The 57671-nt window shown below is 47.0% G+C and carries 55 protein-coding genes (2 of these 55 only partly in view); 41 read left to right on the top strand and 14 right to left on the bottom strand.

Going from position 1 to position 57671, the window contains the following annotated elements; all coding sequences use genetic code 11:
• From ACZ45G_RS30430 to ACZ45G_RS30330, 21 genes are all read left to right on the top strand, one after another.
• A protein-coding gene (locus ACZ45G_RS30430; protein WP_464174392.1) for an amidohydrolase family protein crosses the window boundary here: on the top strand, positions 1–1007 show its 3' portion. The gene continues 505 nt to the left of window position 1, outside the view; 1007 of the gene's 1512 nt are visible here — the last part of the coding sequence; its start codon lies beyond the left edge, outside the window; its stop codon occupies positions 1005–1007.
• A 322-nt stretch (positions 1008–1329) separates the two neighbouring features.
• Complete coding sequence (locus ACZ45G_RS30425; RefSeq protein ID WP_464174391.1) at positions 1330–2424, top strand: CobW family GTP-binding protein; 1095 nt, start codon at positions 1330–1332, stop codon at positions 2422–2424.
• Between the two features lie 83 nt (positions 2425–2507).
• A complete protein-coding gene (locus ACZ45G_RS30420) occupies positions 2508–3032 on the top strand; it encodes an SPASM domain-containing protein (protein WP_464174390.1) in 525 nt (174 codons plus the stop codon).
• A complete protein-coding gene (locus ACZ45G_RS30415; protein ID WP_464174389.1) occupies positions 3029–3487 on the top strand; it encodes a hypothetical protein in 459 nt (152 codons plus the stop codon). Before ACZ45G_RS30420 ends, ACZ45G_RS30415 begins: the two co-directional genes overlap by 4 nt.
• 389 nt (positions 3488–3876) lie before the next feature.
• The gene (locus tag ACZ45G_RS30410; protein WP_464174388.1) at positions 3877–4353 is read left to right on the top strand and encodes a mobile mystery protein A; all 477 of its coding nucleotides are present in this window, start codon (positions 3877–3879) and stop codon (positions 4351–4353) included.
• Entirely contained in the window at positions 4353–4934 is a 582-nt protein-coding gene (locus tag ACZ45G_RS30405) for a mobile mystery protein B (protein WP_464174387.1), read from the top strand. The genes ACZ45G_RS30410 and ACZ45G_RS30405 overlap by 1 nt, the downstream gene beginning before the upstream one ends.
• A gap of 45 nt (positions 4935–4979) precedes the next feature.
• Complete coding sequence (locus tag ACZ45G_RS30400; RefSeq protein WP_464174386.1) at positions 4980–5381, top strand: DUF4143 domain-containing protein; 402 nt, start codon at positions 4980–4982, stop codon at positions 5379–5381.
• 304 nt (positions 5382–5685) lie between these two features.
• Entirely contained in the window at positions 5686–6156 is a 471-nt protein-coding gene (locus tag ACZ45G_RS30395; RefSeq protein WP_464174385.1) for a hypothetical protein, read from the top strand.
• 54 nt (positions 6157–6210) lie between these two features.
• Positions 6211–8877, top strand: coding sequence for a LuxR C-terminal-related transcriptional regulator (locus ACZ45G_RS30390; RefSeq protein WP_464174384.1), 2667 nt, complete (start codon positions 6211–6213; stop codon positions 8875–8877).
• Positions 8878–9007: 130 nt separating this feature from the next.
• The gene (locus tag ACZ45G_RS30385) at positions 9008–9262 is read left to right on the top strand and encodes a hypothetical protein (protein ID WP_464174383.1); all 255 of its coding nucleotides are present in this window, start codon (positions 9008–9010) and stop codon (positions 9260–9262) included.
• A 33-nt stretch (positions 9263–9295) separates the two neighbouring features.
• Entirely contained in the window at positions 9296–10855 is a 1560-nt protein-coding gene (locus ACZ45G_RS30380; protein WP_464174382.1) for a DUF1254 domain-containing protein, read from the top strand.
• Positions 10856–10898: 43 nt separating this feature from the next.
• Positions 10899–12350, top strand: coding sequence for a DUF1254 domain-containing protein (locus tag ACZ45G_RS30375; RefSeq protein ID WP_464174381.1), 1452 nt, complete (start codon positions 10899–10901; stop codon positions 12348–12350).
• 285 nt (positions 12351–12635) lie between these two features.
• The gene (locus ACZ45G_RS30370) at positions 12636–12842 is read left to right on the top strand and encodes a hypothetical protein (RefSeq protein ID WP_464174379.1); all 207 of its coding nucleotides are present in this window, start codon (positions 12636–12638) and stop codon (positions 12840–12842) included.
• 159 nt (positions 12843–13001) lie between these two features.
• A complete protein-coding gene (locus ACZ45G_RS30365) occupies positions 13002–13280 on the top strand; it encodes a hypothetical protein (RefSeq protein ID WP_464174378.1) in 279 nt (92 codons plus the stop codon).
• A gap of 88 nt (positions 13281–13368) precedes the next feature.
• Positions 13369–13596, top strand: coding sequence for a DUF2092 domain-containing protein (locus tag ACZ45G_RS30360; protein ID WP_464174377.1), 228 nt, complete (start codon positions 13369–13371; stop codon positions 13594–13596).
• A gap of 16 nt (positions 13597–13612) precedes the next feature.
• Positions 13613–13903 carry a hypothetical protein gene (locus ACZ45G_RS30355; protein ID WP_464174376.1) on the top strand — a complete coding sequence of 97 codons (291 nt, stop codon included), beginning with the start codon at positions 13613–13615 and terminating at the stop codon, positions 13901–13903.
• A gap of 81 nt (positions 13904–13984) precedes the next feature.
• Positions 13985–15067 carry an OmpA family protein gene (locus ACZ45G_RS30350; RefSeq protein ID WP_464174375.1) on the top strand — a complete coding sequence of 361 codons (1083 nt, stop codon included), beginning with the start codon at positions 13985–13987 and terminating at the stop codon, positions 15065–15067.
• A gap of 66 nt (positions 15068–15133) precedes the next feature.
• Positions 15134–15514, top strand: a complete 381-nt coding sequence (locus tag ACZ45G_RS30345) for a hypothetical protein (protein ID WP_464174374.1) — start codon at positions 15134–15136, stop codon at positions 15512–15514.
• Between the two features lie 296 nt (positions 15515–15810).
• Positions 15811–15984 carry a hypothetical protein gene (locus ACZ45G_RS30340; protein ID WP_464174373.1) on the top strand — a complete coding sequence of 58 codons (174 nt, stop codon included), beginning with the start codon at positions 15811–15813 and terminating at the stop codon, positions 15982–15984.
• Between the two features lie 99 nt (positions 15985–16083).
• Positions 16084–17643, top strand: coding sequence for a phospholipase D family protein (locus ACZ45G_RS30335; RefSeq protein WP_464174372.1), 1560 nt, complete (start codon positions 16084–16086; stop codon positions 17641–17643).
• Positions 17644–17706: 63 nt separating this feature from the next.
• The gene (locus tag ACZ45G_RS30330; protein WP_464174371.1) at positions 17707–18648 is read left to right on the top strand and encodes a DMT family transporter; all 942 of its coding nucleotides are present in this window, start codon (positions 17707–17709) and stop codon (positions 18646–18648) included.
• On the opposite strand, the gene ACZ45G_RS30325 is transcribed toward ACZ45G_RS30330, so the two are convergent.
• A complete protein-coding gene (locus tag ACZ45G_RS30325) occupies positions 18607–20205 on the bottom strand; it encodes a sigma-54 interaction domain-containing protein (protein ID WP_464174370.1) in 1599 nt (532 codons plus the stop codon). The genes ACZ45G_RS30330 and ACZ45G_RS30325 overlap by 42 nt on opposite strands.
• A 218-nt stretch (positions 20206–20423) precedes the next feature.
• Here ACZ45G_RS30325 and ACZ45G_RS30320 point away from each other — a divergent pair, with 218 nt between their 5' ends.
• The 7 genes from ACZ45G_RS30320 (at position 20424) to ACZ45G_RS30290 (ending at position 26107) form a co-directional block, all read left to right on the top strand.
• Complete coding sequence (locus ACZ45G_RS30320; RefSeq protein WP_464174369.1) at positions 20424–21281, top strand: 3-hydroxybutyryl-CoA dehydrogenase; 858 nt, start codon at positions 20424–20426, stop codon at positions 21279–21281.
• A gap of 38 nt (positions 21282–21319) precedes the next feature.
• Positions 21320–23131 carry an acyl-CoA dehydrogenase gene (locus tag ACZ45G_RS30315; RefSeq protein ID WP_464174368.1) on the top strand — a complete coding sequence of 604 codons (1812 nt, stop codon included), beginning with the start codon at positions 21320–21322 and terminating at the stop codon, positions 23129–23131.
• A 63-nt stretch (positions 23132–23194) separates the two neighbouring features.
• Positions 23195–24445: a thiolase family protein gene (locus ACZ45G_RS30310; protein WP_464174367.1), complete on the top strand. Its 1251-nt coding sequence runs from the start codon at positions 23195–23197 to the stop codon at positions 24443–24445.
• 265 nt (positions 24446–24710) lie between these two features.
• On the top strand, positions 24711–25388 hold the full coding sequence (locus ACZ45G_RS30305) for an ATP-binding protein (protein ID WP_464174366.1): 678 nt from the start codon (positions 24711–24713) through the stop codon (positions 25386–25388).
• A gap of 26 nt (positions 25389–25414) precedes the next feature.
• Positions 25415–25555: a hypothetical protein gene (locus ACZ45G_RS30300; protein ID WP_464174365.1), complete on the top strand. Its 141-nt coding sequence runs from the start codon at positions 25415–25417 to the stop codon at positions 25553–25555.
• A gap of 91 nt (positions 25556–25646) precedes the next feature.
• Positions 25647–25802 (top strand): DUF4277 domain-containing protein, encoded by a 156-nt coding sequence (locus ACZ45G_RS30295; RefSeq protein WP_464174364.1) that lies wholly within the window; start codon positions 25647–25649, stop codon positions 25800–25802.
• A 5-nt stretch (positions 25803–25807) separates the two neighbouring features.
• Positions 25808–26107: a response regulator gene (locus tag ACZ45G_RS30290; RefSeq protein ID WP_464174363.1), complete on the top strand. Its 300-nt coding sequence runs from the start codon at positions 25808–25810 to the stop codon at positions 26105–26107.
• A 51-nt stretch (positions 26108–26158) separates the two neighbouring features.
• Here ACZ45G_RS30290 and ACZ45G_RS30285 read toward each other — a convergent pair whose 3' ends face one another.
• Entirely contained in the window at positions 26159–26401 is a 243-nt protein-coding gene (locus ACZ45G_RS30285; protein ID WP_464174362.1) for a hypothetical protein, read from the bottom strand.
• Positions 26402–26441: 40 nt separating this feature from the next.
• Entirely contained in the window at positions 26442–26588 is a 147-nt protein-coding gene (locus tag ACZ45G_RS30280) for a hypothetical protein (RefSeq protein ID WP_464174361.1), read from the bottom strand.
• A 97-nt stretch (positions 26589–26685) separates the two neighbouring features.
• Here ACZ45G_RS30280 and yjgA point away from each other — a divergent pair, with 97 nt between their 5' ends.
• From yjgA to ACZ45G_RS30255, 5 genes are all read left to right on the top strand, one after another.
• Positions 26686–27177, top strand: a complete 492-nt coding sequence (gene yjgA / locus ACZ45G_RS30275) for a ribosome biogenesis factor YjgA (protein ID WP_464174360.1) — start codon at positions 26686–26688, stop codon at positions 27175–27177.
• Between the two features lie 117 nt (positions 27178–27294).
• Positions 27295–29547 (top strand): cache domain-containing protein, encoded by a 2253-nt coding sequence (locus tag ACZ45G_RS30270; RefSeq protein ID WP_464174359.1) that lies wholly within the window; start codon positions 27295–27297, stop codon positions 29545–29547.
• Between the two features lie 57 nt (positions 29548–29604).
• Positions 29605–30276 carry a response regulator transcription factor gene (locus ACZ45G_RS30265; protein ID WP_464174358.1) on the top strand — a complete coding sequence of 224 codons (672 nt, stop codon included), beginning with the start codon at positions 29605–29607 and terminating at the stop codon, positions 30274–30276.
• A gap of 168 nt (positions 30277–30444) precedes the next feature.
• Positions 30445–31803 carry a hypothetical protein gene (locus ACZ45G_RS30260; RefSeq protein ID WP_464174357.1) on the top strand — a complete coding sequence of 453 codons (1359 nt, stop codon included), beginning with the start codon at positions 30445–30447 and terminating at the stop codon, positions 31801–31803.
• Between the two features lie 74 nt (positions 31804–31877).
• Positions 31878–33524 (top strand): fatty acid--CoA ligase, encoded by a 1647-nt coding sequence (locus tag ACZ45G_RS30255; protein WP_464174356.1) that lies wholly within the window; start codon positions 31878–31880, stop codon positions 33522–33524.
• Here ACZ45G_RS30255 and mtnA read toward each other — a convergent pair.
• Both mtnA and ACZ45G_RS30245 read right to left on the bottom strand, forming a co-directional pair.
• On the bottom strand, positions 33521–34630 hold the full coding sequence (gene mtnA, locus ACZ45G_RS30250) for an S-methyl-5-thioribose-1-phosphate isomerase (RefSeq protein ID WP_464174355.1): 1110 nt from the start codon (positions 34628–34630) through the stop codon (positions 33521–33523). The two genes, ACZ45G_RS30255 and mtnA, sit on opposite strands and share 4 nt — an antisense overlap.
• Before the next feature lie 70 nt (positions 34631–34700).
• A complete protein-coding gene (locus tag ACZ45G_RS30245; RefSeq protein ID WP_464174354.1) occupies positions 34701–35351 on the bottom strand; it encodes a DUF2959 domain-containing protein in 651 nt (216 codons plus the stop codon).
• Positions 35352–35677: 326 nt separating this feature from the next.
• Between ACZ45G_RS30245 and ACZ45G_RS30240 the strand changes: the two genes are divergently transcribed.
• Complete coding sequence (locus tag ACZ45G_RS30240) at positions 35678–36832, top strand: efflux RND transporter periplasmic adaptor subunit (RefSeq protein ID WP_464174353.1); 1155 nt, start codon at positions 35678–35680, stop codon at positions 36830–36832.
• Entirely contained in the window at positions 36829–40107 is a 3279-nt protein-coding gene (locus ACZ45G_RS30235) for an efflux RND transporter permease subunit (RefSeq protein WP_464174352.1), read from the top strand. Before ACZ45G_RS30240 ends, ACZ45G_RS30235 begins: the two co-directional genes overlap by 4 nt.
• A gap of 33 nt (positions 40108–40140) precedes the next feature.
• On the opposite strand, the gene ACZ45G_RS30230 is transcribed toward ACZ45G_RS30235, so the two are convergent.
• From ACZ45G_RS30230 to ACZ45G_RS30205, 6 genes are all read right to left on the bottom strand, one after another.
• Positions 40141–40677, bottom strand: coding sequence for a hypothetical protein (locus tag ACZ45G_RS30230; protein WP_464174351.1), 537 nt, complete (start codon positions 40675–40677; stop codon positions 40141–40143).
• Between the two features lie 248 nt (positions 40678–40925).
• Positions 40926–41753, bottom strand: coding sequence for a M48 family metallopeptidase (locus tag ACZ45G_RS30225; RefSeq protein ID WP_464174350.1), 828 nt, complete (start codon positions 41751–41753; stop codon positions 40926–40928).
• Positions 41754–41757: 4 nt separating this feature from the next.
• On the bottom strand, positions 41758–42204 hold the full coding sequence (locus ACZ45G_RS30220) for a YbjQ family protein (protein WP_464174349.1): 447 nt from the start codon (positions 42202–42204) through the stop codon (positions 41758–41760).
• A gap of 4 nt (positions 42205–42208) precedes the next feature.
• The gene (locus ACZ45G_RS30215; RefSeq protein ID WP_464174348.1) at positions 42209–42523 is read right to left on the bottom strand and encodes a YbjQ family protein; all 315 of its coding nucleotides are present in this window, start codon (positions 42521–42523) and stop codon (positions 42209–42211) included.
• A gap of 104 nt (positions 42524–42627) precedes the next feature.
• Complete coding sequence (locus ACZ45G_RS30210; RefSeq protein ID WP_464174347.1) at positions 42628–42864, bottom strand: aspartate/glutamate racemase family protein; 237 nt, start codon at positions 42862–42864, stop codon at positions 42628–42630.
• 202 nt (positions 42865–43066) lie between these two features.
• Positions 43067–43861 (bottom strand): MBL fold metallo-hydrolase, encoded by a 795-nt coding sequence (locus ACZ45G_RS30205; RefSeq protein ID WP_464174346.1) that lies wholly within the window; start codon positions 43859–43861, stop codon positions 43067–43069.
• A gap of 169 nt (positions 43862–44030) precedes the next feature.
• Here ACZ45G_RS30205 and ACZ45G_RS30200 point away from each other — a divergent pair, with 169 nt between their 5' ends.
• Positions 44031–44216 carry a hypothetical protein gene (locus ACZ45G_RS30200; protein WP_464174345.1) on the top strand — a complete coding sequence of 62 codons (186 nt, stop codon included), beginning with the start codon at positions 44031–44033 and terminating at the stop codon, positions 44214–44216.
• A 138-nt stretch (positions 44217–44354) separates the two neighbouring features.
• On the opposite strand, the gene ACZ45G_RS30195 is transcribed toward ACZ45G_RS30200, so the two are convergent.
• Genes ACZ45G_RS30195 through ACZ45G_RS30185 form a run of 3 tightly spaced genes read right to left on the bottom strand, consistent with a single transcriptional unit; the run spans position 44355 to position 50621 of the window.
• On the bottom strand, positions 44355–45128 hold the full coding sequence (locus tag ACZ45G_RS30195; RefSeq protein WP_464174344.1) for a DUF3108 domain-containing protein: 774 nt from the start codon (positions 45126–45128) through the stop codon (positions 44355–44357).
• Between the two features lie 5 nt (positions 45129–45133).
• On the bottom strand, positions 45134–46384 hold the full coding sequence (locus ACZ45G_RS30190; RefSeq protein WP_464174343.1) for a glyceraldehyde 3-phosphate dehydrogenase NAD-binding domain-containing protein: 1251 nt from the start codon (positions 46382–46384) through the stop codon (positions 45134–45136).
• A gap of 16 nt (positions 46385–46400) precedes the next feature.
• Positions 46401–50621 (bottom strand): PEP/pyruvate-binding domain-containing protein, encoded by a 4221-nt coding sequence (locus tag ACZ45G_RS30185; RefSeq protein WP_464174342.1) that lies wholly within the window; start codon positions 50619–50621, stop codon positions 46401–46403.
• A 244-nt stretch (positions 50622–50865) separates the two neighbouring features.
• Between ACZ45G_RS30185 and ACZ45G_RS30180 the strand changes: the two genes are divergently transcribed.
• The 5 genes from ACZ45G_RS30180 to ACZ45G_RS30160 form a co-directional block, all read left to right on the top strand.
• A complete protein-coding gene (locus ACZ45G_RS30180; RefSeq protein WP_464174341.1) occupies positions 50866–54987 on the top strand; it encodes a response regulator in 4122 nt (1373 codons plus the stop codon).
• On the top strand, positions 54984–55874 hold the full coding sequence (locus tag ACZ45G_RS30175; protein WP_464174340.1) for a CheR family methyltransferase: 891 nt from the start codon (positions 54984–54986) through the stop codon (positions 55872–55874). The genes ACZ45G_RS30180 and ACZ45G_RS30175 overlap by 4 nt, the downstream gene beginning before the upstream one ends.
• Entirely contained in the window at positions 55871–56452 is a 582-nt protein-coding gene (locus tag ACZ45G_RS30170; RefSeq protein ID WP_464174339.1) for a chemotaxis protein CheB, read from the top strand. Before ACZ45G_RS30175 ends, ACZ45G_RS30170 begins: the two co-directional genes overlap by 4 nt.
• Complete coding sequence (locus ACZ45G_RS30165; RefSeq protein WP_464174338.1) at positions 56453–57439, top strand: GGDEF domain-containing response regulator; 987 nt, start codon at positions 56453–56455, stop codon at positions 57437–57439.
• Between the two features lie 115 nt (positions 57440–57554).
• On the top strand, positions 57555–57671 hold the 5' portion of the coding sequence (locus tag ACZ45G_RS30160) for a hypothetical protein (protein ID WP_464174337.1). The gene runs 432 nt beyond the window's last position; 117 of the gene's 549 nt are visible here — the first part of the coding sequence; the start codon lies at positions 57555–57557; its stop codon lies off the right edge, out of view.

The raw sequence follows: 57671 nt of genomic DNA, 5'->3' as shown, positions 1-57671 counted from the left end.
AAACATTGCTTTGCAATGGAATAGAAGAAGGTGCTTTAGGTGTTGGGCATGCCGTGGGATATATGACCGCAGGTTGCTCCCAACAGAATTCCATTACTGCCCAGAAAGTTGCCGCAAAGTACGGCATGTCAACCTTCGTTCACGGTCGTTTTTCAGGTCAGATGCCACCTACAAGTGGATTGCTTGGATTCCTGGAAATGATGGCACCCCAAGAAATATATGGCGGAGCAATTGTGTTTCAACACATGCATGCCCAGGCACTTGCCGATATAAAAACCGCATTGGATATGTTTTCTGCAGCCCGGAAAAAAGGCATAAAAGTTATCCCTGAGATTTATCCATACAACTATGGAGCAACCATTTTAGGTGCCGACTATTTAAAACCCGACAATTATGGGCCTAATATGGGTCGCGATTATGATGGCATCATCCGAACAGCTGATTTGAAGCCTTATGATAAAGATACGTATGCTGAAGGCATGAAAGAAAACCCAATGGAATCGGTTATGTTTTATAATTCTACGGATGAGGATATGTACTACGGTTTAGCACACCCTGAGTCTGTTATAGGAAGTGATGCCTTTCTTTACACTGTGCGTGCAACAGGCGAAACCGCTTTTTCCTGGGATACAGCCCCGGATGCTGTAAACGGTCATCCAAGAGGTTCGGGAACACATGCACTTTTCCTGAGACTGGTAAGAGAAAAGAAAGTTGATATTCCGCTGATGACAGCCATTTCAAAAATGACATACATGATCACCGATTATCTTGCAGAAAATGGCGTTTCTCAAATGAATCAAAAAGGTCGTATTCAGGAAGGAAAAGATGCCGATATTACCATTTTCGATCCAGCTACAGTGACAGATAACTCAACCATGAAAGACGGAGGTTTGCAATCAACAGGAATTCCTTATGTAATTTGTAATGGAACTCTTGTGGTAAAAGATACGGAATGTGTGGATAACGTATTCCCAGGCAAGCCAGTTTACGGAGATGCGAAGAAATAATTGAAGAAGGTCATTCATAGACAGAAGTGACTAGTCAAGTGTGCTACTTCAGAACGTGATGCTGTCCGCCAGCTGGCGGATCAGCATCTCAAGCAGCAGATTTCCAAATTCCTGCCTGACGGCAGTCAGGAATTTGGAATGACGAACTAACTAGTTTCGTTACTTAAAACGTCATCCTGAACTTGTTTCAGAATCTTGTGAATCGGAGCTGTCATTTCGAATGAGGCACGAATAAGAATTGACAATCAGCGGAGCTAAATCTGTTCCTGATGTCAGAGATTTCTCCTCATAACCTCGTCGAAATGACAATTACGCAAAGGTTTTGATTAAAAAAAGAATCAAGCGCGAGCTTAAAGAGTATAAACAAATGATAATTCAAAAACCAATAGCACCAATTCCTGTAACCATCATTGGCGGGTTTTTAGGAGCAGGAAAAACTACGTTGCTGAATGATATTTTGACCGGAAATCATGGTATTCGTGCCGGGGTGCTGGTGAATGATTTTGGTGCCATAAATATTGATTCGCAACTTGTGGTTGGAGTGGATGATAGCGAAACCATAAGCCTTAAAAATGGGTGTGTTTGTTGTGATATTCGTGACGATTTGGTGGCTGCATGCTTGCTAATGTTGCAACGGCCTGAACCGCCCGAAATGTTAATCATTGAAACGAGTGGGGTTTCAGATCCTTTTCAGGTGGCTAATAGCTTCGTAAATCCAGATTTTAAAGGTGCTTTTTTATTGAATGCCATACTTACGGTAATTGATGCTGAACAGTTGCCAAATCTGAAAGGAGAAATGGCTTTATTAGCAAAGAAACAAATAGAGGTGGCAGATTTTTTGGTGCTTAATAAAGTGGATTTAGTTACGAATGAAAATTTGACAGCCGTTAAAGAAGTAGTACGTAAAATTGCACCGAAATCACGTATTCTTGAAACCACTTACGGAAAAATTCCATTGGAATTGGTTTTCTCTGATAATACTATAATTCTCAGTGGTTTTAGGTTGCTAAGTAATACTCAAGCGTCATCGCATGCACATCAAACCTTTTCAACCTGGCACTGGACCAGCGATCAAAAGTTGTCCTTGCCCAAATTAAGATCGGTATTGGATAATTTACCCGGTTCAATTTTTAGGGCAAAAGGAATTATCTATCTCGAAGAAATGCCGACTTACAAAGTGGTTATGCAAATGGTTGGAGGAAGGTATGAGATTGGTGAAACGGATAAATGGGATACCATTAAACCAAAGACTGAAATCGTATTAATTGGTACCCGAAGTGGTTTTGATACAGAATTATTACAGGAAAAATTTGATGCGTGCATTGGAACTGGCGATGATTCTCATTCGCCGGTATTAAGATTAGTAAAAAAAATTGCACCTCATTTACTTCATGAAACTGCGGAGCGCGGAGCATAATTGAAGCGGATAGCACCTCACTGAGCACAAGCCTGCTTGCAATCAGCTATTTCGGAGGCGTTGCGTTTTCCTTCAGCGGAGCGTTGAGCGCCGTCGAAAAAGCTAAGGCGGGACAAGCTGGTAAAACCTTTGTTATGAATTTTGAATGGGCTCTGAACGGCTGGATCGGAACCCCTTCTTCTGTGTGCACCTTTGCCCGGCAATGCGGAAAATCGGTCATCGTGGAACACAACGGTGACGTATATGCCTGTGATCATTCGGTGTATCCTCAATATAAGTTAGGTAATATTCTTGACGACAATCCAGTGGCAATGGTTGAAAAATCGATCGTACAAGGATTTGGTGTTAGTAAAGAAAAATCTTTACCAAGGTGGTGTCAAGAATGCGACGTGCTTAAAGCCTGCTGGGGCGGCTGTCCCAAGCACCGGTTTGCGAAAACTTATTACGGAGAACCTGGATTACATTATCTGTGCGCCGGATATAAAAAGTATTTTTTCTATATCCGTAAATATTTGCATGCTTTGACTCGGGTTCTTGAAAATGGGCAACCCGCTTCTGATGTCATGAAGCTGTTCGACGGTCCGCTGGTGATCGTAAAGGAAAAATGATGAAAAATATTAAAAGAAAATCAATTGTTATAGCAGCCCTCCTCAGTGTCATGGTTTTTTTTATTTCCTTATCCGGATTGGTTGAAAGTGTTTTTTCCGGAACAGCGCAGGATGTCAAACAGAACAGTGGTTTTTCCCAAGCCCTGCGTCTTGAAGGAAATTGGGTTCGGCCGGATGGCGGATATAAACTTGTCATAGAAGATGTCAAGCCCGACGGGAGTTTAAAAGCATCCTATTATAATCCGCGTAAGATTAATGTACATGAAGCGAATTGGAAAGTTGAAAATGGCAGTGTGCATATTTTTGTCGAATTACAAGATGTTAATTATCAGGGATCAAAATATAACCTGGTCTACATAAATGAAAAGGATGTTTTTGAAGGAACCTATTTTCTGGCCGCACAAAAGCAAACCTTTAGCATTAATTTTTTAAGAATACCACAGGCTCAAAAGTAACACCAAGAAAGGAAATGTTTTGAAAATAAAGCAATTTATCATAGTAGCCATCGCCTGTTTCTGTATGACACAATATCTACCGATTTGTTTAACCGATCTTCTAAATCTATTATAAAATTAGATTTTGAGCGCAATCGGAGCATCCACAAAATATTTGATCAAGACTTATCGGTTCAAAAAATAATTCAGGATATTGAAATATTTTCAGAAACAAAGATCATCCCTGGCGAAACACTGCTATTAATTCCGTGGTATCAGAAAACCGGAGAAATTATCTATCATGCATATATATATAATAATAAAAATGTCCCGTACATATTTATATGTCTTGATAATTTCATTTTGATTATATATACGTGTACTAAGGCTTGCTAAACGCATATATAATTATGAACGAAATGAGAAAAAAACAAAAAAAAATAATTCGAGAACAATTGGATGACACCTTAAGTCGTTTTTCAACTATCGCCTCGGTAAACAGGCCGATGAAGGGATGGATTCGTGCCATCCGTGATGCTTTGGGAATGAATATGCGACAATTTGCTGACCGGCTTGGAGTCAGCAAATCTCGAATCCCTCGAATAGAACAGGATGAGATTACAGGAAGTCTTACCCTTAAAACTATGAATCGAGTTGCAGATAAGCTTGATTGTGTTTTTGTTTATGGGTTTGTGCCTCGAACAAGCTTAGACGATACTGTCAGAAAACAAGCCTCAATTATTTCTCAAAAACGAATGAACAGGCTTATGCACACTATGAATTTAGAAGCTCAAGGACTTTCATCTAAAAATGCTAAAAAAGCGTTTAATAATATGGTGGAAGAAATAATTGATTCCCCTTCTCTGTTGTGGGAGAAGGATAAATAATGATTGATTATGCTGACGGTGCTACCCCTGTTGATTATGCCGAACTCAAAGGGCTTTTGCCTACACATATTACAACCCGTGGCGAACTCGATTTTTTAGAGATGGAAAATATCAACCAAGCGATCATTTGGAGTGACAATTTAAAAACGAATGACATTTTAAATATCCAATTTATTTGTAAACTTCACAAACAAATGTTTTCTAATGTCTGGAAATGGGCAGGAAAATTTAGAAAATCTCAAAAAAATATTGGAATCCCATATATTCAAATTGAAGTGGAATTACAAACATTGTGTGATGATTCTCATGCGTGGATAGAGTATGATACTTATCCTCCAGATGAATTCGCAGCCAGATTTCATCACAGGTTAGTCTTCATACATCCATTTTCAAACGGAAATGGTAGACATGCACGACTTATGGCAGATTTAATTCTTGAAAAATTATTCTTCACAAAAGTTTTCTCTTGGGGAGGAGAGAGTCTTGCTAATCACAATAAAACCAGAGAAGAATATATTACAGCTTTAAAAATGGCAGATGAGCATGATTATTCTCTGTTGCTTGAATTTGTTAGATCCTAATCGGTTAATTTCCATTTCATTTTTTTTGAAATCAAACCATTATTTTTGGATATTGGCTTGATGCAGTATAATAGTGGTGTGCTGGCAACAGATGTGATGGTGGCCAAAGATTTATCTCATGTGTATCAGGGTGCTTTGGCAGAACAATTTGTTGGCCATGAGATATATGCTGCGGGAGGTTCTGAAAATAAAAGAATGTACTATTGGGCAAGAGATAAAAAAAGCAGTTCTGCCGAAATTGATTATTTATATGTAACCAATGGTGATGTCTTTCCAATAGAAGTTAAAAGTGGGCCAAAGGGAAAATTAAAAAGCCTGCATCTTTTTCTTGAAGAACACCCAAAAATCAATACCGGATACGTGATGTCACCAATTGCTTTTGAAAAACAACGCGTAGATAATATAGTCTTTATTCCGATTTATACTCAGTTTGATATGGTCAAGTAAAAATATTTCGAATTTTGAAGGAGTTTTTATACTTTGATTAAGAATCGTTACAAAATAACTTGATCTAAATTGTTTCCAAAAACCCTATCGTATTCGACAATATCCCCCACAACGGGGGATAAATTTCCCTCTCCATGGGGGATTTTTTTTTACGCAAAACCCTATACTATAAACAAAAAATAAAGCCAAAAAGCTAAATCTTTTTTAGAATGATTAAGAAAAGATTCAAGCGTTTATCTGCAAGAGGCTCTTACTACAACATCAACAAGGGAAAGGTTTTATCATAGGACGATATGTATTAATTTTGTTGCTGATTCTGGATCTATTGTCGGTATGTGATAAAGTAAGGGCCGATGATAATTTTCTGGACAAGCATGAGGTGAGTATTGGCTGGTCATTCTACACTGTACACTGGAGTGATGATTCACAGCAGGATAATGGTGAAGAGTACAACAATAACAATAACATCCTTGTGTTATCCATTGACCAGTGGTTTGTTTCTACGTTTGTTAACAGCTACTACAATCGATCGTATGCTTTGGGTTACACATTTCGTACTCCAAAGTGGCAGCCCTTCAGCAATGAACTATACGGTCGGGCAAATTTCCAAGCCGGTGTTGTGTATGGGTACGAGGGTGATCTGACAACCTTTGGTGGATGGCTGCCTGGTATTCTACCATCCATTGAAGTGGGGTATAAATGGTTCTCTATTGATACATTAGTCATACCCAGTGAAAGTGGTGTGATATCATGTATCCTTAAATTCACTTTTTGAGAAAGAATAAAATCAAAAGGCTAAATCTTTTTTATAATAATTAAGGGTCAATGCATGGATTCTGAATCAGGCAGCATAATTTTACTTCGAACCAAACTGCATCGGCCCCCAGTAACCCATCATCATGTGCATCGGTCAAAGTTGATGGAGCGAATGGACAAGAACAGCCATAAATCAGTGAACCTGATTTCTGCTCCAGCAGGTTACGGAAAAAGCATACTGGTCAGCTGCTGGCTTGAACAGTGTAAACACCCCGGTGCCTGGTTGTCCTTAGACCAAGATGACAACGACCTTCGACGGTTTTTGTCTTATTTTATTGCAGCCATTCAGACAATCCACCCCCATGCAGCCTGTAAAACACAAACCCTGATTGATTCGACACTCCTTCCACCACAAGATGTTTTGGCGACAACACTGGTCAATGAACTTGATTTGATCGACACTGATTTTAATATTGTCCTGGATGATATCCACCACATCCATGACAAACCGATCCATGATTTTTTGAACCGGGTGTTGAAATATCCGCCCCGATACATGCACTTGGTTCTGGTGGGGCGACGGGATCCACTCATCGCTGTTGCAACGCTGCGGTCCCGGGGGAAATTGGCGGAACTGCGCATGTGGGATTTACGCTTTTCCATGGATGAGTCCATAACATTTTTACAGGCAGCCACCGCTCACAAAATGGAACCATCAACCATTGCAGCCCTTGCAAAAAAAACAGAGGGCTGGGTGACCGGATTACATCTGGTGGCCCTGGCGATGCAGGGGCAGAAGAACCCTGGCCAAAAATTGTTAAAACTGAAAGGGGCCACCCACTACGTGGTGGAATACCTGATCAACGAAGTGCTGGATCATCAACCCGTTGACATCCGCAAGTGTCTGCTGCATATCTCCATATTGGATCGGTTCTGCGCCCCCTTGTGCAACGCCTTGTGTGGCATCGACGGGATGAGGTTCATCAAGGGCCTGCAATCAAACAACCTGTTCATCATCTCTTTGGATGCGGATAATCAATGGTTTCGTTATCATCATTTGTTCCAAAAATTATTGCGCCGGTTGTTAAATGATCATTTACCCCCAGAAGATATCAAGGCGCTGCATGATACGGCAAGTCAATGGTTTGCCTCCCAAAAGCTAATTGATGAGGCAATAGCCCACGCCATGGCAGCTGACAAGCCAGATCAGGCCGCTGACATAGTAGAAGCACATCGATTGGAAATATTAAATGCGGATAGATGGCCTGTCCTTGCCAGGTGGTTGTCTCAGCTGCCTGAGGCGGTTGTCTGGCAACGCCCTGAATTGTTACTGGGTGAAGCGTGGCTTGCCTACTACCGTTTTGGCATTGAAGAACTTATTCAAATTGTCGCACAGCTCGAAGCACTACTCGAAAAGAATGGTCATCGGCCGGCCTGGGAAGCGGAATTGAGCCTTTTTAAATCCTATCTGTGTTATTGGCAGGGGCAAACACAGGAAATGCTGACCCATGTTGCCAAGGCCCAAACCGGTCTCCCCTCTACCCATGACCTGATGCGTGCCGATTCCGAGATATATTTCGGACTGGCACATCACATGGCAGGTCAAAAGCAGATCGCCATTACGGCGCTGACCAACAGAATCAGTCGGCAACCAAATCACAAAGGACTTCTGATTACCCGGCAGATCATCACACTGGCATTTATCCATCTGTTATCCGGCAGCTTACAGGAAGCCGCCACCTACAGCAGGCAGCTGGGTGAACTGGCACACGATACCAGTCCTGTTTACATCAAATCTTGGAGCACATACCTACTGGGATGTTGCCATTTCCAGACAGGAAATTGGGAAGGGGCCCGGCGCTGTTTCCAATGGATGGCCGATAACCGGTACGTTGCCCATACAGCGGCAGTAATGAGCAGCCTGGTTGGATTGGGAGTAACACTTCATTTCATGGGTCAATCTAGGGAATCTTCCCAGCTCGCCCAACACCTTCTGGATTTTGCTGTGGAAACAAAGGACCCTGGCAACCTTGCCATTGCAGAATCAGGGCAAGCCAGAATCGCTCTGTTGCAGGGCGATCAGGAAGGCCGATGTCCATCGTACAACGCCACCACCATGGCCACCGCTTTTCTTTTTTTAGAGGCCCCACAGATTACACATTGCCGCCTGCTTGTGGCACAAGGATCCGAGGAAGCGATCCAAAAGATCGAAAGTTTTGTGAAATTGACGAAGGATATCCATAACACATTCCACCTGATCGATTTGTTTGTGTTACAGGCGGTTATTTTTTACAAACACAATCGGCTCAATGAAGCAGATCAGTCCTTGAAACAGGCATTGGACCTTGCCGCTCCCGGCGGCTGGGTCCGTCCATTTATTGAACTGGGTCCTGTTATGGGCGATTTGTTAATCCGCTTAAAGCAGCAAAACGTCCAAGTCAACTATGTCAACACCCTTCTTGAAGTCTTCCAGGACCTTAACATTGACCCCAAAAACCAGATCCATCCTCCAGTATCCATACTCGACACGCATTCCTTTGAATCGCTTACCAACCGTGAACTTGATGTGTTGGAACTTTTGGCTGAACGCCTGCAAAACAAGGAGATTGCCGAAAATCTCTGTGTTTCAATGGCCACGGTCAAAACGCATCTGCGGCACATATATGAAAAACTGGTTGTCCGCAATCGCCGTCAAGCAGTCTTAAAGGCTCAACAGTCAGGCGTGCTGGCCAAACGATAAAGCAACCGCTTATCCGCCATCGTCCATTTATCATCCTTTTGGGATGATGCCTTTTCTGTCACAAAGCGATATCCTTGATCAATAATTAGAATTATCAACATTTATGATTATGGATAGTTTTAAAACACCCATGCAAAAAACAACAAAAAGAAAATTCCTTCGTCCCTGGTCACCTGCCCATTATCGGATCCACGTCCAGGGATTGGTGCCAGAGGGGTGTGCTGAAATTTTTTATGGCATGCAGATCACATCCAGTGGGAACACAGATCTGTCAACTGTCACATGCCTGTCCGGTCGTATCGCAGACCAATCAGAACTGATGGGGGTGTTGAACAGTTTAGCAGAAATGCAGCTGTCGATTTTATCAATTGAGTGTATCGACTGAAAATTAATTTTTATTATAGAAAGGAGTCATATCATGAAGCGAAAAACATTGAAATCCCTGTCCGTGGCCGGTCTCTTGACCGCATGCCTCGCAGTCGCGATGCTGGCCGGTGCCGGAGTATTGACCGCACATGCAAAGGTAAAACTTCCGACCTATAAAATGACGACCGAGACGCCGGGCCAGATCACAACGCCGGATAAAGTTTCCACGCCGATCGGAACACTGGAATTTTTTGATGGTGTGCCGACCGGAAATACCACGGAGGCAATCTATGAATATATGGATCGCGCACGCGCCGTGCAGGTTTATGTAAACATGATTCCGACGGTTTCCATGTATTCACTGCGTAAAGCCCAGCATGAAATGGGTGCCATCGATTCTCATCAGATTCTTATCTGGGAAGAGTTGATGGATTCCAAAACGCGCTGGCTGACGCCGAATAACACCGCGCTTTATACGCTGGGATTTTTTGACCTGAAAAAAGACGGACCCACCGTAATGGAATTGCCGCCGGATGTACTCGGTATGCTGGATGATGGCACCATGCGGTGGCTCGGTGATATCGGTATGGCCGGCCCCGACAAAGGGAAAGGCGGAAAGTATCTTCTCCTGCCACCGGGCTATGAAGGCGAGGTGCCGGACGGTTATCATGTGTACCATTCAAAAACATACACTGTCTGGAACTTTATGCGTGGTTATGTGCGGACCAGCGTAAAAGATGCGGCGGAAAACATTAAAACCAATCTCAAGGTATATCCGTTATCTAAAATCAATAATCCGCCGGAAATGGCGTTCAAAAATATGTCCGGTGTGGAGGGTTACAATACCATTCCACCGAATGACTTCAGTTTCTATGAAATGGTCGATACCGCTGTTCAGTATGAGCCAGTTGGATTTATTGATGCGGAAACTACTGGACTGATGGCCTCCATCGGAATCGTGAAAGGGCAGCCCTTTAATCCTACGCAGCGGATGCGCCGGATTCTTTCTGAAGCCGTTGCGCTCGGCAATGCCTATGCCCGCGCAAACACAGTATTCCCCCGGGATCCGGGTGCCCGGATTTACAAGGATGTGGAAACGGAATGGGTTATGGGTTACGCCGACAAGGATACTTATTTCCTGAAAGACGGAGCGCGCCGTTACGATTCGCGCCTGTGGCTGCACTATAATGCTATCTGTGTGACCCCTTCCATGGCCGTTACCAAACCGGGCATCGGTTCCGACTACGGCATCGCCGGCCTAGATGCCAAGCATGACATACTTTATGGATCAAAAACCTACAAACTGCACCTGCCGAAGAACATTCCGGTGAAAGACAACTGGTCGGTCATTATTTATGACACCCAGACCCGGGCTATGCTGCAGACCGATCAACAGTTTGCCGGCATTAACAGCTATGGCGAAGGTCCTAAGAAAAATAAAGACGGCTCCATCGACATTTACTTCGCTCCAAAAGCGCCAAAAGGATGGGAAAAGAACTGGATTCAGACGATCCCCGGAAAAAGCTGGTTCATCATTTTGCGCCTCTACGGCCCGCTTGAGCCCTGGCTGGACCAGACCTGGCGGCCGAGTGAACTGGAGTTGGTGAAGTAACAATAAATGTTACCAAACCAAATGAAACATAAGGAGATGACACATGAAAACAACAACGTTTAGAAACCTGCTGTGCGCCATACTGTGCTGCGTGCCGTTGATGGCAAGCGCCGAGGATGTGGTGCAAACCCGCATTGGTGAGCTAACGTTCACGCAGGATTTTGCCGCCGGTTACCCGACAGATGCCACCATCGACAAGCTGTTCGACGAGATCGACTTCCAGCGAGCGAGCCAGGCCTACATCTGGGCAATCCCGCTGGTCTCGATGGCGCAGTGGCAGTATGCCTACAATGTGACGCTGGGTGCCGAGAACGGCCAGATAGTATTCCTCAATGGCTACGACGACATCCTGGGTGGGCTGACCTTCAATGCCACGACACCGTACGCACTGGTGTTCATCGATCTCGCGAAGGAGCCGTGGATCGTGCACATGCCGGAGGGTGAGGTTCGCGGTGCTGCCCATGATATGTGGGAGCGTGAAATAACGTCGATGACCAAGCCCGGGAAATACGTGTTTGTAGGGCCGGGCCAGAAAGCGCCGGCGGGCGCCGAGCAGGCGGGCTACACGGTGCACAAAACACCGACGAATAGCATCTTTCTCGGTATTCGCCTGATTCCTACCGACCCTGACGAGCGCACGGCATTGCTCAGCAAGGTGGACATCTATCCATACGCCGAGCGTAACAAGCCAAATCCTCGGCGATACATCACACCGCAGGGCAAGCGTTGGTCAGGAGCGCATCCGCGCGGGATGGACTACTGGCAGCGTCTGTCGGACATCATCAGCAAAGAACCCGTTGAAGAGCGTGATCGCTTCTTCATGGCGATGTTGAAGCCTCTCGGTATCGAAAAAGGCAAACCTTTCAATCCTACCGATCGCCAGAAACGCATCCTGATGGAAGGCCTGTTGGTCGGCGAAGCCATGGCCAAGGCGATCGACTTCAAAAAGAGCCCACGACTCGAAGATGCGCACTACGGAGATGGGTCGCGCTGGGATATTGATACCACCTCGCCGCCGGATCAGCGTCGCGAGCATTATGATGCCCTGGACGGAAGAGCGGCCTGGCTCTATGAGGCGGTTACCAACAACCTCGCCATGCATGGCATGGAAACCGGCAAGGGCCAGGTCTACCTGACGTCGTATAAAGATACGGATGATGAGTTCTTTGACGGCGGTAGGAATTACACGCTGCATATCCCACCGAAGGCGCCTGCAAAACTATTCTGGTCGCTGACCCTTTATGAAGTGGATGGCCGCGACATCATACACAACAAGTACAAAATCGCTGACCGCTCGTCACGCATGGACTTGTTGACCAATAAGGATGGCTCCATTGATCTGTACTTTGGTCCGGACGAGCCGAAGGGCAAGAAGCAGAATTGGATACCGACGGAACCCGGTCGAGCGTTCTTCCCGATGATGCGTTTCTACTCGCCGGGTAAGACGTTGCTGGACCGCAGTTGGGTGTTGCCTGACATCGAGAGGGTGAAGTAGTTAATGAAAAATACCTTCGGGCAGGGCACCAATACGGTTCTCTGCTCAGTGAGTTCAAAAAAACATTGACACCAAAGAGTACAAGGTTTTCAAAACACCAACCAACAGTATTTTTCTTGGAAAGCATTTAATCCAACACCCGAACAGACCAGAATCCTGACTGAAGGTGTATTGGTAGGCGAAGCCATGGCCAAGGCCATGGATAGATCATGGATTCTTCCGGACATCGAAAAGGCCGAATAAATAACTCTGGTATGCAGCCCAGCAGGGGTTGTCAGAAATTCATTGGCCGGATCGATATTTTTTCTCCAACATGGCTGGATCATTACCCTCCAGGCCATTGTGTCAATTTTCCTGATGGCTGTGGTCATAAGGAACCGGGCGACCATTAAAGTGTCTTCGCGCTGGCGCTTTCTGGCAGCCCCCATTGAAATTGCCTTTCCCCAGCGGGATCTTCGTGTACGGTCCATGGATGAATCGGTTGGTCTGTAATCTTGAATTTACGGAAAGAAAACAGGCTCTCCCCCATAGCGGGGGACCCCGTTTCCCTCTTTGCGGGGGATTCTTTTTTTAATTAATTTCTTCTATACTCTATTTAAAAAAATTTAAATTTTTAGCCTTTGGCAACAGTATCGAAAACAGGGAGGGGGTATGTCAGGAAATAAGGGAACAAAAAGAATATTCCTTGACTCTCAGGTTACCTATCGTATCAAAATCCAGGGATGCCTTGAAGAAATCTGGTCTGACCGCCTGGCCGGCATGAAGATCACAATGAATATTCAGGTCTACCAGGATTCGGTGACCACCCTTGTGGGACGGGTAAAAGATCAGTCGGAATTGATCGGTGTGCTCAACAGTCTTTATGAGCTGCGCATGCCGTTATTGTCATTGGAAATAATACCCGAAAAAGAGGACCGGGGTGGAGAATGAATTTAAAAATAAATTTTAAACGAACGGAACCTAGGATGAAACAAAAAAACAGTCTATCCAAGGCAATTGGTGGCGGCTGGTACTATTCTTGACCCTTATCGGCAGCCTTTTTACCGGCCCGGCCATGGGGGCCCAAGGCATCAACCCTGGTGCAGACAGTATCCTGAAGTCGATGTCCGTCTATATGGGAGGAGCTAAGGCCTTCAGTATGATTGCCGATATCGATTTTGAAATTGTTGCAACAAATGGACAGAAGCTTCAGCTCAGCAGTTTTGCAACAGCTCTGGTCCAACGGCCGGGAAACTCAAGAAAATAAGGTGCCATGGGAAACCTTGAGTTTAAATATAGGCGTGTTTTTTAGTTCAATTGACAGCAGTTTTGGCATTGGGGGGAATAATATAGATTTTTTCTTTTTAGAATATGATAATTATGAAGGCAGCATTATCGATATAAAATTAGCAGTAGAATATAATCTATTCAAGAATGTGGGATTTGGTTTGGGATATGAACATCTTGAAGTAGATGTTGAAGCCCATGACTCAAGCTATCCCGGTATGAATTTTAACGGTAATCTTCTGTTTGATTATTCGGGGATTCAACTTTATACAAAAATCTATTTTTAATTGATTTTTGTATTTCTTGGTTTAAGCAAAGTCGTTGTGTATGGACGGGAAACAAATACTAATTCTAAAAGGAGTATTGTTATGAAAATTAAGAAAACATGGGTATGGATGGTTTTATTACTGGTGGGCGGATTTGTTTCAAATCTTTGGGCCTTTGAAATCATCACCGCAGATGATATCCGGCAAAAGATTATTGTGAACACAGACCTTATCAAAACGGCGGACAATGCCATCTTCCTTTTTGATTCGTCCAGTTCAATGAACAAACCCTATAAAGATACCGGTATGACCCGATACGAAGTCGCCAAAAAAACCTTGATGGAAAGAAATACCTACTTTCCTGATCTGGGTCACACCTTTGGTTTTTACCTGTATACCCCATGGAAAGAGATTTATCCGGTCCAAAAATATGACAGGGCTAAATTTGCCAAAGCGTTGGAATCTCTGCCCCAAAAAGCAACCTCTGCCACCTTCCTGACCGATGGGCTCAAACGGCTTGATGGGGTGCTCAAAAAATTAGAGGGAAAAACAGCTGTCTTCCTTTATACCGACGGCAGTGACACCAATCAGGGGGGGGGCAGGAAAAAACCCGTGGCCTATGCCCAGGAACTGGCCAAAAAATATGATGTCTGTTTTTATATTATCACCACGGCCGACGATTATTATAGCTCGGATCTTCTTACCCGGGCCAACGAGTTGAACTTTTGCTCCCGGGTGATTGCCTTTGATGATTTTATTAATCGCCCCGGGTATAATTCCGAGGCTCTTTTCACGGTGAAAGCCACAAAAAAGATTGTCACCATTACCGATAAAAAGATCGTGGGTATTAAAACAAATAATTTTTTATTTGATTTTGATAAAACGGATTTATCGGCGGATGCAAGGGAAAGGCTTTCAATTCTGGCTGCCTTTTTGAAAGCAAATCCCAAGGCATTTACGGCCCTGGTAGGCCATACCGACAATACCGGAACAGAGGACTACAACCTGGGGCTCTCCTACAAAAGGGCTGAAAGCATCGGCCGTTATCTGGTGGACAATTTTCAAGTGGATCCATCCCAGCTTGTCCTGTTCTGGTTTGGCCAGCTCAATCCGGTTGCTGACAACGAAACCATTGAAGGGAGACGGCAAAACCGGAGAGTCGAGATTCTGGTCGGCGGAATTTAGGCACCAAACCGCTTGTGAACAATAAAAATAAAAATTGGGGGTGGAAGAGATTCAAGGGGATGCCCGTTGTTTGCTGCATGGCAATCATCTGGCTTTCAGGTATCCGTGTCACGAACCATGTATGAAGACTACCTGGCATCCCAACAACCCAAACTTGCGAAAAGAAATTTCCAACTCCCTGTCATTGATTTTATAAGACTTAACAACAAATCAAAACTCAGTGACGAGGTTTTTTATGCGCGTTTGGAAATTCAGGAACATGCCCCAAGCATTTACACGGAGATATATCAACCCCTGGATTACAAGTCTCGCTACTTTATTCACCCGCGGCTTTTATATAACAAAAATCCCATGAACTTTTATACAGATACCGATGAAAAATTAGCTGAATACCAGTTAACTAAATATGGGATTGATCTGGCCTTTGATAGAGAATTCGGTACCTAGGGCGAATCCCGCATCGGTCTCAGGAGACTTCAAGGAGATGCAGAACGCCAAGTCGGTACGCCTCTTTTGCCGGATTATGATTTTGATCAGGGTGAAATTTACGCAAGCCTTCTCACCGACACCCTGGATAATTTACTAATGCACCGCTTCAAAACAAATTTAGATTGGGGGGGCTTTTTAACCTTTCCGGATTTAATGAGGATCAGTTAAACGGTAATCAGCTGGGATTGTTGAATTTAATGTACTTGTATAAAATAGGTGATTTCAACCTCCTGCCAACCTATATAGGAGGAACCTTGGAATTGGGCAATGTCTGGGAGGAGAAAGACCAAATGGATTTTGATAATGCCATCCTCGCCGGCAGCATATTCCTAGGTATGGATACATTTTTAGGGCCTGTATACCTCGGCTATGGCAAGGCTGAGGGGAACCATCAGGCTTTATATTTTTATCTGGGTAAAACATACTAGGTATAAATTTCACAATTAAAATAATAAATTATCGCGTCAGATGAGGTTTCGGCATCACCTGCAGTAATTCAAACTTAATTTGATATGGGACGAATAAAAATGTTTAAAAATATTATTATTTTAATGACAGCGCTGGCGATATTTTTGATTAACGGTTGTTCCACCCTGCCTAAAGATTTTGATAGGCCGCTTTCCTATGCCTACACGGATACTGACGGCACCCGGCTTGGCGCTGATCGCCGTGAAGAAATAAAGGCCCATCCCGGGCAGTCTGGATTCCTGCTCCTGGGAAACGGTCTGGATGCCTTTTTGGCACGGGCAGTACTGGCCCATTCTGCAGAACGAAGCATTGATGTTCAGTACTACCTTTACCACAACGATCTTGTTGGTGCTCTTTTTACGGATCAACTGCTCAAGGCGGCTGACCGGGGGGTGCGGGTTCGGTTGCTGGTGGATGATATGGGGCTTACAGGCAAGGACCTTGCAAGTACAATACTCGACAGTCATCCTAACATGGAGGTTCGCATATTTAATCCATTCAGCCGGAAGACTGGCAGAATGTTACAATTGGTAACCCGGATGGGTTCGGTGACGCGACGTATGCACAATAAATCATTTACGGTGGACAATCAGGTTTCAATTTTAGGGGGGCGCAATATTGGTAACGAATACTTTGAAGCCGATCCGGGCCTGGCTTTTGCGGATTTGGATGTACTTGCCATTGGCTCAGTGACAAAACAAGTCTCCACCTCTTTTGATAAATACTGGAACAGCGAACTTGCATATCCTGTGTCAGTGCTCAAAGACAAACCAGTAACACCGGATGAAATTGAGCAAAAACGACAAGAGTTAAACGAATTCGTTGCCCAACAGGCTGATTCAGAATACCTCCAGGCCCTTAAAAATTCATCCCTGGCCAAAGACATAAGAAACAATCAGGTAATTTTTAAGTGGGGAGAGGCAGATGTCATCTATGATGAGCCGGAAAAGATCCTAAAGGATTTTGACCAAACCCAATATCATCTTTCCACCCAACTCAAACCTTATTGGGAGAATGTCCAAAAAGAATTAATCATATTTTCTCCCTATTTTGTTCCAGGAAAGTCCGGAACAGCCTTTTTGACCCGGTTGGCCCAACGGGGCGTTCGAGTACGCATCCTGACCAATTCCCTGTCATCCAACGATGTCGGCATTGTACATGCAGGATATTCCAAGTACCGAAAGAAATTATTGCGCGCCGGTGTCCAATTATATGAGATGAATAAGCAGCTCACCCGGAAACAGCGCAAAGAAAAAAAAGGCAAGGGCGGGTCATCCAAAGCCAGCCTGCACGCCAAGTCCTTTGTCTTTGATCGAAATAAAATTTTTATCGGCTCTTTGAACCTTGATCCGCGCGCGTTGGTCCACAACACTGAAATTGGTGTTGTGATATCATCAACGGAAATTGCGGTTGAAATGAGCGACTGGTTTGATGAAAATATTGGGAAAATAGCGTTCCGGTTGGAACTGATAAAAGGTAAAAACGGTAGTGAACAGATTCAGTGGCACGGTGTGGTGGATGGAAAAGAACACACGTTTGACGTCGATCCCTATACGGGTTTTTGGAGACGTTTCGGTATCGGCTTTATGAGTATTTTACCCATTGAATCGCAACTTTGATGATAAAGGCAGTGGATTTGGGATAAAAGATTAGGGTTTCGGTTCGGGTGGAAAAGTGATATTTTGAGCGGTTTTAATAAAACCGTTGAAAAAGGAAAAATATTGAATCAATCCCCCAGCAGAATGGTCCCTTATATTTGCCTGGTCCTGGCCATGGTATTATGGGCCAGCACCTTTGTTGCTCTAAAGCTGGCCTTTCGGGTCTATGATCCCATGGTGGTGATTTTTGGGAGAATGCTGGTGGCAAGCCTGTGCGCCCTTTGTTTCCCCTTTGTTTTCCGGAACATTACCTTTCGGTCGAAAGATCTAAAATACATTGTGATCATGGTTATCTGCGAGCCCTGCCTTTACTTTGTATTTGAAGCAAAGGCCCTGGTGCAGACCTCGGCATCCCAGGCAGGCATGATCACAACCATGATGCCACTGCTGGTGGCCATTGCCGCCTGGGGAATCCTAAAGGAAGAGCTGACGATAAAAACCCTTTTTGGGTTTTTAATTGCCGTCATCGGGGCTCTCTGGCTGAGCATCGCATCGGAATCCTCCCAACATGCCCCCAATCCCATCTGGGGTAATTTTCTGGAGTTCATGGCCATGGTCTTTGGCTCGGGATACGCCATCTGTCTGAAAAAACTTTCAAATTATTATTCCGCGCTGTTTCTCACCTTTTTACAGGCCTTTGCCGGAGCTATTTTCTTTTTTCCCATCCTTTTTCTTCCCAGCACAATAATGCCGGTTGAAATTGTGCCCCTCCCTTTTTTAGCAATTCTCTACCTGGGCGGTGGTGTCACCCTTGGGGCCTATGGGTGTTATAATTACGGAGTCAGCCAGATTCCTGCCAGCCAGGCCACGGCATTTATAAATCTCATACCGGTATTTACACTGATCATGAGCGTTCTGATTTTAAAGGAGACGTTTACAGGTGTCCAATGCCTGGCTTCGGGGCTTGTATTTGTCGGGGTGATTCTAACCCAGACCCCCTTTGGACATGCTACTGCGGCCAAATGAAATATTAAGCTTTTTCATCCGTTTGCGCAGGGTGGACGGATGAATGTTCAACAATTTTGCCGCCCCCCTTTCCCCCTCCACCCTTCCCTTGCACAGGTCAAGGACATGGCAGATATGAGCGACCAGAACCTTATCCAATTCAAGGGGGGCAACCTGCTGTTCTGTTTTATAAAACCTGTCTGATGTTTTTGAAAAGTCCTTGTTTAAAGGCAAGGATACGGAGGGGGAAATCAATTCTTGACTGCCAATCTCCTTGAAGAACAACAAACTGGATCGGTCCAGGATCAGGGAACGCTCCACTGCATTTTCAAGTTCCCGGATATTGCCGGGCCAGTGATATGCCATGAGACGTGCCATGGCATCGGGGCAGGGGGCAGGGATATGGGGGAGCTTCATCTCCCTTGCTTTTTTCAGGATAAAATGCCGGACCAGGGCCGGGATATCTGTGACCCGCTCCCTTAATGGTGGAATGTGAATGGGAAAGACCCGGAGCCGGAAAAACAGATCTGCCCGAAATTTTTGTTCTTCCATCATGATTTCTAAATTTCTGTGGGTGGCAGCAATGATCCGGATATTGACCCGCACGGTTTCACTCCCCCCCACCCGGTCAATCTCCTTTTCCTGGAGCACCCGGAGCAATCTGACCTGGGCCTGGGCAGACAGTTCTCCTATTTCGTCCAGGAAAAGAGTGCCGCCCTGGGCCCGCTCGATGCGCCCCCTCTTCCTTGAAACGGCACCGGTAAAGGCCCCTTTCTCATAGCCGAACAACTCACTGTCCAGCAAGGAAGCCGGAATGGCCCCGCAATTGACCCGGATAAAGGGACCGTCTTTTCTCAAGGAAAGATTATGGATGGCATTGGCCATCACCTCCTTGCCCGTCCCCGTCTCCCCCAGCAGCAGGACCGGGCTTTCAAGGGGGGCAACCTGGCGGACCATTTCCATGACGCCCTTTAGTCCCTGGCCCGCACCGATCACCTGTTCTCCTACCATTTTGTTTAACTCTTCCTGGAGGTAGCGATTGTCGTCGGCCAGCAGCTCCTTGAGGTTTTTCAATTCCCGGAATCGCAGGCTATTGGTCAGGGCAATGGCACAGGGTTTGTCCAGCAGGCTTAAGAGTCGGACATGTTCGGCACAAAATTGTTCTCTACCATTGTTGAACACGCTGAAAATTCCCAGCATGGTTTTTTCCAGGACCAGGTCGATGACCACGGCGGACAGGTCCCAGGCTTCCAATCGATCCGCCACAGGCCCTGTGATGGGATCATCCCCCAGGCGGTCTATGAGCCGGACCCGGCCCAGCCGCTGTTTTTCGATTTGGCGCTTGCCCCTGGCAGACAAGGGTATCCGCATGGAGACGGCATGTCCTCCTGCAGGCGTTGCATGGGCAATGGTTTCAACAATGCCCGCATCCCGGTGGTAGACATGGAACCCCGCCTGTCCTGCCGGAATAAACCTGCGGATATACAGCAGACATTGGTGAAGGGCCCGTTCAATCTCCAGGCTGGAGCAAAGCTTTAGGGTTGCTTCCCTGAAAAAATCCTTTTCGTCAATTCCCATTATGCCCCCTGAAATTTTTCTGTTCTATTTGACAGAATATAGTAAAACCGGAAAATAGAACAGAAAAATCTTTCCCATGGCACAGAAATAGTTTCGTTTTTTCCTGGGTTCCCTGGCAATTGCCCGGTATACGGGGGTTCCTAAGCCCTGGCACGATTTATGCCATATCTTAAGCGTAAAAACCCTTTATCAACTGGAAAAAAGACAGGAGAAACATCATGGAAATTAAAAAGATTTGCGTACTGGGTGCCGGGATCATGGGAGCCGGGATTGCCCAATCAGCAGCCCAGGCAGGATTTGAAGTCACCATCCGGGATATGGAAGATCGGTTTGTGGAAAACGGACTCACCACCATCTCCGGCAACCTTGACCGGGCTGTGTCCAAGGGAAAAATGGACCAGGCTGCAGCCGACCAGATCATGGGCAGGATCACAGGCACCACCGACCTTGTCATGGCTGCCCAGGATGCCGACCTGGTCATTGAGGCCATCATCGAAATCATGGAGGTTAAAAAACAGGTCTACCAAGAACTGGACAATATCTGTAAAAAAGAAACCCTCTTTGCCTCCAACACCTCGGGCCTTTCCATCACCGAGATGGCCAGTGTGACCCAACGCCCGGACAAGGTCATCGGCATGCATTTTTTCAACCCCGTCCCCGTGATGAGACTTGTGGAACTGATCAAGGGCTTTACCACCTCCGATGACACCCTGAATATTGCAAAGGATTTTGTGGAGAAAATCAAAAAAACCTCCATTGAAGTGAAAGAGGCCCCTGGATTTGCCGTAAACCGCATCCTCTGCCCCATGATCAATGAGGCCATCTTTGTCCTGGCCGAAGGAATAGCAAGTGCCGAAGACATTGACAATGCAATGACCCTGGGCGCCAACCACCCCATAGGTCCATTGGCCCTGGCCGACATGGTGGGCCTGGACACCATGCTCCTGGTTCTGGAAGGATTTCACCGAGAACTGGGCGAAGACAAATACCGGCCCGCCCCCTTACTGAGAAAAATGGTACGGGCAGGCTATCTGGGCCGAAAAAGCGGCAAGGGCTTTTACGATCACACAAAATAAACAACACGATCAATACACTTTAACCTTTGGAGGTAAATATGGCCCAGGTAGTTGCAGACAGACGGGATGTGGACTTTGTTCTCCATGAACAATTAAATGTGGAGCAGCTCAGCCAATTTGAGCGCTTTGAGGAGTTTAATAAAAAAACCATTGATATGGTGGTTTCCGAAGCCCGGAACCTTGCCATCAAGGAATTGCTTCCCTATCTCAAGGAAGCAGACGAAGAAGGCTGTACCTTTGACAACGGCAAGGTCACGGTTCCCAAGGTGTTTCATCGGGCCTACAAGCTGTTTTGTGAAGGGGAATGGATCGCCATGTGTGATGATCCGAAATGGGGAGGCCAGGGCATGCCCGCCACCGTGGCCCTGGCGGCCAATAATTTTTTTAACGGAGCCAATTATCCGTTCATGCTGCACAATATCCTGAGCCACGGGGCCGGCAAACTTGTGGAAAGTTTTGGCACGGACAAACAAAAGCAGCTGTTTCTTGAAAAGATGTATACCGGCGTCTGGGGCGGGTCCATGCTCCTGACAGAGCCGGAAGCAGGCTCTGACGTGGGAGCCCTTACCACCAAGGCGGTTCCCAACGAGGATGGCACCTATTCCATCACCGGCAACAAGATCTTTATCTCTTCCGGTGAAAACGATCTGGTGGAAAACATCATCCACCCGGTATTGGCACGAATTGAAGGCGCCCCCGCAGGAACCGCCGGAATTTCGCTTTTTCTTGTCCCAAAATTCTGGGTCCACGAGGACGGCAGCCAGGGAGAATTTAATGATGTGATCTGCACCGGCATTGAAGAAAAAATGGGCATCCACGGCAGCCCCACCTGTTCCATGGCCCTGGGCGGCAAAGGCCAGTGCAAGGGAACCCTTCTGGGCCAGGCAAACAAAGGCATGAGGGCCATGTTTGTCATGATGAACGAGGCCCGGCTCCACGTGGGTATGCAGGGGTTTGCCTGCGCCTCTGCCTCCTATCTCAATGCCCTGAACTATTCAAGAGAAAGGGTCCAGGGAGCAGCGCTTACCGCTCCCAAAGGCTCCCCCGGTGTTCCCATTATCCAGCACCCGGATATCCGGCGCATCCTTCTCACCATGAAATCTAATTCCGAAGGCATGAGAAGCCTTCTCTATTATGTGGGGTTCATGGAGGACATGATCCATATCTCTGACAACGAAACGGACAAGCAGCGATACCAGGGCATCATTGATGTACTCATCCCCGTGGCCAAGGGCTATATCACAGACCGGGCCTTTGAGATGTGCTCCTGGGGGGTCCAGGTATTCGGCGGGTATGGATTTACCAAGGAATATCCCCAGGAACAATTGCTCAGGGATTGCAAAATCACCCAGATCTACGAAGGCACCAACGGGATCCAGGCCATGGACCTTTTGGGCAGAAAGCTGGGACTCAACAAGGGACGCGCCTTTACCGACCTTCTGGCCGAAGTCCAGAAAACAATTGACACGGCCAAAGAAATAGAAACATTAACCCCCCTGGCCGACATGATGGATGCCACCGTGGTCAAACTCATGGAAACGGCAAAGGCCATAGGAACTGTCATGGGCGCAAAAAAAATAGATGCAGCCTTTGTCCAGGCCCATCCCTTCCTGGATGTCACAGGAGACACCCTCATGGCCTGGATGCTATTGTGGCGGGCCACCATTGCCGCCCAGAAACTCGTTGACAAGCCCAAGAAAAAAGACATCTCCTTTTACGAGGGACAGCTCAAAAGTGCCCAGTTCTTCATCCATTCCGTTCTGCCCGTGGCCCGAGGGAAGATGGAGGTGATCATGGCAGGGGACACGGCCGCCCTGGATATTTCTGAGGAGTCCTTTGGGTCTAAATAAACCGCCTTCTATTGCAGATAATTAGAGCAGATAATTTTAAACCAAAATTGTAAGGATATAAAAATGAAAGAAGTTGTAATTGTTTCCGCCTGCAGAACCGCCATCGGAACCTACGGTGGGACCCTGAGAGATCTGAACGGCGCCACCATCGCAAGCGTTACCATGAAAGAAGCCATAAAAAGGGCTGGCATTGATCCTGACATGATTGATGATGTTCGCTACGGCACCTGTCTTGAGCACCATGATACATTGAACACCGCAAGGGTGGCAGCCCTCATGGCCGGGATCCCCGATACCGTGCCCGCCGTCACCTTGAACCGGGTCTGCATTTCCGGCATGGAATCAGCCCTTTCCGGCATGGCCATGATTCAGGCCGGTATGGCTGATATCATTCTGGCCGGCGGTGTCGAACATATGTCAGGCGTTCCCTATACCGTGCCCAAGGCCAGATGGGGATGCCGTCTCCAGGACACCCAGTTTGTGGATGCCCTGATCCACGCCCTCCACTGCGGCTCCGATGTCATGCCCCTTGATGGCACAACCCCCTTAAACACCCAAGAGGCCCCGGTCAGTTATTTCATGGGAAAACCCTATATCATGGGACACACCGCAGAATTTGTGGCCCATCACCTGGGGATCAGCCGGGAGGAGATGGATGAAGTGGCCCTGCAAAGCCATAACAATGCGGAACGGGCCACAAAGGACGGTTCATTTGCAGAAGAAATTACGCCCATAAGTGTCCCCCAGCGCAAACGAGATCCCCTCATATTTGATAAAGACGAACACTTCAGGCCGGGCATGACCATGGAAAAATTGACAGCACTTCCCCCTGCCTTTATCCCCAAAACCGGCAAGGTAACCGCCGGCAACTCCTCGGGCCTGAATGACGGTTCCACGGGCATGGTCATCATGTCAGCAGAAAAAGCCAAAGAACTGGGCCTTACCCCCATCGCCAAAATCAAAGCCAGCGGCATGGGTGCCTGCCATCCCAGCATCATGGGACTGTCTCCTGTGCCGGCGGTGAAAAGCCTCATGAAAAGATCCGGTCTTTCCATTGCCGATTTTGACCTGATGGAAGTCAACGAAGCCTTTGCCGCCCAATACATCGGCTGCGAAAGAGAATTGGGCCTGAACCGGGAGATCACCAATGTCAACGGGTCCGGCATAGGTCTGGGCCATCCCGTGGGCTCCACAGGGGCAAGGATCATGACCACCCTGATCTATGCCATGAAAAACCGGGGAGACAGCCTTGGCCTTGCCACCCTGTGCGGCGGCGGCGGCGTTTCCATGGCCTGCGCCATTGAAATGCTCTAGTTCCTATCCCTCGAGACTGAGGTAACGGATTTTACCCAAGGGCCGGAAAAAGAATGTTCCATACTTTTTCCGGCCCTTTTTTATTAAACAGGAAAGTTCACCACTATCAACCTCCCTGTTACAAATTTCAGATTACATTTTTTTAAAATTACATTTTCTCAGATCACAAAAATTTAAATACTATATGTTGTAGTTGGAAGGTTTCAGGAAAAACGAGCATTTCTTGTTAGCAATTCTCAGCCTGACATAGGTTTATGAGAAAGGTATGGTCATGCGGAACCTTAAAAAAGTGCAGGCCGGCCAGAATGTAAATGCGCCGGGAATGCCGGAAATCCCCCAAATTGTCTTTGAAGAGCTGCTGGTGAATGCCCTTATCCACAGAGATTATTTTATCAGCTCGGTGATCCGGATCTTTATTTTTGAAGATCGAATCGAGATCATCAGCCCCGGCCATTTGCCGAACAATCTGACCATTGAAAAAATCACGGCCGGCAACTCAAATATCCGCAATCCCATATTGGCATCCTTTGTCGCCAAAAAATTGCTTCCCTACCGGGGCCTGGGTTCCGGAATTCGAAGATCTTTGGAAGCGTGGCCTGATATTGATTTTTTTGATGATCGGGAAGGATGCACATTTAAAGTGGTTGTTCATAAAAAATCAGGCCAGGACGATCCTCTAAACAAGGCGGGACAAACCAGAAATAAAGATTTAAAGGTTCACCCGTTGGCTAAAGATGAACCTTTAAATGAACCTTTAAATGAGTTACAGAACCAAATTTTAAATTTTATCCGAACAAACCCCAATGCACCCTATGACGACTTGACCGGATCTCTGAATAAAGGCCGGACAATCATAATGAGAAATATTCAAAAATTAAAAAATCTGGGACGGCTATCCCGTATTGGATCAAAAAAAAGCGGTCACTATAAAATAACCCCATAAAAAGCGGTCTTGAAGCATTGGTATTTATGAAACGATGGAAAGACAGCGTAAAACACCAGAAAGCATTTGAAGCTCTTTCAAAGGAATATTCAGACATCCTGGCCATAGAGAAAGACCTCCAGAAAAGAGATATATCCGTCCTTAAAGCCTACATTCCGCAGGTGTAGAAAATTTTTTTTGAAATATTTCAAGTTAGCCTAAACAAACTTATATCTTATAGTATATTATGCTTCCAAAATATAATTTGGAGGCCTGAAGATGAAGGAAGTCATAAAAACCGTAACGAAACGAATTGATGTGTTGCCAATGGTAAAGCATTATATTTCAGAGCTGAATCTATTTGAAATATTTAACAAACATATACCAAAAAAATCAAATGAACATATGGAACCTGCACAGGTTAAAAGGTTTTAGAACGGTTGGGATACACTGTCACGGTAACAACCGAAAGTTTTGGGGCCCTGGAAAAAATTCGTTCTGCCCCAGATAAATTCGATCTGGTCATATCCGACCAGACCATGCCCAGCCTGACCGGTGTAGAGCTGTCAAGGAAAATTTTAAAGACAAGGCCGGATATGCCCATCATCATCTGTACCGGTTACAGTTCTGCCATATCAGAAGAAAATTTCCTTGCCATCGGTAGCAGAAGATATCTCAAAAAACCCATCAGCACAAAACGCCTGGCAGTGAGTATCCGCCAAGTGATTGATGAAAGCTAAAAATAATTCTAACAAGGCACAGACAAGGTGTGCATGACACCTGCCCCGGTATCATTTTACAGCCAGGGCCAGGCCTGCCATGGCGATGTTGGTCTTCCACTCCTGGGCGGTGATCCCCCATTTTCTGCAATCCTCTGGGTCCGCATCCCGGTTAAATGCGGTTTTGAGCCATAAAAAATCCCGGTTGTCATAGCACCAGGCCGCAAAAGAGTCGTCCATGAGGAAGGTGGAAGGGGAAGTTTCCGGGTTTTGACCCATCATTTCTCTAAGTTCATCGGCTGTTTTTGCGAACATGATCTGCCTTTCATTGTATGGGGCTTTAAATTGCTCCGGTTTAGCATTTTAACAAATACCTGGCAACCCAATAGTTCAACCCTGGAATGAGCGCAGACGCTTTGCCCGATGATTTTGGCACTGCTGTCATGAACGCCTGGGCAGCAAGCTTTAGAAATATGATTTTTGCTTCCTTGACAAAAACCAAGGTTCTGTCCTATCATTTATAATTTCACAGCTTGATATCAAGCAGCTTGAAATATCAAGCAGCTTGAAGTACCAAGCGTTTATTCCCGGCGGTAACCATGGAAAATGAGATTCAATACATAAGTAAAACACAGGCAAAGAAAGAGGCGGATGAACTCCAGAAACTTGGAGAGCAACTGACCAAACTGTCCCCCCCGCAACTCAAACGAATGGGACTTCCCGATGCGCTGCTTGCTGCCCTGATAGAAGCCCGAGCCATTACATCAAACGTTGCCGGCAGAAGGCACCGGCAATTCATCGGAACCCTGATGCGGGATGTGGACCCGGAACCCATCCGCCATGCATTGTTAGAGATAGATGCCGGCCTTCCCGTTAAATCGACAATTGTCAAAGAGACCCAATGGCGGGACAGGCTATTAGCCCAAGACCCGGAGAGTATGGAAGCCTTTATCAGTGCCTGTCCAGAAATGGATCACCAGAGACTGAGGCAACTTTTGAGAAATATCAAACGAGAGAAAGCAACCGGCAAATCTTCAAAATCATTAAAATTACTGGAACAGCTCATCATGAAAAGCTGTGGTGACCAATAAAAAATCCATGGTATCTATCCATTTTTCATATGATAGATACCAGAAATATTTTTCAAGGTTATTTTATCACGCAATAACCATCCCGAAAACCTGTCTGCTCACCCTTGCCCGGATAGGATGACGCATTTGTCCCAGTTTTTCAGAAACCTAAAGATCCGGTCCAAGCTTTTGGGTGGCTATACCCTCATCTTTGTTCTGGCCACCCTTGTGGGTGGGGGGGTTATTTATCACCAGGTCCGCACCACCATTGAGGCCAATATTGAAAGTGAGCTGACCAATGCCACGGCCGCCATTCAGAGCATGGTCCAGACTGCCGCCGCCACCTCCATAAAAAACCATCTCAGGGCCATTGCAGAAAAAAACCGGGAGATTGTCCAGGCGATTCACAATGATTTTCTCCTGGGCCTGACCACTGAAAAACAAGCCAAGGATCTGTGCCGAAAAATTTTGTTCAGCCAGTCCATTGGTAAAACAGGTTATATTTTTTGTGCCAACTCAGATAGCATTGCCATTGAACATCCCAAACAGGGAGTGGCAGGGAAAAATTTTTCAAACCGTGCTTTTGTTCATGCGATGCTTAAAATGAAAACCGGGTACCTGGAGTATGACTGGAAAAATCCGGAAGACGATGCCTTAAAACCCAAAGCCATGTACATGTCCTATTTTGAACCCTGGGACTGGATCATTGCCGTCTCAACCTATAGGGAAGAATTCAACGCGCTCATCAATATTTCAGATTTCAGGGACAGCATTTTAAGTCTTACTTTTGGAAAGACCGGCTATGCATACATCCATGACTCCCTGGGCAACATCATTGTCCATCCGTTTATGACGGGCAATTATTATGATTCCCAGAACAGGGACGGCCAGTATTTTGTCCGGGATATTTGTGCGAAGAAAAATGGAAAAACTGTCTATATCTGGAAAAACCCAGGAGAAATCCTTGCCCGGGAAAAAATGGTTATTTTCAGATATATTCCCGAATATGATTGGATTGTGTGCTCTGCCACCTATCTGGATGAAATATTTGCCCCCCTGAGGACGATCCGGAATATCATTTTCAGTATTGTTTTTTTGACCTGTGTTCTGGTTTTTTCCACCTCCCTGTGGATTAATGCGACGGTCATCGGCCCCCTGCAAACCCTCATGAACCGATTTTCCATGGGGGCCTCCGGAGATTTCAATATCCGCATGCCCGTGGAATCCACCGATGAAATCGGGCAGCTGGCGGACTATTTCAACAAATTCATGGACAGACTGAATCGCCACGTCGATGAACAAAAAAAGAGTGAACAAGCCCTTCGCCTGTCAGAGGAGATGTTCTCAAAGGCCTTCAGGAGCAGTCCTTCGAGCATGTTTATTGCGGTATTAAAAGACAAGCGAATTATCAATGTCAACGACAGTTTCCTTGGTGTCACCGGTTACAGCCTCTTTGAACTCATTGGCAAAGAACTGACCGGCATCCGTTTTTTTTGCCATCCCGGGGACGGGATAAAACTGATGACCTCTCTCGAGGAAAAAGCCCCCCTTAAAAATTGGGAGATTGGTTTTCTCACGGCCACCGGAGAAAAACGGACCGGGATGATTTCCGTGGAACGGGTGAACCTATGGGGAGAACCGTGCATGCTCGGCGCCATTGAAGACATGACCGATGCCAAACGTCTGGAGAGGGAAATCCTCACCATCAGTGAACGGGAACGCCAGAGAATTGCCATGGATCTCCATGACGACCTCTGTCCCCAGCTCATCGGCATTGAAGTGATGATAAAGATGCTCCAGCAGCGGCTCAGGGAGAAAGAAAGCATTCCCCCTGGCGGGGAAGCCGTTGGCCAAGCCCCCAGCGAAGTCCCCAGCGAAGTCCCCAGCGAAGTCCCCAGCGAAGCCGACCGTGCCGGCAAAATCAGGACCCTGATTCTGGATTCCATTGAAAAAACCCGGGGTCTTTCCCGGGGCCTGGCACCGGTGAACCTGACGGACCAGGGATTTGATGTCTCCCTGGAGGAACTGGCCGCCTATGTCCAGGAGGTGTTCCATATCTCTTGTACCTTCTCCTGTGACAGTCCCCGGGCCTTTGAAGACAACGATATGGCCACCCATGCCTATTATATTGCCCACGAGGCAGTTCACAATGCCGTCAAGCATTCAAGGGCAGATCTTATTCGTATCCGCTTGACGAATCAAACCAAAACCGTCACACTTACGGTCGAGGACAACGGTATCGGTCTTGGCAGCCCCAAATCGGCCCCGGGAATGGGCATCCGTATCATGTCCTATAGGGCCAGCCGGATAGGGGCCTTGCTTGGGTTTGAAAAGAGTCCAAAGGGCGGGACCCTGGTTCGGTTGGAATTAAGTCCTCCGACAACTGGGTAAGCTGAAATTAAAGGGCAAGAACGGCTGGGAAAAAAACTCATAGAAGAAGAGAGGCCGATGGGAAAAGACTATTTAAAGATTCTTATTGTGGAAGACCATCCCATTTTCAGAATGGGTATGAAAGAGATGATAGAGCATGAACCCGATATGTCCGTGTGCGGGGATGCTGAAAATGTGGACACGGCCCTGGAACTGATTGAGGCCCAGAAACCGGATCTGGTCATTGTGGACCTGTCTTTAAAAGAGAGCAACGGCATGGACCTGGTTAAGGAAATCCATGCCCATCACAAACCAATTGCTTCCCTGGTGCTTTCCATGCACGACGAAGCCCTCCATGCGGAACGGTGTATCATGGCAGGGGCCAAGGGCTATATCATGAAACAGGAAGCCTCGGAATCCGTCGTCCTGGCCATCCGCAGGATCATGGCCGGCCATATCCATGTCAGCCCGACCATCATGAGTCATATCCTCAACACCTTCCAAAAACAGCCGAATCTGGCCCATGAATCCCCCCTAAAGAGAATCTCGGACCGGGAGCTTGAAATTTTCCAGCTCATAGGCCAGGGTCTCTCCTCCAAACAGATCGCCAACCAGCTCAATGTCAGTATCAAGACCATCGGCACCTACCGGGAACGGATCAAGGAAAAATTAAGTCTAAAAAATGCCACGGAGCTGGTCCGCCATGCCGTGATCTGGGTGGAGACCGGTGTATTCAAAGAACCTGTCTGAAACAAGGCAACCTGATCTGATCCTGTAGGAAACCCACCTACAAAAAGTTAGGATTTTTCCATACCCCAACATGGGTGACCCACCGATATTTTCCTTTCCCTAAATGACCTATGACTATAACCAGGTCTTTATCTTAGGTTTATCCAAAACCCAACAAAGGAGAAAGAAATGGTCACAAAAAGAGAAGAGGGAGCTGTCCAACCCGGTATTCGCTGGGGAAAATTTACCACCCGTATCCCTGGAATCCATGTGGATTTTTCCCTGCCTGAAATTATCCAGGGCGGATTGTTAACCACGGCCACCGGCGGTGTGGTGGCTGCCTTGACCATGAAATTTTTTCAGGTTCCCTTTGAAGTGGCCTGGGCCGTGGTCCTGATCCAGCTATTCTGGCTCTGGGTGGTGCCCACGGTGATCTGTGGTGAACCCTATGCACCGGGCTGGATCACCCCGGCCCTTCCCCTGGTCATGGTCTTTTTGGGAACCTTTGAGGCAGGGGTGCCGGCCATCCACGCCATGATGGCGGTGACCATCTGTTTGTCGGCAATTTTTCTGTTTTTCGCCGTCACCGGCCTGGGCAATCGCTTTTTCCAATGGGTGCCGGTGGAACTGAGGGCCGCCATTATATTCGGCGGGTCCATTGCCGCCTTTAATGCTGAATTCGGCCGCCTGGCCACTATGCCCGTCACCCTTTCCATTGTCTGGGCCGTGGTCTTCCTTCTCATGTTCTCCATCTGGTTCACCAAGGCAAAACAAACCAATAAAGTGCTGAACCTGTTGGGCTCCATGGCCCTGTTGGTGGGGTTTCTGGTGGCGGCCATTGTGGGGCCTCTGTCCGGGGAGCTCTCCTTTGATATCCAGATGGGCTGGCACATTCCCCAGATTGGTGCCTATATAAAAGCAGTTTCTCCCTTTTTCGTGGGATGGCCCGCCCTTGAGATCTATGCCAAAGCCTTTCCCCTGGCCCTGATGATCTATATTTTTATCTTTGGGGATCTGGTCCTGGGCAACACCCTGCTGGAACAGGCCGGCGAAAAACGAACAGACGAAAAAATTGAGGTAGACAATACCCGGAGTCATATCATCCTTTTTATCCGGAACATGGGTCATCTGTTGATGGCCGGTCCCTTTATTCCCCTCCACGGTCCCATTTGGACCGGTGTCCACGTATTCTTGACAGAGCGGTACAAATCCGGCCGGAAAAACATGGATTCCATATTTTCGGGTACCTTCAACTGGTATTGGCCCGCCTTTATACTGATTTTCATGGTTCCGGTAGTTACCTTCATGAAACCGCTTCTGGCGGTGGCGTTGTCCATTACCCTGATTCTCACCGGTTTTGCCTGTGCCTATGTGGCTATTTCCATGGTTAAAACTCCGGCTGCCCAGGGGTATGCCTTTTTCGTGGGCATGGTCATTGCCAAATTTGGCCCTGCATGGGGCATGGCGGTTGGCATCGGCCTGTACTTCCTGCTTCTGGCCCAAAAAATTCCGGAAAAATTAATGAAACCCCAACCCGAAGAAATATAAACCCCAAAAATATACAAAAAAAGAGATGGACAACAATAGATAATTTATAAATCAATAAAAATAAAGGAGCCAGAATGACAAATAAACTCATCACACCGACCCCGAGTGCCTACAATTACCCCCTGCTCATCAAGCAGCTGTTGGACACCCCCTTGATTTATTCGCCCAACCAGGAAATTGTCTACAGAGACAGTTTTCGCTATGACTATAAAACCTTTGGACAACGGGTCAAACAATTGGCCGCCATGCTGAAAAAACAAGGGGTTAAACCCGGGGATACCGTGGCGGTCATGGACTGGGATTCCCACAGGTATCTGGAATGCTTTTTTGCCATTCCCATGATGGGGGCGGTACTCCACACCGTCAATATCCGGTTGACCGCTGACCAACTCATCTATACCATCAACCATGCCGAAGATGATGTAATTCTGGTCAACCAAGATTTTGTTCCCCTGCTGGAATCAGTCCAGAGCCGGTTTGAAACGGTGAAACAGGTGATTTTGCTGTCGGATACCGGTGAACTCCCAACCTCCGATCTTTGTTTTTGCGGTGAATACGAAGCCCTGATTTCCGACACCAAACCGGATTATGATTTTCCTGATTTTGATGAAAATACCATGGCCACCACCTTTTACACCACCGGTACCACTGGCCTGCCCAAGGGGGTGTTTTTCAGCCACCGCCAGATTGTTCTCCACACCTATGGGGCCATGGCCGGCCTTTGCGCCTATGCCTCCCAGGCCAATATCACCTCGGCGGATGTCTACATGCCCATCACCCCCATGTTCCATGTCCATGCCTGGGGCATGCCCTATCTCATGACCCTTTTGGGGGCCAAACAGGTCTACCCGGGCCGGTACGAGCCTGAAATGCTGCTCAAGCTCATTGTCGGGGAAAAAGTCACCTATTCCCATTGCGTGCCCACCATCATGAACATGCTGGTCACAAGTCCGGCTATCAAACATCTGGATCTCAAGGGCTGGAAAGTGATCATCGGCGGATCCGCCCTTTCCAAAGGCCTTTGCAAGCAAGCCCTTGGATACGGCATCAACCTTTACACCGGATACGGCATGTCTGAAACATGTCCTTTGCTCACCCTGGCCAATATAAAACCCCATATGCTGGAATGGGGAGAGGATGAGCAGGTGGACATCCGCTGTAAAACAGGACTTCCCGTACCCAATGTCCAACTGGAAATTGTGGATTTACAGGGCAATCCCCTTGCCCATGACGGTCAGACCCCGGGGGAAATTGTGGCCCGGGCCCCCTGGCTCACCCAGGGGTATATCAAATCCGAGGAACAAAGTGAAGCACTCTGGGAGAACGGCTGGCTTCACACCGGTGACATCGGTGTCATTGATGATGAAGGCTATTTGAGGATCACGGACCGGCTCAAGGATGTGATCAAAACCGGCGGGGAATGGATCTCTTCTCTAGAGATAGAAGACATCATCAGTCAACATCCAGCCGTCAGTGAGGTGGCCGTTGTGGGCATTGTTGACGAAAAATGGGGAGAACGCCCCCTGGCCGTGGTGGTGGTCAAGGAGGGGCACCAAGGCAAGATATCAGAAACCGATATCCAAAATTTTTGCATGACCTTTGTGGAAAAAGGCCAGATCCCAAAATACGGGGTCCCTTCAAAAATCATTCTAAACGCCGAGATCCCCAAAACTTCTGTGGGGAAAATCAGCAAAAAAGATATAAGAGCGACCTACAATTAGGGTAATTTTTTGTCCGGAAACAGGGCCATGATATCTTCTTGCGTGGCCCTGCAGCATCCTCTCTCCGTGATAAATCCTGTCACCAGCCGGGACGGGGTTACGTCAAAGGCAGGGTTGGCGGCCTTACTTGTCGCAGGTGGTACCAGAACAGATTGGATCTGACCGTTTAAAAGGCCTTGTACGTATCGGATTTCATCGGGATCCCGCTCTTCAATGGGGATATCTTTTATCCCGTCTGTGATGGACCAGTCAAAGGTGGAGGAAGGCAGGGCCACATAAAAGGGGATATCATTGTCCCTGGCGGCCAGGGCCTTTAAATAGGTTCCGATTTTATTGGCCACATCCCCGGCCCGGGTGGTCCTGTCGGTTCCCACGATGACCAGGTCCACCATTTTGTGCTGCATGAGATGGCCCCCGGCATTGTCGGTTATCACGGTATGGTTGATCCCATGTTTGCCAAGTTCCCATGCCGTGAGGCGGGACCCCTGGTTCAGGGGTCTTGTCTCGTCCACCCAGACATGAACGTCTATCCCATTGTCAAAGGCGGTGTAGATGGGGGCGGTTGCCGTGCCATACTCCACACAGGCAAGCCACCCTGCATTGCAATGGGTGAGGATGTTGACCGGCTCTCCGTTTTTTTGTCTGCTGATCTCTTCAATTATGGACACCCCATATTCGCCGATCTTTTTGCAATTAATCGCTTCTTCTTCCACCACTTCCAGGGCTGTCGCCAGGGCAACCTTTACCCGTGCCTCGTGGGAGGTCTCCTTTAAGACCACATCCCGGACCCGATCCACTCCCCAAAAAAGGTTCATGGCCGTGGGCCTGGCATCCTTGAGCCGGATGCATTCTGCCTCAAAATAAGCATTGTCCGCTCCCTTATTATTTTTTTGTACCAGGCTGACATAGACCCCAAGGGCTCCGGTGGCACCGATGAGGGGGGCACCTCTAACGTACATATCCTTGATGGCACGGATGACATCATCCACCGTGTTTAGATCTTCGATGATCAGTTCATGGGGAAGCCGTCTCTGGTCAATAATTTGAACTGTCTTTGAATCTGTATCAAACCAAATGGGTCTCATCTCTTGTCCATCCACCTTCATATTTTGTTCTCCGTTATGGTAATATTTAAAATCAAGTATTTGAAACCAGGTATTTAAAAATCAGGCAAAGTTAAAAATTTTTTATAAAATTATCTGCTTCCCTGATGGAAAGGTTCATGTCATCAATGAGGGCTGTCACCTCTCGCTCTATGGACACAACTTCCCCGCCCAGAGAACCCACTGCCTTGGCATTGAGGTTATGCTTCAAATAGAGGGTATAGTCCTTGAGCTTTGCCAGGACCGGATACATGCCCTGGGTGGACTTGTTCATGGCCAGGTCCAGTTGTTTATATCGGATTTTGGCATCGGACAGGGAGCGTTGGCTCGAGGCTTTAAGCTTGGCATCATTGATCTGTTTGATTTCACCCGCCCATTCGGAAAATAGATCCGCTGCCACCTGTTCCACTGTGTTGATCCGTTTTTCAATCTGAACAGCCCTGGCATCGCAGTCTTCATAGCTGTCCTTGAGTTTATCGTAAAAGATTTCCAGATCGCCGCCGTCAAGGGCATAGAGTTCCTTGATCCGGGTGAGGGCGTCCTTGAATTCTTCCTGAGCCTTTGTCTGGCTTTCCTTCACATCTTCCACATCATCCACAAGAATATGCCGTTTTTCCTTGCCTATTTTTTCCATGGCAGAATAGTAGGCAGTGCTGCACCCGGATAAAAACAAAAATGCGCAAATAACGATGGCAAAAATAGGCTTAAGGTTGATTTTTTTCATTCGATGGTGCTCCCTTTCTATTGGTTGGCAGTCTTTTTTTGTGTTTTTGTATCCTTTATATCAGATCATTGGAGTTTATTTAATCCTTTTCTTAGGTCGGCACCCGGGGAGTGTTAAAAACTTTTTGCAATTTGATCCTATACAATGGCAAAGGAGTGTTATAGCATCGGCATTTAATTATTTATCAATCAGTGTGGGCATCTCCCTGACCTTTGGGTTTTTGACCAATTTTGACCCGCAACCAAAAACAACCCCTTGAAATCAGACCAATTGATACTATTTTTATACGGTTATCTCCTGGCTTTTATCAAAAGAGGACACGTTGCATGGAACCTAAACCAATTCAGAAGAATAAATTTATCCAGACATTTTTGCGCCTCGTCTGGAAGAGCATCCCCATTATCACGGTAGCCTTGGTGATTGCCCTGGTGATTTTTCCGTTAAGCAAAAAAATATCCGCCCGAAAAGCAGATCTTGCCCAAAAGCAATCCCATCAGATGAAGGCAGCAAAAGCCCCGACCAATGTTATCACCATGGAGATGATCCCCGGCATGGTCATGGAAAAGATCAGTCTGCCCGGAGTGGCAACCCCCTGGATCTCTTTGAAAGTTGCCGCCGAGGTCAAGGGAAAAATCGACACCAAAAACATCGATGAAGGAACCCGGGTACAAAAGGGAGATATCCTGGCCATAATTGATAAGCGCGATTATCAAAATAACTATGACGCTGCCCGGGCCTCCTATGAAACAGCCCTCACCACAAAGGACCGGTTCACAGCCCTGTCAAAAAAACAATTTATCACCCAGTCCCAATTAGATGATGCAAACGCAAATGTTAAAACGAGCAAAGCGGCCATGGACACAGCAGAGTTAAATTTGAGCCGCTGCACCATCCGATCGCCCATGGAAGGAGTCGTGGACCGGGTCTATATTGAAAGCGGTGAGTTTTTAAGTGTTGGAGACCCTGTTGCCACCATTCTCCAGATCGACCGGCTTAAAATCCAAGTGGGCATCCCTGAATCCGACGTGGCTGCCGTACGCAAACTTTCAACCTTTGATATGACCATTGATGCCCTGGGGGGCCAAACCTATACGGGCAAGTACCACTACCTTTTTAAAACCGCCGATTCCATGGCCCGGCTGTATAACCTTGAAATTGAAGTGAACAACCCGGGCCATAAGATCCTGCCGGGCATGTTTGCCCGGGTGAGAATTGTTAAACAGCATGACGCCCAGGGACTGGCCGTGCCCATCTACTCCCTTTTAACCCTTAATAAGGAAACCGGTGTTTTTGTGGAACAAGAGAACGTGGTTCACTTCAGACCGGTGACCACAGGTTTTTTGGACGGTTGGAAAATCCAGATCCCAACGGGGTTGTTCCCCGGGGAAAAGGTGGTGGTGGTGGGCCACAAAATCATTGAGGACGGTGAAACCGTCCATGTCACCAAAACCATCCTGAACATGGAGGAGCTGACCCAATGATCGTCTCGGATGCTGCCGTTAAAAACAGGGTCAGTGTCCTGGTCCTGGCCCTTATTATCATGGGTATCGGACTCTATGCCTATAACGTGCTGCCCCGGGAGAGTGATCCGGATATCACCATCCCCTATGTCTTTGTCCGAACAGAATACCGGGGGGTGTCGGCCTCGGATATCGAGACGGCCATTACCATTAAGATTGAAAAAAAGCTCAAGGGGTTGGACAAGGTCAAGAATGTCAGTTCGGTCAGCTCCCAGGGGTTGTCCCAGATTAACATTGAATTTTTACCCGGTACGGATATTGATGAGGTGCTCAGCAAGGTTAAAGACAAGGTGGATGAGGCCAAAAATGATCTGCCCACTGACCTTGAAAGCGACCCGTCTGTTTTTGAGGTCAATATTTCAGAGATGCCCATTGTGGTCTATTCCCTGGCAGGAGACTGCGGCCCCAGAACCCTTAAAAAAATTGCCGACGATTTAAAGGACGATATTGAAGCGGTGCCCGGGGTGCTTGAGGCCCAAATCACCGGGGGCCAGGAACGGGAAATACGGGTGGAAGTGGATCCAGACAAGCTGGCCTATTACAGAATCCCCATTACGGCTCTACAGCAGAGTGTGGTCAGTGAGAACCAGAATACTTCGGGAGGGGCCATTACCCTGGGGCATGGACGGTTTCAGGTGAAGGTACCCGGGGAGTTTGAAACCCCGGAAGAGATTCTTTCGCTTGTGGTGGCGACCCATGGCGGCAAACCCATTTATTTAAAAGACGTGGCAACGGTGGTGGACGGCATCAAGGAAGAAACCTCAAGATCCCGGCTAAACGGGGTGGATTCCATCAATATTTCCGTTAAAAAACGGGTGGGTGAAAACATCATCTTTATCTCGGAAAAAATTGACACCATTGTTGAGCGGGCAAGCCATACCTTTCCTAAAAACACCACCATCACCAAACTCATGAACAAATCCAAGGACATCAAGGCCATGGTGGCGGATCTTGAAAACAATATCATTTCCGGCCTCATCCTGGTGGTCATTGTCCTGTTCATAGCGCTTGGCATCAGAAATGCGCTCCTGGTCGGACTTGCCATCCCCTTTTCCATGTTTCTCTCCTTTGCCGTACTCCATGCCCTGGGCATTACGTTGAACATGGTGGTTCTCTTTTCCCTGACCCTGGCCCTGGGCATGCTGGTGGACAATGCCATCGTCATCATCGAAAATATCTACCGGTATATGCAGCAGGGAGTCCCCCGGGTGGAAGCCGCCATGCAAGCCACAGGAGAGGTGGCCTGGCCGGTTATCGGCTCCACCCTGACCACGGTGGCCGCTTTTTTCCCCATGATCTTCTGGCCCGGCATCATGGGGGAATTCATGAAATACCTGCCCATCACCTTGATTGTGACCCTTGCATCTTCCCTGTTTGTCGCCCTGGTCATCAATCCGGCTCTCTGCGCATTTTTCATGAAAACTGCGCCCGGGAAAAAAAGGAACAAAGAAATTTCAGCCCAGGAGATGGAAGCCCAGGGGGAAAAGCCCATTGAGATAAAGGGAATGGTTTTAAACCTCTATGAACGGGTCCTTGTCCATGCCCTGAATCATAAAATTTGTGTGCTCCTGGCTTCCTTTGTTGTCCTGATTTTTTTATTCCAGGTCTGGATGCTCAGGATCGGTATTGAAAAACCCGTGGAATTTTTTCCTTCCATTGATCCAGGAGCTGTCTACGTCAATATTGCCGTTCCAGAAGGAGCAGACTTAAGTTTTATCGACCGCACGGTAAAAGAAGTGGAGATAGCCATTTCCGGAAGTGACAGCAAAAACTACCAGCAGGCCATTGCCCTCCAGACGCACCAGAATTCAGACGGCAGCTCTTTTATGGCGCCTTCCGATATCAACAATATCGAACATATTTTTACCCGGGTGGTACAAAATGCCGGCAGCTCCGTCTTTGATTCCAACCTTCCCAACCATATCGGGATCCAGTTCATTGACTTTGAGAATCGGACCTCCCCCACCAAACAAGATTTGGAAGAGATCCGCAGGCGAGTTGCCCCCATTGCCGGGGTCAAAATCACTGTGGATGAACAAAAGGAAGGCCCGCCAACAGGTCCGCCCATCAACATTGAGATTTCCGGGAATAATTTTAATGTCCTGAACAAAATTTCTCAACAGATGCAAACGGTGCTGGAAACTGTCCCCAACATCAAGGATATTCGGGATGATTACCAGGGAGGCCTTCCTTCGGTCCAGATAAAAATTGACCGCCAGAAAACCGCCCTGTTCGGTCTGACCACTTCTGCCATTGGCTTTGCCTTAAAAATTGCTTACAACGGCCTGGATGTCTCCACCTATTATGAAGGGGATGAAGATTATGACATTGTGGTGAAACTGGCCGAATCAGACCGCCATGTGACCGATGTACTGCACAAACTCATGATCCCCACCGCATCGGGCGAAATTGTGCCGTTAACCACCCTGGCCTCCATCCAATACAAGGGGACCATCGGCGATATTGTCAGAAAAAATCATGAACGGGTGGTCACCCTCCAGGCCAATGTGGATGAAACAAAAATCACGGGAACGGTTGCAAGAATGCAGGTCCAGGAGCTGTTTAAGAAACTGGACCTGCCGGCCGGCTATGCCTACAAATTCACGGGTGAGGATGAAGAACAGCAGCAGGCCCAGGATTTTTTATCCAAGGCATTCATCATCGCCCTGTTTCTCATTTTCCTGATCCTGGTCACCCTGTTCAACTCAGTGGTCCAGCCGGCCATCATTTTGACCTCGGTTATCCTTTCCTTTGGCGGGGCGTTCTGGGGACTTACCGTAATCAACTCCCCCTTCGGAGTCATCATGACCGGGGTGGGCATTATTTCCCTTGCCGGGGTGGTGGTAAACAATGCCATCGTGCTCATCGACTATACCAACAAGTTGCGCACTGCAGGTCTGGGGGTAAAAGAAGCGATCATCTCCGCCGGTGCGACCCGGCTTCGTCCGGTCGTGCTCACGGCCGTTACCACCATTTTAGGACTGTTGCCCATGGTCACGGGCATCTCCTATGACTTCCATGTCATGGCGCTATCCCTGGCCTCTGAATCCAGCCAGTATTGGCGATCCATGGCCATTGTGGTCATCTTCGGCCTCATGATTGCAACGGTCCTGACCCTGGTGGTGGTGCCCACCCTCTATGCCCTGATCGAGGAGGCAAAAGACAACTTCGCCACAGGGTATGTTAAAACCAGAACCTTTTTCCTGGGGGAACCAGGCTCAAATACCATCACCTGACCTGAGATTGCCCTGACTTGATATTTACATTGATCACGAGGAAATCAATGTCTCCAGCTTTCCTTTCAGCCCCTGGTTTTCCTCTCCTTCAATACTCTGGCTCAAGGATCGCAATATCTCACGGATCACCGCTGTTTTGGGATTGGGTGACAGCAATTGAATCTCAATGGTTTTGATGTCAATAACCATTTCTTCCAATCTTATATAGGTTTTGCCGGTGCCGGTCAGACTTTCTTTTATTTCCCCCATAATTTTTTCCACGGCTTCCTTCCCCTGGACCTCCAAAACGGTATTGCTGCCAAGGCCCGGGGATTCATTATCAGGCTGACGAACAATTTTCACATCCAGAAATCCCAATCCCTGGCTGGTAATGCCAATACCGCCTGCAAGGGTTTTCAATTCAGCGTATCCGTCGATAAAGAGATCTTCGGCCATCTTCCTGGCCTCGTTCCTTTCCAGGCCAAGAGACTCCCCCACCTCATACATGGACACCTGTACCTGGGGATCCCCCTTTGTTCGGGTATAAAGTTCATATAAATAGGCGTTTACCTGGGGATTATCCATATCCATTATTGTATTCCTTTATTTCAATAAAATTCATAAACACCCTCTACAAAGAGGGCTGAATAGCCAGCACCTGACCGATATCCATAATTTTAATTGGTATTTCTCCTTGGTATTTTACGTGAAAATAGTAAGTCGTGAGATTGCAATCTTTTACTCATCAGTCTATATTCTCATATAAGAATGTAACGATGGTCATGGGGATGTCAACATGCGCCTATTTGAAAATAAATTAAACTGCAACGTTTCTATGTTCAATCAGAATTTTTTAACAAAGCATTTAAGGGTTTCACTATTTTAACATCAAAATTCATCTCTTTTACAAGTCTGTTAAGATTATTGATACGCTCTAAGGCTTGCGGATGGCTGTTAAAATAATGCCCGAAAAGGTTCTTGCCTTCTTTGTCTGGTGTCATGGCTTTGAAAAATTCTGTTGCTCCCCCGGCATGACCATAAGAGCACGCAAGGATTTCCAGGGCTTTCTTGTCAGCCATGCTTTCTTGAGTTTGAGAATACTGTGCCATGTTAAAACTTGTGGCCGGCGCGAACAACTGTGTAAAGTCTGAACCAGAACCTGTCATTAAAGCTGATATCGCAGTAATAACAATCCCCCTGCCCATACCTCGCAAATGATCTCTATGAATAAAATGTGCCAGTTCGTGGGCCAGGACAAAGGCAAGACCATTTTCAGAATTTACTTTGTTGAGCAGGCCTTTGAAAACGATAATCCGACCTCCGGGAAACGCCATAGCATTGGCATCCTCTGTATCGATCAGGTAAACAGTTAACGGATATGCAAGATGAACACACTCACTTAACTGGTCTACCATCCGCTGGAGTTCTGCCTGCTTTGGATCTTTGGCGCTAGCAACGCCTGCTTTTAATCCATTGAAAGAAGAGAATATCTTTGCTTCCATTTCAGGAGAAATATAATCCACTGCATAATCAACCAATAGACCCGTTGTCCAGAAAACAATAAATAAAAAAATACTTATGCCTGAAAATAATGTGACAAACTCTCTGACTGGCCGGTCATGAGAGACATTATCATTATGTTCAGGCAATGAGGGTTTATATTCCATGATATTATTTACAAAAATAAACTGCAGTGCCGTAGGCCAGAACTTCAACAGAACCGATCTGGTTTTTCCTTCCTTTGGTAATCGAAGAGGTCTCCAGCCGAAGGTTAACAACCATATCAGCTTCTGGACAGGATTCTTTCATTCTCAAAACAGCTTCTCTCCTGGCCCGGTCAATCAGCGTTTCATAAGACTGGACATTACCGCCCAAAAAGTTTCTGAGTTTTGCCAGAATCCGCTTAAAATAATCCACCGATACAACCATACTGCCATTGACCAGTTGACAATGATCAATTTCATGTTTGTCGTGCCCTACTTTTTTACTGGAAGTGGTTGGAAGTGAAATCAGTTGTTTCTCGCGCGCTATGATTGATTGGTAATGCTTTTTTTCAGCCCGGCGGCCGAAAAGATACCCCAGGGACAATAAAACTGCAAATATAATTAATTGTTCCATCAGCCTACTCCACTGATACAGCTGTGCCGTAAACATATATCTCTGCTGCACCTGCAGCGACAGAGGAAGTTGAAAACCGTACATTCACAACCGCATTGGCCCCCAATTGACTTGCCTGGGATTTCATCCTCTCAATGGCTTCATCCCGGGACTCTTGCAAAAGTTCGGTATATCCCTTTAGTTCACCACCAAAAATATTTTTAATTCCCGCCATCAAATCCCTGCCGAAATGTTTTGCTCTCACGGTACTTCCTGAAACAACGCCATAAAAAGCCATAATTTTTTTGCCGGGTATCTCTTCAGTGTTGGTAAGCAGCATTTTTATCTCCTGGTTTGAGTTAATTATCATGTCCCCGGAACGCCCGAGCAGTCCTTTCTTTAAACGCCGCGCTTTGACAAAACTTGTCCGACAATAGCACCTTGTTATATTGCGAGCTGAACAGCTTTTTCAGCGTGAATTGCGGTGGTATCCAAAAGTCTAACTTTTGTGTCACTTTGATTTACCAACAGTCCTATTTCTGTACAGCCAAGTATCACCGCTTCTGCTCCTTGAACGGTCAAGGCATCAATGATTCGTATATATTCAGCCTTTGAACTCGAATCAATTTTACCTAAGCATAATTCTTGATAAATGATGTTGTGAACAATTTGCTTTCCCAACTCATACCACCTAATAATCCAATTGTTTTCATCCGTCACTCCGTGAGTTTGTTAACCCAAATAACTGTTGTTTGAATAGGATCACTTTTATGAGCAAACCAGTTTATAAACAAATCATATCCACCACCGGTAGAATCGCCAGGGAAGATTAGCAAACGGCTTGTATAAGTCAAGCCATTTGTTGATAGATTAACCTTAGTACCTAACCTCCCATCATAGACGAAACATCTAACTTTTCGTTGAGTTTCAAGATTTTTATCCGGGTATTCGGGGATTCTTTTTTAACCCGCTCAACAAAGGGAGTAATCTCCACCTGTCTGGAAATAGGGGGAAAAAAATCATCCTGGTGATGGGGAATCACCCATTTTGGATGGAGTAGTTTCACATACCGGGCTGCAATATCACAGATATCTGAATGCCCCTGCAAAGGAACCAGTAAAATATCAATGGCCCTATTCCCTAGCAGTTCCAACTCATACCGGGAAGACCCTGCACTGCCGAAAAAATGTAAAATTTTATCCCCAAAGGAAAACCGCCAGCTCAATACCTGGCCACAGGGATATTTCCAAAACAGGGGCAGGTATCTGGGTATTTTAAAATTAATTTTTCCCAGGGTGGAGAACAGCAATCTTTTATCAAATTGGACATGCCTGCTGAAAAAAGCCTGGGCATGAAAAGCACCAAACCTGCCTTCCCATCTGTCTGTGGAAATTTTGTGTATTTGGTTAGGATTAAGGCCCATTTTTTCCAGAGAACCGGCTGCCTCTTGGGAACAATAAACCTTCGCTTTGGTCTGGGATGCGATTAAGGGGACATCCATGAGATGGTCAAAATGGCCGTGGGAAATAAAAATATGGGATGCTTCTTTCACCTCCTTTGGCGTTAGGGGCTGACGTGGTCTGGCCTCTGGGTTTCGGGAAAGATAAGGGTCCAAAAGAATCACCTGGTCCTGAAACTTCATCCTGAACCCTGCAGTTCCAAGCCACTGAATTTCCATTCAATTTTCTCCCATAAAGCATTCATACAATAAAAAAGTTTAGGAATCCATTTTTTTATATCTATTCTCGAACAAACGGCAAAAATATTTGCCCGGATCAAAATCATGCATATAATATAGGCTGTCCACACATCACAGCCCCCCCCCCTAACTTAATGGAGGAAAACACATGATTACTCGGATATCAGCAGCAGATGCCAAAACAAAAACAGATGCAGGACGCTGTCTTTTGGTCTGCATATATGATGACGATAAATTCACCCGTCAGGCCTACCTTGAAGGCGCCATCCCCATGAGCGAATTTTTAAAAAAAAAGCCCGACCTGTCAAAGGAGACAAACATAATTTTTTACTGAGGGTGACCCGATGACAGATCAGCGGCAGGTCTTGCTGCTCAATATCTTGAAGAGGGATACACCGGGGCCAGTGTTCTGGACAAGGGAATCAGCGGCTGGAAAGCAGCGGGTTTCAAGATGCTGTAAAAAAAACCGGCCCTAGGCGCCTGGTTTAAATGAGGCAAGATCAAAAATAATACTTCCCACCACCACCTTTACCTGGATGCGAAGGGGAATTCTTCGTTCATCTGCCGAGACCCAAATTCGGATCCTGGGATTTGTGCTCTTTTCAAACACCCCGGAAAGGTTGGCAGCAGAAGGGACAATAAGGAAGGTATCAAAGGTGCCCAAGGGGGTTGAGATCTCTTCTTTTTTGACCACCTCCCCCCTTTGAAGAAAGGTTTTCTTGCCATCGCTTACCGGAAAGGTCAGGGAATTGCCTGCATCAAAATTAAGGGTTCGCATCCGATAAAAACTGGATACAGGATCAAAGGTATTTTCTAAAATTTCAATGGGGTCCCGCTTGTCCCCAAAATTTGTATAGACTGCCTCCTTTTTTTCCCGGAAAAATTCAACCCGGATCTCTTTTTTTTCTTTCCCGGTGGCAATGTGCTTATACAGCAGGGAACCGGAGAAATCCGTAAAAACAAACCCCTCCAGTACATCCCGAATTTTATGGAGCTTGTCCACAAGTTTATTGCTCTTAATGGTCAGCTGAAAATGGAAAACAGGGACAGTGTCCACACGGGTTGTGGGCAGCACCTTGATGCTACAGGAACCAGCCTTGATCCGCTGCCACCGGATATTATAGGAAAGTTCCTCTCCCGGAGAAAAAGGCAGGTCCAGGGGATCTGCTCTAAGCCCCGTAAAAGAAGAAAGCATGCCGGCAAAAAAGAGAAAAGGAAACAGCCGTTTAAAAATGGGGCTGTCCACTGTTTCTATTCCAGGGTTTCTGCAACGGAAACCGTGCGGTCGCCCATCATGTTGACATAGCTTGCCATTTCATTGTCGTACCACCCGTATATCACGGACTGGGTGACCTGGATACTGCCCACCTGGTCCTTGATGCTGTCAAGAATATCCTTGTCAATGCCCTGCATATGTTCCAGATTTATATGGATGGTTCCGGTCCTTGTATGGGTTTCATGACCTTCGATGACAGCCCCGGCCTTGGGCGTGCCGATAATATCAGACGAGACATTCTGTTTATTGGTAAACACCAGATAACCGTTTGAATTCTGCTCTGCCGCAACCTTATAGAGATCATTGATCATATCCCGGCGGATGGGCTTTTTATTGAGCTCTTCCTGAAAATTCATCACCAGAATGATCAAAGACCCCGTGGAGGTAGGAATACGCACGGATTCAGCAATAAACCCAATGGTGGCCATTTCCGGAATCACCAATTGCAAGGCCTTGGCAGCCCCGGTGGTGGTCAGGATAATATTGTTTAAAATGGACCGGTTCTTTCTCAGGTCCACGGCGCCTGTCTTGGGCAGGCGGTCCAGCACCTGCTGGGATCCTGTGGCCGCATGGATGGTGGCCATGGAAGCGGACAATACCCGTTCGATGCCAAAGGCGTCCAGCAAGGGTTTGACCATGTGGGAAAGACAGGTGGTGGTGCAGGAAGCATTGGAAATAAGGATGTGGCGGATCGGATCATAATCCTTGTCATTCACCCCCATGACCGTTGTTACGGCATCATCGGGCATGACAGCCCCTTGTTTAAGCTTAAAGGGCGCCGAGGCCACAACCTTTTGAACGCCTGCCTCAAGGTGCCCCCGGATCGAGCCCTTGGGATCATCTGCGCCAAGATTAGGGTCCAGAAACTGACCCGTGGTATCCACAACAATCGCCACCCCGTGGTCTGCCCATTCAATATTCCTGGGGTTTCTGTGGTTGTTCAAAATTTTAACCTCAATTTCGTTCACCTTAAAGGAAAACGCCGCCTCATTCACATCGGTGATAACCGGTTTCCCTTGGTATCCGTACAGATACGCTTCCAGACGGCCATAGGTGGAGTCCCGCTCAATATAGTGGAGGATGTCCGCCATTGAGGTGCCCACCTCCCTGCCCACGTTGATCACAATTTTACTAAAAAATTTTCTGCCGGCATGGTGCCACAGGGTCAATTTTCCGATTCTTCCAAGTCCGTTAATGCCTAAGACCATTGGGTCATTTGTATTCATATTTTATACCCCTTATTTAGATTAAACTGACTTTTATTTCACCTTGATATACAGATCCCTTGTATCCGTTAATGCTGATATAATCCCCCACCTTCATTTTTACCCCATCAAGGGTACACTCTTTCTCCTGTTCATTGCACACCAGATTTTCACACCCCACCACACAGGTTTTCCTCAGATTGTAGGCCACCACGGCAGCATGGGAGGTCAGCCCCCCTTTGGCCGTCAGGATCCCGTCGGCCGCATCAATCTCCAAAATATCATCGGGCACGGTGTCGTTGCGGACAAGAATGACATTTGCATCCGGATCCTGGCGGCGAAACCCGTCTATTTCTTCCAGGGTAAACACAATCCTGCCGCTCATGGCACCCCCGCTCACACCAATTCCCTGGCCCAGGTAGGATGCCGCAAGTTGTGTGTCATCGGCCTCAAACCCGGTCATTTTTTTCCGGTCCCGCAACGAGAGGTCCCTGGCCTGGAGGATAAACAAATCCTTTTTTTCAGGCCCCTCAAAGGTAAACTCAATCTCCTGGGGATTCCATCCGCCGTCATAGATCAATTGCTGAACAATGGAAACAAGCTGCTTGTAAATTTGGGGGAATTTGGTTTCCAGGCTTGTTTTAGACTCCCTTTCCTCCAGATCCTTCTGGATTTCCGATATGGGCAGGGTTTTGACCAGGCCGGATACCACATCTTCTCCCTGGTTACCAATGGTAAAATCCCCCCAGAGCCGGATGGTATCACCGGGCAATTTGGGGCTGTGGCTGAAAACAACTCCGGATCCGGACTGCCGGGACCTGTTGCCAAAAACCATGGCCTGGACCGTTACAGCCGTACCCCAGTCATCGGAAATTCCCATGATCTTACGATAGTCCTTTGCCCGTTTGGAATCCCAGGAGGAAAACACCTTGTGGATGCCCAAAAAAAGTTGTTCCATGGGCGATTCAATGAGCTCCACCCCGGAATCCACAAGCAATTGCTTGTAGGCCAGGGCCACCTCTCGCATCTGATCCCCTGTAAAATAACGCTTAAAGGAAATCTTGTGACGTTCCTTGAAGTTGCTGATCACTTGGTCAAAGGCATCCCGCTGGATATCAAAGGTCATGCCGTAGGCCTGGAGGAATCTGCGATAGGAATCCCATGCAAACCAGGGATTGCCTGTCTTTTTGGCAATACTGGCAGCAATCTCTTCATTAACTCCCACATTTAAAAAGGAATCCAGCATCCCGGGTTGGGAAATGGAAGATCCGCTTCGAACCGACAGGAGCAAAGGATTTGCCGGATCCCCGAAGGAGGCATGACTTTTTTCCTCCAAGCGGGCAAGCATAGCGGTCACATGCTGTTTAAAATTCACCGCTGCCGGTGTGTATTTATTGATCAAATCCAGGCACTTAAAAACCTCGGTGGTAATGATAAAACCATTGGGAATTTCAATACCTAGGTGTTTCAGCTTGATCAGGTTCCATCCCTTGTTGCCCAGGTAAATAATGTTATTGGAGATGGGATCCTCGTCATCAATATTGGTAACAGAACATTTGGGGTCATAATTGAGCAAAGCGGAAAGCTCATCCTGGGAAAGCTTTTCAGACTGCCGGAACAGGGTGTGCAGGATCCGGTTTAAAAAAACATCCAATTGCTGCAACCCCAGGGAGGTGGCAATCCGATCCCTGAAAAAAATATCAGCCACCCGCTGGTCCAGCTTTTTAGCCATCTTGGCGTCCAGATCCGCACCATTGTCAGCATAGGCCCCGGGCAGATATTTGGTAAGAATCTGATCTTTTCCGATCCGGGATTCCACGTGGACCAGGTTTCGAGAATGGAGGGTGTTAAAATTATCAGACACGGCATCGGCAACAGCCCGTATAAACCCCTTGAAAATATCCAGATACTGGGTAAACGAACAGGTGGTGATATTCACACTATATTTTAAGAACTCCAGCTGGGTATCCAATTTGTTGGACACAATGCCGTCCAGGCTCAAGGCCTTGCGAAACAGCATCAGAATACTGAAAATTTTAACAAAGGTGGGTTTGGTGATCAAGCGCAGATCAATCCCGTTGATCAGGTCTTCAAACAATACATTAACAATGCTCTCAATTCGAAGGGTAAGCCCCAGGGCATCAAATTTTGCCTCATTATAACTGCCGTACATGGAGGGAATATCCACGGCAAAATGACGTTTGTGATAAATGGCCTCATTAACGGCATAGATTTTGTCCGAAAGGATGATTTCCTTGAGCTCAAGCATATAATTCAATAAAAGCTCAATCCTGGTTGCCAGGTCTTGTTCTTCAAGGGCAAGAATAATACGATTAGGATCGGGCAGGTCCTCTGTCTTGAAACCCACAAGATAGTCCTTCAGGTTCAGATTGCTGATGCCGTATTTTTCATTGAGCAGCCGGTAAAACCGAAATATAAGTTTCACCCGGGACCGGTCCAGTTGTTTAACCCCCTCAACCTTATCCACCAGCCGGTCCAGGGTCTCCTGCTTACACACGAGATAATCCTCCGGCTGAACCAGGGCCTTGGATTCAAGGAACAATAAAATTTTGCCCGGCCCGTCAATAAAGCGCCCGGTCGGGCTGATTTCCCCATAGATGGACGGGGGAACAAAGGATTTAAGGGGCGTTTTATCCCGGGTTTTCCAGAAAAGGATGACCTGCTCAATAAATTCCACAATCCGGCTGGAGCTTTCCACATGGCACTGCTTTCTCAAAAAATGAACAAGGCGGTCCCGTCTATTACAGGCCTCATCCAGCTGGGTGGAGATATCCCGCAACTCCCCTTCGGCACCGATTTCATTAAAAAAAGTAGGCAAAAGCCTTGCCAATTGCTTGACCAGGTTAAACACCGGTCCCACGTCTGAATTTAAAAACTGGGTGATATCCCTGGGGAAAAGATCGGTGTCCCGGATAAAAACCCCGCCAATGGACAGGGAAACGATCAAGGCAGACAGCAGGCGTTTGGATTTTTTGGGCTCCCGACCCACAAGACTTAAAAAAACCCGGATGTTTTTCACATGGGCATTGTTTCCCTGGATCTGCCAGTCCTCTCCTGTGCCCCGTATCATGGGAAACTGGAACCCGTGGTCCACGGACCTGTCTATGAAATGATTGATCAACTCAATTTCATCGGTCTTGTATACGGCATCACCGATCTTGTGGATACACTCCAGCACCGTTCCCGGATACCGGCCCCGATGCTCCTTGAGCAGGGCAAAGGTCTGGTCCACAATCCGAATATCTTTTTTAAACCCCCGGTCCCCGATCAATTGAATCAGGGTCCTGTGGATATCTCCCAGGGCCTCCCGGTGGATTCCGGCAAGCCCGGGTGAATGGATAATATAGAAAAGAAAGGTAAGCTTGAAGTACTTGCCATAGGTTTTACCCTGGGAATGGTCTAAAATCTGACGGGGAACCTCTTTGAAGCGTTTGACAAAATCCCGGTACCCGGTCAATTGGATGAGCTTGGCTGTGGTGTCACAAGAGCCCATGTCATGGGTGAGGACAAGTGCCTCAAGATTCGCCTGCCAGAGGGTCAGCCGGGAATGGGAAATCGCGTCCAGGCTCTGGATAAGGCCGTCATTGAGCCGCCATTCATCAATGTTTTCCCGCATCCATTCAACCGGGTCGTCCTGGGCCAGCCAATAGGTGAAGGAGGCCTCATAAAACTTGGCCAGCAGACGGTTCAGGGACAAAAACAGCCCTGGATTAATGGGTATCTCCTTGTTTTTCTCCAAATGCTCCACAAGCACCTGGGCCAGCCTGTCCGGCTGATAATAGGAGCAGACAAAAAAATGGAAATCCTTGCCTTCATAGGAATGGATCCGGTTCATTTCTTTTTCCATCACCGGAAAAAAGATTGCCACCTCTCGACCCGATTCCTTGGCAATGTGGTGGAGCACCAACATCAGGTTATCCACGGCAGCCGCCCTGACATCCTGCTCCGGCCGGGACTCAAAAGCGAGGATAAAAATATCGGCAAAAAGTTCCAGGGCCTTTCTGCCCTCGGGGTGGGGTTTGTAAAGATAAAAATAATGAAGGGTAAAATGCCGGGCCTCACTGACAATAAACCCCCAGTTCCGGTAAGGATGGGACAGTTCTTTTAAAAAAATTTCCAACCGGTTTAAAATCCCCACATACCCGTCAAAGATGTCCAATAGCAATTGATATTTTTCATCAATGGTGACATCGGCTCTGGTACCGGAAAGATTGACTTCAAGGGCTTTTGATTTCACAACTATCCTTCCTTTATTCGCAAAACTTTAAATGTTTTCACAATTTTGATGCAGTGTATCATTTTTTACTTTTTTTTCAACGGACTTTATGGAAAATTAAGCCCCTCAATTAGCGTGTCTTTCTTTTAAATTATATGCTATCGTAATTCGCAATATTTTTTAACAAACGAGCAAATTAAATATATAGGGCGGGCACCCTGTGATATCATGCCTTCCCTTCCACGCAAATGATGAGGATGAGGCAATGGTATCGAAGTTAGCTGACCTGAATATACGGCCCAAACTGATTATCTTATTTCTTCTAAGCGGAATATTGCCCCTTTTAATTGCCGGATATTACGGAAGCAAGCTTGCATCCGGGGCATTGATGGAAAAATCTTTCAATCAACTGGCAGCGATTCAGACCATCCGGACCGACCAACTGGAATCTGTTTTCAAACAACGGGCCCTGAATTTAAAACGGTTGGCCGGAAGCGACCAAATCCTTAAATTCAGTCAAAAGCTCATTGGATTCCATGAAACCCGGGCTTCTCTTTTTGCAACAGCAGAATACAATACCCTGGTAGAAACCTATGCAGAGTCCCTGAAGCTATTTATTGTCTCCTCCGGAACCCAGAATCTCAAGATTATTGATGCAGCCCAGGGCCGAATCCTGTTTTCCAATGAAAAAGACTTCCAGAACCTGGGGCAGCGCCTTACCCAATCATCCTATTCAGGAACCGGCCTTGCCCGGGCATGGGAAACAATTGTGAAAACAAAGAAAGGGGTTCTCATTGATTTTGAGCCCTATGAACCGGCCGGGGGAAAAGAAACCGCCTTTGCCGGACAACCGATAATCGATACCAGGGGTCGGCTTGTAGCCGTCATAATCCTCCAGGCCACCCCGGCCATGATCAGCGACATCATTGAATCCCGAAAAGGCATGGGCCGGACTGGGGAATCCTACCTCCTCAACTGGAAGGCTTCTCAAAACCGATTTGAGCTCAGAAGCAGCCTTCAGACCATGGGAGACGGCAGCTATGTCATCGGGGTTACCCTGGGCAAGAACCTTGCCTATTGGGAAAACGCAGTAAAAAAAGGGTATGAAGGGGGCCATGGTATTTATACGGATAGTGCGGGAAACGCTGTGCTGGCTGCCTACAATAAAGTGGATATATTCGGAATGAACTGGTTTTTAATTTCCAAAATTGACCAGTATGAGGTGGAAGCCCCTGTCCGGCGAATTCTCCTCAAAACCCTGGGTATTTCAGCAATATTGGTTGCCCTCATCGGTATCGGGGTCTTTTTTTTATCCCGGAATATAAGCCGACCGATTATCGAAGACGTAAAGTTTGCCCAGGCCATTGCCGCAGGAGAGTTTAACAAAACCCTTAAGCTAAACCAGAGAGATGAACTGGGCAAGCTGGCATGGTCATTGAATCTCATGGCCAAAAATCTCCATGATCAGGACTGGCTTAAAAAGGGGAAAGAAGGCCTGGATGATGCCCTTCGCGGGGAAATGACCGAAAAAAAATTGGGCCGGCAATTTGTTTCCTTTATCACCCGGTATTTGGATGCCCACCTAGGCGCATTGTATCGAAATAACAACGGTATATTAAAACTCTATGCCAGCCATGCCTTTACAGATCGGAAGGGCAATTTCAACAACATCAAGCTTGGAGAGGGAATGGTGGGACAGGCAGCCCTGGAACAAGAAATTATTATCTTTAACGATGTTTTGGAGGATGCACCCCAAATTCATTACGGGGTCGGCCAAAAGAGGGCCACCTCCTATATTATTGTTCCCCTGATCTTTGAAGATGAAGTGGTCAGCATTCTTCTGCTGGGATCCCTTACCCGGTTCACATCGCTTCAAAGACAATTCATTGAACTAAACATTAAAAACACCGCCATTTTAATGAACACCGCAAGATCCCGCAGAATAATTAAACAACTTCTGGACGATGCCCAGCAAAACCATCAGGAATTGCTGGCCCAAAACCAAACCCTTGAACAACAGACCCAGGCCTTGAAAGCGTCTGAAGCAGAACTCCAGTCCCAACAGGAGGAACTGCGGGTCTCCAATGAGGAGTTAGAGCAACAGGCCCATGCCCTCAAAAAATCTGAAACAGAACTCCAGGCACAACAGGAAGAACTGCGGGTTACCAATGAGGAACTGGAAGAACAGACCCAAAGCCTGGAAGGACAAAAGGAAGCCATCGAGAAAAAGAATGTCGCCCTGGTAGATGCCCAGGAAAACATACAAGCCAAGGCCCAGGAACTTGAAATCGCCAGCAAATATAAATCTGAATTTTTAGCCAATATGTCCCACGAACTTCGAACCCCCTTGAACTCCATCCTGATCCTGTCCCAGCTTTTAGCCGGCAACAAGAAGCAAAACCTGACCGAACGTCAGATAGAATCGGCTTCAGCCATCCATTCCAGCGGGGAAGACCTTCTCACCCTGATCAATGAAATCTTGGACCTGTCAAAGGTGGAGGCGGGGAAAATAGAACTGGTACCTGAGAATGTGGCAATCACCCAGATAGTGGATGACTTAAACCGAATGTTTGGAGATCTTGCCCGGGAAAAAGAGATTGGTTTTATAATCAATACCGAACCCGACATGGTGGAAACCATTTACACGGATCCATTGCGATTGCAGCAGATATTACGCAATCTTCTGACCAATGCCTTCAAATTCACCAAACAGGGCCAGGTAAGCCTGACCATCCGCCGCCCGTCAAAAAAACTTTTGTCGGGCAAGGCCATCTCCCCACAAACAGCTATTGCCCTTGCCGTTAAGGATGAGGGCATCGGTATTCCCAAGGAACAGCAGGCCGCTGTTTTTGAAGCCTTTCAACAGGCAGACGGCAGTACCTCCAGAAAATATGGGGGTACGGGTTTAGGTCTTTCCATTTCAAGGGAATTGGCCAAGTTGCTGGGGGGATTTATCCATCTTTCCAGCGAAGAAGGCAAAGGCAGCACCTTTACCATTGTGATCCCGGAGCACCATTCCAAAGACACAGGAGCCCAGGAATCAGGATCCGGAGAATCAGGATCCGGAGAATCAAGCCCAGGTGACAAAGAACCCATGGCCAGAGCCCATGAGAACAGGGTCAGTTCCCATGGAAAAGAACAAATAACCCAACCCCAGGCGCCAGGGCTGGCCACCCAAAAAGCCTCTGTCCGGGATGATAGAAAAATCCTGACCCCCGGAGACAAAAGCCTATTGATCATTGAAGATGATCCTAGTTCTGCTAAAATCATGCAGGATTTTGCACGGGAACGGGGCTTTAAGTGCATCATTGCCGATGACGGTGAAACCGGGCTCCATTTTGCAGATTACCACAAACCCAGTGCCATCATGCTGGACATCGGCCTTCCCGGTATTGACGGGTGGACCGTTTTGGAACGGCTTAAAAACAACCCAGACCTGCGCCATATTCCCGTTCATATCGTGTCGGCGGCAGACAGCTCTTTGGATGCCATGCGCATGGGGGCCATTGGATTCTTGACCAAACCCGTGACCATTGAAAAAGTAGAAAAAACCTTTTCCAAAATTGAAAACATTATCACCCACCCGGTGAGAAAACTGCTGGTGGTGGAGGATGATTCCATCCAGTGCCAGAGCATCAAAGCGTTGATTGGCAATGGGGATGTTGAAACCACCATGGTCGCAACGGGCCTGCTTGCCTATGAAGCCCTTACCAGCCAAAACTATGACTGTATGATTCTGGATCTTGGCCTGGAAGATATGTCCGGTTTTGAACTGTTGGAAAAAATACGTGACAACGAGGCCTGTTCCAAAATACCGGTCATCGTCTACACCGGCCGGGAGCTGACCCTGGAAGAAGACAAAAAACTGAGAAAATATACAGAAAGTATTATCATCAAAGGGGTCAAATCACCGGAACGCCTGTTGGAGGAATCGGCCCTATTTCTTCACAGGGTGGAAGCCGACCTGCCCAGGGAAAAACAAACGCTTCTTAAAATGGTCCATGACAAGGAAGCTGTTTTGAGCGAAAAAACCGTCCTCCTGGTGGATGACGATATGAGAAATGTGTTTGCCCTCTCCTCTGTGCTGGAAGAAAAACAAATGACCGTCCTCATTGCAAGGGACGGCATGGAAGGCGTTAAAAAGGCCAATGAACACAAAGAAATTGATATTGTGCTCATGGATATCATGATGCCCAGAATGGACGGATATGAGGCGATTCAGGAGATACGAAAAACCAAGAAAAAATTGCCCATCATCGCCCTCACGGCCAAGGCCATGAAAGGGGACCGGAATAAATGCATTGAGGCCGGGGCCAATGATTACCTTGCAAAACCCGTGGATCCCGACAGACTTATCTCCATGCTGAGGGTCTGGCTATATTCATGATCCCAAATACACAAAAAATTGACATCAAAAAAATGGATACAAAAAAAACGGATCTCCAAAAAAATCTCCAAAATGAAAACCTGGAAATACAGATGCTCCTGGAAGCCATCCATCAAAAATATGGCTATAATTTCAAGGACTATGCCAATGCCCACACAAAACGGCGGCTAAAGCACCGGCGGAACCTGAGCAATCTGAAAAATTACGCCGAAATGATGCACAAAATCATTTATGATGAAAATTTTTTTAATGTTCTGCTTCTGGATTTGTCCATCAATGTCACGGAAATGTTCAGGGATCCAGATGTTTACAAAAAAATCCGCCAGGATCTGATTCCCCTTTTAAAAACCTATGCTTTTATCAAGGTGTGGCACGCCGGCTGCTCCGCCGGCCAGGAAGTCTATTCCATGTCCATTCTTTTGGAAGAAGAGGGAATGAAGAGTCGATCACAAATCTATGCCACGGATTTTAACGAGCTCGTCCTTGAAAAGGCCAAAAACGGTATTTATCCCCTTGAGGAGATGAAGACCTATACAAAAAATTACCAGCAGTCCGGGGGGGAAAATGATTTCTCCAATTATTATACCGCCGATTATGACCATGTCATCCTCAGGCAATCCTTAAAGGAACGCATATTATTTTCATCCCACAACCTGGTCACCGACGGGGTTTTTGGGGAAATGAACCTGATCTTGTGCAGAAATGTACTGATTTATTTTAACCGGCAATTGCAAAACCGGGTGTTAAAACTATTTTATGACAGCCTCTGCCCCGGCGGGTATCTCTGCCTGGGATCCAAGGAAAGCCTTCGTTTCACGGAAATGGAAGATAAATTTGAGCCCGTTGCCAGCCAAGAAAAAATTTACAGGAAAAAACGGCAGGCATGAAAAAAACAGACTGCACAGCCATTGTAATAGGCGTATCTGCAGGGGGCCTTGCTGCCCTTACCGCCGTACTGCCAAATCTTTCGGACCACCTGGACCTGCCGATCCTCATTGTACAGCATTTAAGCCCGGGCTCCGATGACTTTCTGGCCACCCATTTTAATAAAATTTGTTCCCTTGCCGTAAAAGAAGCCGAGGACAAGGAGGTCATTGCAAACAATACCATCTATTTTGCCCCGGCCAACTATCACCTGATGGTGGAACAAAATAAAACCATTGCACTTTCCACAGCAGAACAGGTACAATTTTCAAGGCCTGCCATTGATATATTATTTGAAACAGCAGCAGAAGCCTATTTGGAGGGACTCGTGGGCATTATTCTCACAGGAGCCAATTCCGACGGAACCCAGGGTATCCAGCGAATCAGGCAACTTAACGGGTTTGTAATTGCTCAATCCCCGGGAACAGCCGAGGTGGATACCATGCCCCTATCTGCCATAAATCAGGCGGGTGTGGATAAAATACTTGATTTGCAAGAGATTGCACCGTATATCAATCAAATAACGGTGAAGGAAACTTAAATGAGAGCCATATCCATACTGATTGTTGATGATCGACCGGAAAACCTTCTTGCCCTTGAACAGGTGCTTGAATCACCGGAACTGATGATTGTTCGGGCAAACTCGGGGCAGGAAGCCCTTGAAAAAACCCTTGACCATGAGTTTGCCCTCATTCTTCTGGATGTTCAGATGCCGGTCATGGATGGGTATGAGACCGCAGCCCTGCTCAGGGGAAACAAACGAACAAAAAACATTCCCATTATCTTTGTCACCGCCGCCACAAAGGAACGATCCCAGGTTTTTCGAGGCTATGGATCCGGTGCAGTGGATTATCTGTTCAAACCCCTGGAAATAGATGTTTTGAAAAGTAAGATAAAGATATTTCTTGAACTTTACCACCAGCGCCAGCTGCTGGAAGAAAAAACCCGGGAACTGGATGCCAAGGTACTGGAGCTGGAAACCCTGCAGTCCAAACTTGAAGAATCCAATGAAAAACTTCGCCAGCTCTCTTCTTTGGATGGCCTCACCGACATTCCTAACAGACGTTTTTTTGATGAAACCATGATCCGGGAATGGCAGCGGGGAACCAGAAGCCAAAAGCCCTTGTCCATGATCCTTGCAGACATTGATCATTTTAAGGCCTTTAACGATGCTTACGGCCATGTGCTTGGGGATGACTGCCTCAAACGAGTTGCCAAGGGGCTTAAAAAAAGCATTCTCAGAGATGTGGATACCATCGCCCGATACGGGGGGGAAGAATTTGCAGCCATCCTGCCGGAAACAGATGAAACCGGCGCCGTCTTAATTATCCAACGAATGCTGGAAAGTATAAAAAACCTGGAAATCGACCACCGAGCCTCTCCCACGGCAAACCATGTCACGGTCAGTTTCGGCCTGAGCACCATGGTTCCCAATAAAGACTTACGCCCCACCCAACTCATTGAATCGGCTGACAGTGCCTTGTACCTTGCCAAAAATTCCGGAAGAAACACTTACACCATCAGTTGACATCAGTTCTTTATTGATTAAACGCTTCATTTTTTATATGATAAACAAATTCATTTTGCACAGCACAACATTACTGTCCTATAAGAATGAAATCTTTACCAAGGAGTAACAGACTATGAGTGATGCATCCCAAACGATTCTCTATAGCGGCGGCCACAGAGGAGCGGAAGCAGAATTTGGCAAACTGGCGGAAAAATACGGCATGAAGGAAATTAATTATTCCTTTGAAGGT

The organism is Desulfoconvexum algidum, assembly GCF_055382125.1.
Note: the sequence above shows the minus strand (reverse complement) of the source record. Positions and strands in the feature narration are given on the sequence as shown.

Excerpts from the sequence above, each read along its gene's own strand:
- ACZ45G_RS30415 (WP_464174389.1), top strand. The coding sequence starts at position 3,029 with ATGATGAAAAATATTAAAAGAAAATCAATTGTTATAGCAGCCCTCCTC.
- ACZ45G_RS30410 (WP_464174388.1), top strand. The coding sequence starts at position 3,877 with ATGAACGAAATGAGAAAAAAACAAAAAAAAATAATTCGAGAACAATTG.
- ACZ45G_RS30405 (WP_464174387.1), top strand. The coding sequence starts at position 4,353 with ATGATTGATTATGCTGACGGTGCTACCCCTGTTGATTATGCCGAACTC.
- ACZ45G_RS30390 (WP_464174384.1), top strand. The coding sequence starts at position 6,211 with ATGGATTCTGAATCAGGCAGCATAATTTTACTTCGAACCAAACTGCAT.
- ACZ45G_RS30385 (WP_464174383.1), top strand. The coding sequence starts at position 9,008 with ATGCAAAAAACAACAAAAAGAAAATTCCTTCGTCCCTGGTCACCTGCC.
- ACZ45G_RS30380 (WP_464174382.1), top strand. The coding sequence starts at position 9,296 with ATGAAGCGAAAAACATTGAAATCCCTGTCCGTGGCCGGTCTCTTGACC.
- ACZ45G_RS30375 (WP_464174381.1), top strand. The coding sequence starts at position 10,899 with ATGAAAACAACAACGTTTAGAAACCTGCTGTGCGCCATACTGTGCTGC.
- ACZ45G_RS30365 (WP_464174378.1), top strand. The coding sequence starts at position 13,002 with ATGTCAGGAAATAAGGGAACAAAAAGAATATTCCTTGACTCTCAGGTT.
- ACZ45G_RS30350 (WP_464174375.1), top strand. The coding sequence starts at position 13,985 with ATGAAAATTAAGAAAACATGGGTATGGATGGTTTTATTACTGGTGGGC.
- ACZ45G_RS30335 (WP_464174372.1), top strand. The coding sequence starts at position 16,084 with ATGTTTAAAAATATTATTATTTTAATGACAGCGCTGGCGATATTTTTG.
- ACZ45G_RS30325 (WP_464174370.1), bottom strand. The coding sequence starts at position 20,205 with ATGGGAATTGACGAAAAGGATTTTTTCAGGGAAGCAACCCTAAAGCTT.
- ACZ45G_RS30320 (WP_464174369.1), top strand. The coding sequence starts at position 20,424 with ATGGAAATTAAAAAGATTTGCGTACTGGGTGCCGGGATCATGGGAGCC.
- ACZ45G_RS30315 (WP_464174368.1), top strand. The coding sequence starts at position 21,320 with ATGGCCCAGGTAGTTGCAGACAGACGGGATGTGGACTTTGTTCTCCAT.
- ACZ45G_RS30310 (WP_464174367.1), top strand. The coding sequence starts at position 23,195 with ATGAAAGAAGTTGTAATTGTTTCCGCCTGCAGAACCGCCATCGGAACC.
- ACZ45G_RS30305 (WP_464174366.1), top strand. The coding sequence starts at position 24,711 with ATGGTCATGCGGAACCTTAAAAAAGTGCAGGCCGGCCAGAATGTAAAT.
- ACZ45G_RS30300 (WP_464174365.1), top strand. The coding sequence starts at position 25,415 with ATGAAACGATGGAAAGACAGCGTAAAACACCAGAAAGCATTTGAAGCT.
- ACZ45G_RS30295 (WP_464174364.1), top strand. The coding sequence starts at position 25,647 with ATGAAGGAAGTCATAAAAACCGTAACGAAACGAATTGATGTGTTGCCA.
- ACZ45G_RS30285 (WP_464174362.1), bottom strand. The coding sequence starts at position 26,401 with ATGTTCGCAAAAACAGCCGATGAACTTAGAGAAATGATGGGTCAAAAC.
- yjgA (WP_464174360.1), top strand. The coding sequence starts at position 26,686 with ATGGAAAATGAGATTCAATACATAAGTAAAACACAGGCAAAGAAAGAG.
- ACZ45G_RS30270 (WP_464174359.1), top strand. The coding sequence starts at position 27,295 with ATGACGCATTTGTCCCAGTTTTTCAGAAACCTAAAGATCCGGTCCAAG.
- ACZ45G_RS30265 (WP_464174358.1), top strand. The coding sequence starts at position 29,605 with ATGGGAAAAGACTATTTAAAGATTCTTATTGTGGAAGACCATCCCATT.
- ACZ45G_RS30260 (WP_464174357.1), top strand. The coding sequence starts at position 30,445 with ATGGTCACAAAAAGAGAAGAGGGAGCTGTCCAACCCGGTATTCGCTGG.
- ACZ45G_RS30255 (WP_464174356.1), top strand. The coding sequence starts at position 31,878 with ATGACAAATAAACTCATCACACCGACCCCGAGTGCCTACAATTACCCC.
- mtnA (WP_464174355.1), bottom strand. The coding sequence starts at position 34,630 with ATGAAGGTGGATGGACAAGAGATGAGACCCATTTGGTTTGATACAGAT.
- ACZ45G_RS30245 (WP_464174354.1), bottom strand. The coding sequence starts at position 35,351 with ATGAAAAAAATCAACCTTAAGCCTATTTTTGCCATCGTTATTTGCGCA.
- ACZ45G_RS30240 (WP_464174353.1), top strand. The coding sequence starts at position 35,678 with ATGGAACCTAAACCAATTCAGAAGAATAAATTTATCCAGACATTTTTG.
- ACZ45G_RS30235 (WP_464174352.1), top strand. The coding sequence starts at position 36,829 with ATGATCGTCTCGGATGCTGCCGTTAAAAACAGGGTCAGTGTCCTGGTC.
- ACZ45G_RS30230 (WP_464174351.1), bottom strand. The coding sequence starts at position 40,677 with ATGGATATGGATAATCCCCAGGTAAACGCCTATTTATATGAACTTTAT.
- ACZ45G_RS30225 (WP_464174350.1), bottom strand. The coding sequence starts at position 41,753 with ATGGAATATAAACCCTCATTGCCTGAACATAATGATAATGTCTCTCAT.
- ACZ45G_RS30220 (WP_464174349.1), bottom strand. The coding sequence starts at position 42,204 with ATGGAACAATTAATTATATTTGCAGTTTTATTGTCCCTGGGGTATCTT.
- ACZ45G_RS30215 (WP_464174348.1), bottom strand. The coding sequence starts at position 42,523 with ATGCTGCTTACCAACACTGAAGAGATACCCGGCAAAAAAATTATGGCT.
- ACZ45G_RS30205 (WP_464174346.1), bottom strand. The coding sequence starts at position 43,861 with ATGGAAATTCAGTGGCTTGGAACTGCAGGGTTCAGGATGAAGTTTCAG.
- ACZ45G_RS30200 (WP_464174345.1), top strand. The coding sequence starts at position 44,031 with ATGATTACTCGGATATCAGCAGCAGATGCCAAAACAAAAACAGATGCA.
- ACZ45G_RS30190 (WP_464174343.1), bottom strand. The coding sequence starts at position 46,384 with ATGAATACAAATGACCCAATGGTCTTAGGCATTAACGGACTTGGAAGA.
- ACZ45G_RS30180 (WP_464174341.1), top strand. The coding sequence starts at position 50,866 with ATGGTATCGAAGTTAGCTGACCTGAATATACGGCCCAAACTGATTATC.
- ACZ45G_RS30175 (WP_464174340.1), top strand. The coding sequence starts at position 54,984 with ATGATCCCAAATACACAAAAAATTGACATCAAAAAAATGGATACAAAA.
- ACZ45G_RS30170 (WP_464174339.1), top strand. The coding sequence starts at position 55,871 with ATGAAAAAAACAGACTGCACAGCCATTGTAATAGGCGTATCTGCAGGG.
- ACZ45G_RS30165 (WP_464174338.1), top strand. The coding sequence starts at position 56,453 with ATGAGAGCCATATCCATACTGATTGTTGATGATCGACCGGAAAACCTT.